The sequence below is a fragment of the Rhodothermales bacterium genome, assembly GCA_040221055.1.
GTDB lineage: Bacteria > Bacteroidota > Rhodothermia > Rhodothermales > UBA10348 > 1-14-0-65-60-17.
Map to the genome: position 1 here is coordinate 345686 of JAVJVN010000014.1, position 57671 is coordinate 403356.

A 57671-nucleotide genomic window follows, 5' to 3' on the forward strand; every position below is an offset into this window, starting at 1 on the left:
CTGGGCCTGGCGGCATTTTCCGTACAGCTTCGGACGAAGGAAATCGGGGTGCGTCGCGTGCTGGGTGCCACCAGTCAGCACGTGGTCTTCATCCTGTCCCGCGAGTTCATCAAGCCGGTGGCTGTGGCGCTCGTATTGGCACTGCCGGTATCGTGGTGGATCATGCGCGATTGGTTGTCATCGTTCGCGTATCGCGTCGACATGAGCGTCGGAACACTTGTCCTTGCCGGCACCCTGGCGCTGATGGTTGCGTTGGCCACGGTGGGAATGCAAGCCTGGCGCGCTACCCGGCAGCGTCCCGTTGTGCTGCTGCGGCACGACTGAGGTCGAGGCCGTCTCAGATATACTTCTCCCCGCGGACGACTTCGGCGTCCTGGACGTACACGATGACGGCGTAGTGCTCGAAATACGCATCCGACACATATTCCACGATGGCATCGGCCACGGCGGGGCTCACGAGCGTTTCAATACGGGTGTCGGGACCTTCCCATTCGTTCGCCCGGACGCCGCGCGAGCCTTTGCCCCTGGCTTGCGTGAGGGTGTACCCCGTGGCGCCAAGCGCCTCGATCTTGCGCAGCAACCGGTCCTCCAGGATGCGTTCGGTCACGATGGTGACCAATTTCAGAATCGTCTTTGACATGTCAAGCGGCCATCCAACCGGCCAGTGTGTAATACAACGGAATGCCCAACGTGATGTTGAACGGGAAGGTGATGCCCAGTGAAGCCGTGAGATAGAACGTGGGGTTGGCTTCCGGCAGGGCAATTCGGACCGCGGCCGGAGCCGCGATGTAACTGGCGCTCGATACCATGGCGCCCAGCACGGCGCATCCCGCCATGGACAGCCCGGTGAACCCACCCAGCCAAACCGCCAGTGCTCCGTGCAGGATGGGGACCAGGACGCCGAAGGCCACCAGGAACGGCCCGACCGTCCGCAAGTCCTTCAGGCGCCGTGCCGCCACGATGCCCATCTCCATGAGGAACAGCATGAGCGCGCCCTGGAATCCGGCCACGAAGAACGGCTCCACCGGGGCCATGCCTGCCGGTCCCACGGCGAGGCCGATCAGCAGACCGCCCACCAACAAGATGACGCTCCGTCCCGAGAGTACCTCGTGCAGGGCCTCCTGCCAGGATCCCGCCCGTTTGTCACGGACAAAGGCCAGCATGAGGGCCACCACGATAGCGGGTACCTCGAGGATGGCGACCAGGGCCGGCATGTATCCTTCCGGCGCGTGACCCATCATGGTGCCGTAGCTGATGGCCACGATGAACGTGACGGCCGATACGGATCCATAGTGGGCCGCGATGGCCGATGCGTTCACCCGGTCGAACCGACCCAGTCGACGCAGGATATTGTAGGCAATGATGGGCGTCAGGATGCCCAGGAACAGCGTCAGACCGGCCGGCGCCAGGAACTCAAGGAACGGCGTCTTGGACAGTTCCACGCCCCCCTTCAGGCCGATGGCCAGCAGGAGGTAAATGGACAGGGCGTCATAGAGCGGCGTCGGAAGCCGGAGATCGCTGCGCACCAGCGACGCGAACGCGCCGAGGACGAAGGCCAGAATGACCGGGGACAGGAGGCTCATGGCGGGACGGAATGGGTGGGACGCCCCATGATAGGGCCTGCGCGCCAAACCGACATGCCACCCGACTTCTGGACGGAGCGTCAATCCCGTGGGATCCTCCGCAAGGTGCGAACAAATGAAAACGTAACGATCAAAACCGTGACCACGAGGAAAGTCGGCCACCACCAGCTCCAGAAGGTTTCTCCGACAATCGCCCAGGCTGTCCCGGAACCATCGCGGAAGAGGCCACCGGGATTCGACACCCAATCCAGCCCGGTAAACAGGCTGGCAACGGTGAACGCGATGACGGCCGCTGCCCATGCGGCGCGGCGTGCGGAGGTCATGATCGTACGGTTCATGTCGAGCGGAAAAAAAGCGTTTGGGCCGGCGGCTGGAAGCCGCCGGCCCAAACCGGGTCAACTGATGTGGTTGGATTCATCGGAAGGGATAGAACGAGACGCCTACCGTCATGCGGACGCTGGCCATGCCGATGTCCACGCTGTTGTCCTGGTTGCCGACACTGCGGTCCGAAAGGTTGCCCGGTACAAACGATGCCGCACCTTCCACCGCAAATTTCGGAGTGACAAAATACATGACTCCGCCACCGAAACTGCCACCCAGGCCACCGTAGGTCACCTCTGTGCCATTCGTGGTCTGGTCCTTTTCATAGATGACTCCCATGATGGCCAGGGAGGCGTCGGCAAAAGGGACCAGTCGTTCCTGGGGCCGGAAGTGGTAGCGACCGCCGAGTTCAAAGAATGCGACGCTGAATTCGTCGCCCGCTGCGAATTCCTCGAATTCCATGTCGCCTTTCATACCTGCGACTTCCATGCCCAGATACATCGTAAACCGCTTGTTGAAGCCGTAACCCAGGCGCAATCCGCTGCCCAAGCCTTCGCCGTCATCGTCGTTCTCGAAGGCAACACCGTGCCCGCCGGCTCGAATGTTCAAAAAGGCTCCGTGGGTGTTGGCGTCCGACTGGGCAACGACCATTCCCGGAGATCCTGCGAGCACGAGCAAGAGGGCTATGAAGGTTGCGTAGGGAATATTGATATGTTTCATGGTGAAGTTCTCCTGTTTGTTCGGGGGTGAATGAATGCGTATCCAACCTACCCCGGCAGGTCACCATGCCGAATCAGCCAAAAGGTGTAATCGGGGGTGCAAAATGGGGATGTAAACCCTCTGCGGCGACAGCCTTCTAGAGGATGCCGGTTTCCCGGGCTTTGATGATGGCATCCGTCCGGTGGGATGCCTCCAGTTTGCCATAGATGTTGGCGATGTGCCGTTTTACGGTCGCAAGGCTGATGAACAGCTGATCGGCTATATCCTGATTGCGGAGCCCGGCTGCAATCAGTCGCAGGACTTCCAGCTCGCGGGGCGACAACAGGTCGGCATTGGTTCGCGTGGAGACATCCGGTTTCTCATCACGGGCCGTGAGTGCGCTCAGTACATGGATGGCATGATCCCGGCCGAGGCCCTTCGCCACCATATCCGGAAGCAACGTGCCCACCATGTCCGATTCCCGCAGGAACGGGGCAACAAAACCGTCCGGTGCTGCGCGATCCAAAGCGTCTGCCAGTCGCGTCCGGGTCTCCTCGGTATCACCCGATTCCCATGAACACCGTGCCTGCTGCAAATTCACGTCGACCAGCAATCCCGTTCGACCACTTCGCTCCGCTTCATTGGCCAGAACGTCCAGGAGGTTGCGGACGTCTCCGATTCCCGACGCAAGGCACCAACGCGCGTATGCGGCCAGGTCGTACGCGGTCGAGAACGAAGGCGAGTCATCCAGGGAAAGACCGGACGCGCGGGCCCAGATACCGACCTCCTCCAGACGTCCTGCCTGGAGGAGCAGTCGGGCACGATGGGACGCAGCCGGCATCCACGACGGTATGCGTTCCGAAGCCGGTGCCGAGACGGCCTCGTCCATCACCGCTACCGCTCGTTCCAGATCGCCACTGAGTGCAGCGATGTCTGCCTCGACTTGATACCATCGTGCACTGGCTCGTTCATACGTGCTGTTTTCCGTCATCAATGCCTCCGCGCCGACGAGGTCACCGCGTTCCAGCATCACGCGCGCCACGCCACGCCGCACGTCGGGTCCACCGGAATCGTAGTTGTCTGCTGCGGCCCGTTCGTAGGAAGCCAGACCCTCGGTCAATCGCCCCTGACACAGACGCAACTCGGCGAGTGCATAGTGACAACGCTGTGCATAGATGAGGTTGTCGGCAAACTCGAAGCGTTCCAAAGCCTCGGACATGGACGTCCATGCCTCATTCAGGTCCCCTCTTCGCCACTGCGCCAGTCCCAGGGTAACCAGCGGGATGGCCCGATAAAAATGATCATCCGGAGGGAGCAGCTCCAACGTTTTCCGGGCGTATTGCTCCGTCGCCTCGATATCGCCCTTGGCCTGCGCGAGATAGGCCCTGGCGGCGGCGATGGTGGCTGGCAAGGAGGCGTATTCGCGTTCGTCGGCTACGACAACCGGGACATCGGACGCGCGGTCGAGAAGGTCTTCCGCATGGTCCACCCATTTCTCAGCGCGATCAAATTGCAGCGTGTCCAGGAGTGCCCAGCCATAGCAGGCGCTCAGCACGGGACGACCGAGGATGATGTTTTCCGGAATGCACTCGGCCCACGAAAGCCACGTATCGGCCTGGAAACTCCGGTCCATTCGGCGCCACGAACGTTCTACAAGATCTGCGGCGTGTACGTTGTCCTTTGCGGCCAGCGCATGACGGATGGCATCGGCCTCGTGCCCCTCCGATTCGAACCATGCACAGGCCCGCCGGTGAAGGGCGGGCACAAGCACCGGCTTTTCTGATTGGAGCAAGGATGCCAGGACGTCGCCGAACAAATGGTGGTACCGGTACCAGTACCGTTTATCGTCCAGGGGAATGACAAACAGTTGTTGCTGTTCAAGCATCGACAGGATGTCGGCACTTCCGGTTCGGTCCATGACGGCATCACAAAGTGGGCCACATAGCCGTTGCAGGTGGGCAGATTGAAGCAGGAACTCCCTCACCTCTACCGGCTGACCCTGCAGCACTTCCTCCAACAGGAAATCGGCGATGTATCGGTGGTCACCAGAGAAGGTCGACAGGAATCCATCCGTATCCTCCCGGCCCTGCATGGACAAAGCCGCAAGTTTCAATCCGGCAATCCACCCTTCCGTGCGACGCTCCAACTCGGATATGGTCTGCGTTGAAACGGGTACCTGCACGGCGCCGGAAAAGAACTCCGCGGTTTCATCCACCGTGAATCGGAGGTCTCCGGCCGGAATCTCCGTCAGTTTACCCTGCCCCCTGAGTCGGGCCAGTGGCAAAGAGGGTTCTGCTCTGGACACGAGGACCAGGTGGAGATGGGGGGGCATTCGGTCGATGAAGAACGACATGCCCTCGTGGATCTCGGGGCGCTCAATGATATGGTAGTCGTCCAGGACAACGACCATGTCGCCCTGCACCGCATTGACATCATTGATGAGTGTCGAAAGAAAGGCTTGCGCAGGCAACGGCTCCAGAGAGTGCAGCATGGCCAACGCCAGATCGCCGACGCCCTCCTCGAACCGTTGCAGCGCAGCCACGAAATAGGCCCAGAACAAGGACGGGTCGTTATCGGCTTGATCCAGGGACAGCCATGAGGCTTCTCCCTCCCGGGAATGGAGCCATTCGGCCAGGAGCGTCGATTTCCCCGATCCTGCCGGTGCGGAGACCAGGGTCACCGCGCCATGGACACCCGTGTCAATCCGATCGACCAGGCGCGTTCGCTCCACCATCCCCTCCTTCCAGACCGGAGGATAGAATTTCGTGGACAGCAGCTGAGCCGTCTCGACCAAGTTGGGGTGGTTTCTGCGCACGTCTGCAGGCGGCCAGGCGGATAATCAGGAAAACGTACGCTGCATGGACCCTGGAGATTCACTCCGGCCATCCTATTCGCGGGATCGTTGGCGCGGGGCGGAGTCGGACAGGGTTTCCGAGTCGGACTCAGATTCGAATTCGGATCCGGAAGATGCGTCCAGATCCTTCAGCAGATCCCGGGACTCCGGGGCAAGGCGCTCCTGAAGGGTTTCCGATGCGCCGAGCCCGGTCCCCGAACGCGCTATGGCCCGGTCGGCGATCAGCGCCATCTGGCGTTCCCGGTCCTGGATCCAATTGCGGCCATGCAGGATTCCTGCCCCGGTCAACAGCAACCCGATGGGGGCCATGATGCCACCGATCACGATGAAGTCGGGATCCACGCCGAAGGCCATCGTCAGGAACATGAGCGCCATGACGAGCGGTCCGAGGCCGCCCCCAATGAGACCGGGAATGGTGTCGTTGCGCGAGCCCATGTGCAACACGGTCCGCGTTCCGTCAATGGACGGTTCGGCGGACACGAACAGGTTGCCGTTCCGCCAGACGCGATGGTTTCCCTCCATTGATTGCTCACCCCGTGCATTGAATTGATGCCGGCAATCGGATACGATGGCGGCCCACTGTGCGTCCGAAAGCGGGCCGTTCATGACCGCCCGGTGTCCGACCCGCCAGCGTACGCCGGCGTATGTCCGGAACGTCTCCGGACCCGATGCCGAGTCGAGTTTCGCGGCAGCCGCGCGGATGGTAGCCGCGTCCAGCCCATGCTCGACGGCCATGGTCTCCAGTTCGGCCAGTGTCAATCCCGGGCCCTGGTTCTCCCGCTCGGTCCCGTCGGCCAGGCGGTAGGCCTCCTTCAGGATGGCGGTAACTTCGTCTTGGGAGTAGGTTCGGGACATGGGCGTGGGGGCGGAAACGGCGCTTACGCATGCGTCGGCGATAAAGTTTTCCCATATTGATGCTACCCAGACATCACGAAAGGCACTACCATGAAGACTACCACCCCGACTTTTCCATCCGCCGGCATCACACGGAGCGGAGGTGCTGTCGCCCTTCTCGCCGTCCTTTTCCTGCTGGCCGGATGCGCCGAGCAGCCCTGGAGTCCGTCTCAGGATGAGGCCCGGACTTGGGTGTCCACGCTCGGCGCGGACACGGTGGCTGTCGAACAGTTCACGGTTGAAGGACAGACCCTGACGGGAACGCAGATTGAACGCGCGCCGAGCACGTCCCGGATTGATTACACGGTCATGTTGGACGACGCCGGTCACGTGGCGTCGCTGGAATCCACCAATTTCAACGTGATCATCCAGGATTCGGTGGCCATCCTGAATGGCGCGGACACGGTCCGCGTCCCGACGGGCGTCATACCGACGCTTGGGCGGATGCCGCACTCCCTGTATGTCGTAAATCAGGTCCTGGCGCAGAAACGGGCCGGTCAGGACAGCATCCACCTGTTGTTTCCCAACGGCAGCGTCAACGAACGCATGGTGACGTGGCAGTCACCGGACCAATTCGCCCTCGACTTCTTCGGCAGTCCCATTACCGGCGTCTTCGATGAAAGCGGCCAATTGATCGGTACCTCCGGCGTCGAAACAACCGTCAAGCGGGACGTCCATCGCGTGGAGCCGTTCGATCTCGACGCATCGGAAGCGCGGTGGATGGCCATGGATGCCGCAGGCGAAGGGCTTGGCGTGCCGTCGCCACCGGCCGTGGCCAGCGCAGACGTGGACGGCGCATCCATCGACATCCAGTATGCCCAGCCCGCTGTCCGTGGACGGACCATCTGGGGCGGCATCGTGCCGTTCAACGACGTCTGGCGTACGGGCGCCAACGCGGCGACGCACCTGACCACCGACCGGGCACTCGTGCTGGGTGGCCAGACGGTGCCGGCTGGCACGTATACGCTGTGGAGCATCTTCGAGAGCGCTGACGCCGGGCAGCTCATAGTGAACGCCCAGACAAACCAGTGGGGCACCAGTTACGATGCCGCGCAGGACGTGCTCCGGGTCGACATGACCGCTGTCACGACCGCCGAGCCAGCCGAGCGGTTCACCATCCACATCCGGGATACGGATGCGGGAGGCGAACTGGTCCTGGCCTGGGATACCACGGAATGGACCGTACCGTTCGAGGTGGAATAGCGCTATTCGTACCGCAAACTGTCCACCGGGTCGGCCTGGGCTGCCCGGACGGCATGCCACGAGACGGTGACGAGGGCTACGCCGAGCGCCAGCAGCCCGGCGGCGACCGGTGTCGTCCAGCCGATCTCGGTGCGGTAGGCAAAGCCGTCGAGCCAGCGCTCCATCTGGATCCATGCCAGCGGGACCGCCAGGATGACGGCCACCATCGTGAGTCCGACGAACTCGAGTGAGAGCAGCCGGACAATCGAGAACGTGCCCGCGCCTACGACCTTGCGGATGCCGATTTCACGGGTACGGCGTTCAGCGGCATAGGCGGCCAGCCCGAAGAGGCCCAGGCAGGCAATGAGGACGGCGAGCAACGCGGCGGCGCCCATCAGGCGCTGCGCCCGGCGCTCCGACGCATACTGGACATTCAGGTCGTCCTCCAGGAAGGACCACGTAAAGGGCGATTCGGGGACTTCGGCGCGCCAGGCGGCCTCCAGGTCTGCGAGTATGCGTTGCGCGGATGAGGATGCGGATGCCGGTGCGCCCTCGCCCGCCAGGCGGACAAACAGATACCGGTACGGCGCATTGCCCCGGTCGGCGAGCGTCAGCAACATGGGCTCGACCGCGGAATGGAGCGACTGGAAGTGGTAGTCCTCCACGACGCCCGCTACGCGGCCATAATTGTTCACGGGCTCGCCAATGGGGTTTTCCCACCCGAATTCCCGGACCAGCGCCTCGTTCACGAGTACGAACGACGTGTCGTTTCCGGGAAAATCGGATGTGAACGCCTGGCCGTCGGTGGTTTCGACACCCAGGGCGGCCAGCCAGTCCCGGTCAATCCGGTTGGTGTAGATGGTGTGCGCCTCGCCGTCGGCGCTGCCGAATGCCCCCCAACTCAGGAATTTGTTCATCCCTGAGGACGACGCGGCCACGGACGCCACGCCGGGTATGTCGCGCCAGGCTTCCTTGAGCGTGGCCACGCGGCGCTCGGACGCCTTCACGTCCGTGGTCATGGTCTCCACGACGAGGACCTGGTCGTTGTGGAAGCCGAGGTCGGCCTGCTGCATGAAGGACACCTGGTCCTGGACGACCATCACCGCCATGATGAAGCTGATGGACAGGGTGAACTGGAGCACGACAAGCGCTTGCATCCAGCGGGCATTGCCACCCGACAGCGGACCGCCCTTCAGCACCACAATGGGTCGGAATCCGGACAGGAATACGGCGGGCCACGCTCCGGCCAGGAGGCCGGTCAACAGCGCCAGCCCGATGAGCCACAGCATGCCCTCGGCCGAGTATTCCAGCGTCATGGAGGCTCCGATGAGGGACGAGAAGAAGGGAAGCGCCATTTCGGCCATGGCGAGCGCTGCCACCAGGGCGAGCGCACTGAGCAGGATGGCTTCGCCCCAGAATTGCCGCATGAGTTGTGCCCGGCCGGCGCCAAGGGCTTTGCGCATGCCCACCTCGCGGGCGCGCCGGGAGGCGCGCCCGATGGAGAGGGTGGTAAAATTGATGCAGGCTACCCCGAGCACAGCGAGGGCCAGCCCCAGCAGGAATCCGGGCCAGCGCGGGTCGGTGGTGGGGGTCTGGGACTGCTGGACCTCGGGCGTGAAGTGGATACGCGTGAGGGGTTGGGTTTCAAGGCTGAAATCCCCCTCATCCCGACCAATCCATTGCAGGATCTGCCAGGTCTGGATCATGGGAGCGTAATTCGTTTCGGCGAACGCCGGCAGGCGCGCGCGGACCGATTCCAGGGAGGCATCCGGCGCCAGGCGGAAGAAGGTGTTGGACAACCAACTCGTCCAGGCATCGGCATACCGGGTCCACGTCGTGTGGTCCTGGAGCGGCAGCAGGAGGTCATACTGGATGCTCGAATTGGCCGGGACATCCGCGGCCACCCCGGTCACGCGGAATTCCCGGAACGTCTCTCCGTTACGGATGCGCAGCGTTTCACCCACGACGTCGGTATGTCCCCAGACCTGCTCGGCGGTCGTCCGGGAGACGACCGCCGAGCCCGGTTCGGCCAGCGCCCGGTCTGTATCTCCGGCCAGCAGCGGGAAGGAGAAGACCGCGAAAAAGCCGGGCTCCACGAACAGGACATCGTTCCGCTGCGATTCAGATCCGACCATGAGTTGCATGGACGGGGCCGCGACCACGCTGGTGGCGGCCGATATCTCCGGAAAGGACTCCGTGAGCGTTCGGGCCAGCGGCAACGGCTGTCCCGCCTTGACTTCGACATCGTCCCCCGGCGTCACGGCCCGGATGTTTACCCGATGAATGCGATCGGCCTCCTCGTGGAACTGATCGTAGGCCCATTCACTCCGGGCATACGTCAGTATGAGCAGGCAACTGGCCATACCGACGGCCAGGCCGAATACGTTGATGGCGGTGTAACCGGGACGACGGCGCAGGTTGCGCACGGCAAGCTTCAGGTGACTCCGGGTCATGGGCATGGCTCAACACGCGGATGGTTGTGCGGTACCCCTTGCAAGTGCTGTGCCAAGTGGACGCCATCGGTCGGGGACGGGCCGGCAGGGCATTCATCCGCCCGGTGTCTGTCCAAAGGAGAACGCCCGGTGTCCGCAAACGGACACCGGGCCGGGCTCTCGATTCAGGATGCAGGGTTCAGATGAACGGGTTCAGGTCAGTACGCCCGTATCCCGCATGCGACGGGCATAAATGAAGAGGAAAACGGCCACGATGAAGATGACCATCGAGAAAACCAGCACCCCGATGCCGCCCATGACGGCCATGCCGTCTTCGATGAAGTAGTTGTGGATGGTCGTGCCCATCATGCAGACCAGGCTTGCTCCGAAAACTGGAACCGCCCAGGCCTTGCGCAGGAGCAGCCCGAGGGAGCCCAGGACAGACCCCCAGACGGCGATGGCCCAGAGGGCATCCAGCCACCACGGGAACCCATAGAAGAATTCCAGCTGCTCCGGCGTGAAATTGGACATGTAGCTTTCCACCTGGAACTGGGTCATGCTGTAATCGAACGCACCCATGGCGTTCCAGAGGAGACTCAGGATACCGACAATCCAGAGGTGGCGCGGGGTCGAGGACGTTGTGCTTTCCATAGGGGGACTCCGAAGGTTGTGGATTTGCGGAGTATACTCCAGTATGGACACCAATGCCCGGCATACCCTGTTCACCGCCCTTGCGGTGTCGCTGGGAGGATTCCTGTTCGGCTTCGATGCATCGGTCATATCCGGGGTCATCCGGTTCATCCGTCCGGAATTCGGGCTGACGGATATCCAGCTTGGCTGGGTGGTGAGTTCGCCGTCCATCTCTGCCATGGTATCCATGCTGGCGGCCGGCCCCGTGAGTGATCGGCTGGGGCGCAAGCATGTGCTGCTGTTGGTGGCGTTCCTGTACGTGGTGTCAGCGGTCATGTCGGCCATGGCGGTCAGTTTCACCATGCTCGTGGCCGCGCGGATGCTCGGGGGCGTGGCCTTCGGAGCGGCGCTCGTCCTGGCGCCCATGTACATCGCCGAGATCGCGCCGTCGAACAACCGGGGATTCCTGGTATCGGTCCAGCAGCTGAACATTGTACTGGGGTTCTCGGTCGCCTACTTCTCGAATTACCTCATCCTGACCGGCATTGAAGGGGACGGGGTGATTGCTGGACTCATCCACGACGGAAATGCCTGGCGCTGGATGCTCGGCGTGGAGGCCATTCCGGCCGTTGCCTATTTCTTCCTGCTGTTCACCGTACCCCAGAGTCCGCGATGGCTCTATGCATCCGGTCGAACAAGCGAAGCGCTGGCCGTGCTGACCGAGTTGCACGGAAAGGACGCAGCCTCCCTGGAAGCCTCCGAACTCGAGCGGGTCCTCCAGTTGGGCGAACCGCGGAGGGCTCCGTTCCGGGCCTTGCTGCATCCATCGGTCCGGTATGTGCTCGGTGTGGCGCTGCTGCTGGGTGTGCTCCAGCAGATCACGGGCGTCAACGCCATCTATTTCTATGTGACCATCATCTTCGAGCAGTCCGGAATCGGGGCGAATGCATCGTTTGCCCAAGCGGTCTGGGTGGGCATAGTCAATGTGGTGTTCACCATCCTGGCCATGTTGCTGATTGACCGGATGGGGCGGAGGCCGCTCATGCTCGCCGGCCTCGCGGGGATCGCGGTGGCCATGTGCATTACCGCGTACGGCTTCAGTGGGGCCACCTATTCCCTGTCGGCGGACGATCTGGACGCGTTTCCGGTGGAGGTCCAGGAAAAACTGGAACGGATGGAGGGAAAGGTCTTCGAGGGAGACGTCGCGTTCAAACAGACGGCCCGGGCGGTGTTGGGTGAGACGCTGTACCGGAACCACGAGGCCCGGCTGGTGGAGCAGTCCATTTCCATGAATCCGTATGTCGTGTTGTTCGGGGTGCTGCTGTTCGTGGCTGCGTTCGCCGCATCGCTCGGTCCGGTCATGTGGGTCATGTTGTCGGAGTTGTTTCCGACACGCCTGCGGGCCGTCGGCCTCTCGGTCACGGGATTCCTGAACTCGTTTGTCAGCTGGATGGTGCAGTTCATCTTTCCCTGGGAGTTGTCTGTCCTCGGCAATACCGGCACGTTCCTGCTGTATGGCGTGTTCGCCTTGATCGGTCTGGGAATCCTGTATGCCGTGATGCCGGAGACGAAAGGAAAGTCCCTGGAAGAGCTGGAAGCCCACTTCTCATCGGGAGCGCGCGGCTGAACGGACGCCTGGCCTGTTTGCCACGACGCTTCCGTGGCCTTTTTCCGGGGTGACTTGTGAGGATACCGTATGAAGACCTACATTTTGCAGTTCTGAAAACGTTTTCACGGTCATCCCAACCCGCGAGAGAAGCCATGGCGTCCGAATCACGCAGTTATCGCCTTCCCTTCATCATTGTCACGAGCCTGTTTTTCCTCTGGGGATTCATCACGGTGCTCGTGGATGCGTTCATCCCCCGACTGAAGGCGGTCTTTGAATTGTCGTTTTTCGAGGCGGGCCTGGCCCAGTTCGCCTTTTTCATGGCGTACGCCCTGGTTTCCATTCCCGGGGGATACCTGATAGCACGCATCGGATACAAAAAAGGCGTGGTGGTCGGGCTGCTGGGCATGGGTCTGGGATGCCTGGTCTTCTGGCCCGCCGCGGAGTTCCGCATCTTCGGCATCTTCCTGATGGCCATGTTCCTGTTGGCGGCCGGGATCACGACGCTCCAGGTAGCGGCCAATCCGTATGTCGCGGCGCTCGGATCGCCGGAAACGGCATCGAGCCGATTGAACCTTGCGCAGGCCTTCAATTCGCTCGGAACCACGCTGGCACCGCTCGTCAGCGCGGCATTCATCCTGGGCAGCGTCGTCTTGACGGGCTCGGAAATCGAAGCGCTGGGCGAGACGGCGCGGACGGCATACTACGCCACCGAGGCGGCGGCGGTACAGGCCCCGTTCCTCATCCTGGCGGGTATTTTCGTGGTCCTGGCGTTCGCGTTTTCCCGATTCAACCTGCCAGCCATCCTGGATACCGATCACCACCGGTCCGGCAACTACGCACATGTCCTCCGCTCCCGTCGTCTCATGTTCGGGGCGCTGGGCATTTTCGTGTACGTCGGGGCCGAAGTATCCATTGGCAGCTATCTCGTCAATTATTTCCTGGAGACCGGCATGCCGCAGGCCGTGCTGGACTCCGCGCTGCTGTCGGGACTGGCGTCGTGGCTGTCGGGGTCGGATCCCGGGACCCTCATTCCCGCGCGCCTGGCCGGTACATTCGTGTTCTTCTACTGGGGCGGGGCCATGATGGGGCGGTTCGTAGGTGCGGCCCTCATGCAACGGTTCCGGCCGGGGCTCATCCTGTCCCTGTTTGCGGGGGGTGCCGTGACCCTGCTGGTCATTGCGGCATCCACCACGGGCAGCGTGGCCATGTGGGCGCCGCTATTCGTCGGACTGTGCAACTCGGTCATGTTTCCGACCATCTTCACGCTGGGCATCGAGGGGCTCGACGAGCACACGGCCCAGGGCTCCGGCATCCTGTGCACGGCCATTGTGGGAGGTGCCATCATTCCGCCGTTGTTCGGTGCCCTCGGTGACTCCATCGGGCTGCAGATGGCCTTTCTGTTGCCGGCCGCCTGCTACGTCTACATCAGTTGGTACGGTTACTCGACCAGAGTCCGGTAGCGTTCGAACGCCAGGCGTGCCGCCAGCGTGTCGCCAGCTGCAAGTTCCAGGCGGGCCAGGTTGTAGTACAGGACCGGATTGTCCGGTTCGACCCGTTGCGTTTCGGCCAATGCCGTGCGTGCGGAGGCGTGCCGCCCTTGCCGGAGTTGCGTAACGGCCAGCGCATTCCAGAAATAGGCGTCATCGGTACGACCGGCACCGAACAGGGCCAGTTCCTCGACCACGGGGTCCAGGACCGGATTCGACAGTCCGGCGCTGACGCCGTCCTGCATGAGCGAGGCGTTGAACGATTGCCAATGGAACAGCGACCGGTAGAACCACAGCGCCTCCAGGGTGTCGCCCCGGGCAAGGGCCAGTTGCACGCCGTCATACAGCCCTTGCTGGGTCGGCAATCCCTGTGTGAGCACGGCGACCGCCAGGGAATCACCCAGCCGGCCCGATGACCGCCGGGCCGAAATGAGCCGGGCGTACCGTTCCCCCGATACGTCGGCACTGGATTCGGGCTGGAAGGGGTAATCGGCCAAGAGCCGTTCAATCAGGATTTCCGCCTGGGCCTGGCTGAGCGCATCGGTTCGCCTGGAGGCCGGCCAGGGAATATCCACCGGATTCCGGCGGAAGCCGGGAACGTCGTCAACGGCGTCGGCGAATGCATCGGCCATCATCCGATACCCTTCCAGGGTAGGATGCAGGTGGTCGGTGAACAGGTCGTAGCCGGGAATGCCCGATGTGGCACGGGCATTGAACACCGGTTCCAGATCCACGACCGTCACGCCGGGTCGATCCCGCCAGGACCGGATTTCCGCATTCACGGCAGAGGGCGCCCGGAACCGGATGCCGTCCAGGTCCCGCGCCAGGGTGTACTGCCGGCGGGCCTCGGCCGTGTCGCCCCGGACTTCGGCTTCCGCGCCCGCACGGAAGACGGCGAGGGCCTCAGCGTCCCGCGACAACGGGGGTTGGCCGGACAGGTTTGCCACCAGCGTACCGGCAATCACGGGGATGCCGGTATCGTGGAAGGTGTCCAGGACGTCGGCCATGTTGCGGGCGAATTGGCGGACGCCGGCCTCGTAGTCGGGTCCGTCCAGGGTGATGGCCGCGTTCCGGACCACGCGGGCCATCATGGTGCGTTCATTGGCGGCGGGAGAGAGGCCGTAATCGGGCGGCCCGAGCAGCAGCCGCTCCAGTCCGTTGTAAAGCGCGCTCCGCTTGAGCCACAGTTGCATGCGCCCGAACCAGACGCCTTTCGGCATCCACTCCGCCGTATTCCCGACGCCGAACGCCCCGTAGAATTCATTGTGGCCCGCATAGATGACCACGGCATCTGGTTGCAGGTCCACGACATGTCGGGACAGGTCCCAGAGCGTGTAGCTGTTCACCGCGGTCATGCCCAGGTTGATGACTTCCAGTGGCTGCCCGGTAGCGCGCGATGCGAGCCGTCGTTCCAGTGCGGCCGGAAATCCGTCGTACCATTGATAGGGAAATCCGGCGGCCGACGATCCGCCCAGCACGACCACCCGGAACAGGCTGTCGGGTGGCTCCTGGAGGAACGGGTTGAATGCCACGGCAGGGAGGAACCCGCGGAAGTAGCGGCTGCCGTATTCCGGATTGAATCCCGTCCAGCCCGGCTCATTCTCAATGGCCTTGGTTGCAGATCGGGTTTCTTTTGCGACTCCGGCCATCCGGGCCATACCTTCCAGCGTGACCAGCAGCACCACCGGCAGGAGTACGGCGGCGATCGTGAAGATGGATTTCCGGAGGACAGGGGTCATGCTTGCGCGAATACGTTGGTTGCAGTATAATTCTGAAAACGTTTTCAGAAAAGAACCACCGCCGGCGCCACGGCGGTTTGACAGGGTACCATGGGAGCGACCATCCGTCATGTTGCCGAAAGAGCCGGAGTCTCCATTTCGACGGTGTCCCGCGTGCTCAATGATACGTGCAAGGTATCGGAAGACAAACGCAAGCGCGTGGAAGATGCGGCAAAGTCACTGGGATACCTTCCGAATCCGGCCGCGCAAAGCCTGCATTCGCAGCGCACCGGGGGCCTGGGTATCCTGCTGCCGTTCGTGAGCGGGGAGTTTTTCGCTGAATTCCTGAACGGGGTGGATGAAATGGCCCAGCAGGAAGGTTGGCTGCTGCTCATCTCAACCTCGCACAACTCGGAGGAAGAACTCCGGGCGGCCCTGCGGGGCATGTATCGACGGGTGGATGGGCTCATCATCATGGCGCCCAATACGTCGGCCGAGTTGCTGCTGCGCCGACCCGCCGATGACGTTCCGATCGTGTTCGTCAATACGGAAACGCACCAGCCGACCGTGGATCTGATTACGTTCGACAATTACGGCGGTATGCGTGAAATGACGCATCACCTGCTCGGACGGGGACACTCGCGGATTGGCCTGATCTGTGGACCGGAACCGGCATTCGATGCCCGGGAACGGCTTCGCGGATACCTGGACGCCCACGCGCAAGCCGGGGTCGACGTGGATCCCGGGTTGCAGGTCCCCGGAAACTATTCCCAGCAGTCGGGCCACGACGGAGCCGTCCGGTTGTTGGCATTGCCGGACCGGCCCACAGCCATCATGGCCGCGAACGACGACTCGGCCATTGGTGCACTGAGTGCCATCCGGGACGCCGGACTTCGCATTCCGGAAGACATCGCACTAACGGGATTCGACGATGTCCCGAGTGCCCGGTTCACCGTACCGCCCCTTTCGACGGTGCATGTGCCCGTCCGTGAATTGGGCGCCCTGTCCATCCGGCTGCTGCTGGACCGGATTGCGGAACCTGAGGGGCCGCCCTTGCAGCGTGCCCTGCCTGTTGACCTGCGGATCCGCGAGTCCAGCTGATCCCCTCACCTTTTTGATGCTCACCCCACGGGAAGACTTGCCACGATTATGAAAACGTTTTCAAACTTACACACAGCCCATGCGCCCCGGCTCATTCATCGGTCCGTGACGGCTCATCGGGCCGTGATGCGTGTCCGGGCTCTGCTGCTCGCGCTTTTCCTGCTGGTCGGCACGGGCTTCGGCCTGGCGGTTCCGGAGGTCCACGCCCAGGACGACGTCCGCGCGCTGGTTGAACGGATGACGCTCGAAGAGAAGGTCGGCCAGATGACCCAGTTGACCATTCAGGCGGTCTCGTCCGTCCGGGGTGTACCGGGGACCTCACAGGTCGTCAGTGACAGCCTGCTGCGCAAGGCGCTGGTGGAACGCCACGTGGGCTCGCTGCTGAACGTCTATGACAAGGCGCTAACCCGGGACGAATGGGTGGACCTTACGGATCGCGTGCAATCCATAGCCCGGAATGAAACCCGCCTGGGCATTCCGGTGCTGTATGGTATTGATGCCGTGCATGGCAACAACTACATGTACGGCGCCACGATTTTCCCGCAGAACATCGGGATTGCAGCCACATGGAATCTGGATCTCGTCCGGGAAGCCTCCCGGATTACGGCGCAGGAGACCCGCGATGCCGGCATGAACTGGAATTTCGCACCGGTCCTTGATGTGGCCCGGACCCCCCTGTGGTCCCGGTTCTTCGAGACCTTCGGGGAAGACGTGTTTGCGGTTGGCGCCTACGGTCGGGCCTCCATCGAGGCCATGCAGCAACCGGGACCGGACGGGTATCCGTTGTTGGCGGCCACCGGCAAGCACTTCCTGGGTTATTCCGCGCCCATTTCCGGTAAAGACCGTACGCCAGCATGGATTCCGGAGCGCCAGTTGCGCGAGCTGTTCCTGCCTCCGTTCCATGAAGCCATGGACGGCGGGCTCCTGACGGTCATGGTGAACTCGTCCGAAATCAACGGCATTCCCGTCCATTCCGACCCGGAAATGCTCACGGACCTGCTTCGCACCGAGTTGGGATTCGAGGGACTGGCGGTGACGGATTGGGAGGACATCGGCAAGTTGGTCTCGCTGCACAGCGTGGCCGCGACGTACAAGGAGGCCGTGTACATGAGTGTCCTCGCAGGAATCGACATGGCCATGGTTCCCTATGACTACACCTTCACCGATGCCCTCATCGAACTGGTGCGTGAGGGACGGATTTCCGAGGCGCGGATTGACGAAAGCGTGTACCGGATCCTTTCCGTCAAACAGCGCCTGGGGCTCATGGCGAATCCGCAATCGGAACCCACCATGGCCGGCGACCCGGAAACCCGGGCGGCGAGCCAAGCGGCCAGTCTGGACGCGGCACGCCAGTCCATGACACTGCTCAAGAACAACGGGGTATTGCCTGCGCCTCTCACGGGCAACATCCTCCTGGCCGGCCCGGCCGCCGAGTACATTCCCATGATGTACGGTTCCTGGACGTACACGTGGCAGGGAAATGATGTCGCCGCCTATCCGGACGATATCCCCACGTTGCACGATGTACTGGCGGCCCGGGACAGTGCCACGGTGACGCTGGCTCCCTGGGGTGCATCCCATGAGGCGGACCGGCTGCGTGCCTGGGCGTACGGCTCGGATGTGGCAGTGCTCGCGCTCGGGGAAGTGCCTTCCGTCGAGAAGCCGGGAGACATCGAAGACCTCGAATTGCCGGCGGACCAGATCGACCTGGTCCGGACCGTGGCCGAAACCGGCGTGCCCGTGGTGGTCGTACTCTTCCAGAACCGGCCCCGGATCATCCGGCAGATCGAGCCGATGGTGGATGCCATCGTGCTGGCGTATCTGCCCGGACCGTTCGGTGCCCAGGCCGTCGTGGAAACCCTGGACGGTACCTGGAATCCGGGAGGGCATCTTCCGTTCACATATCCCCGGTTCAGCGGCTCGCTGGTCCCGTACGACCACAAGAATTCCGACCGCAACGATGTGTTCAACGCCTGGAATGCGTTCCAGCCCCAATACCCGTTCGGTCACGGCTTGAGCTACACTACGTTCGACTACACCGACCTGGAGGTGGACGCGCAGGCCTACAACCGCACGGGCACGATCAAGGTCGGCGTGACCATTACGAATACGGGTACACGCGCCGGTCGCGATGCGGCGCTGCTCTTCGTCCGGGATCATGTGGCCTCGGTCACGCCTGCGGTCCGGCGGTTGAAGGCATTCGAATCCGTGCATCTCGAGCCGGGTGAGCGCCGCCGCCTGAACTGGACGCTGGACCCATCCGCGCTGTCCTTCATCGGCCGGGATCTTACACCGGTGGTCGAGCCGGGCGTGTTCTCCATCCATGTCGAGGACCTGGAAGTCCAATTTGAACTGGAATGATGAAACTCCTCGGCATGTTTTTCCTGGGGATGCTGTTCGCAGGCGTTCCCCACGCTGCGGCCCAACAATGGGAATTGGTATGGTCCGACGAATTCGAGGGCGACGGGCTCGTGGACGCGTCGCTATGGGAATACCAGGTGGGTGCGTCGGGTTGGGGAAACCGGGAACTGCAATTCTATACGGAGGAACGGTTGGAAAACGTCCGGCGGGAGTCGGGCCGGCTGGTCATTGAGGCCCGACGGGAAGACTATGAGGGAGCCGCCTACACGTCCGGGCGCATCCGTACGCGGGGGAAGGGGGACTGGTTGTATGGACGGATTGAAGTCCGGGCCAAACTTCCGGCCGGACTGGGAACGTGGCCGGCCATCTGGATGCTGGCCACGGACAGCGATCATGGGGATGGTGGATGGCCGGATATGGGAGAAATCGACATCATGGAGGCCGTCGGACACGATCCGGGGAGGACCCATTCGGCCATCCACACGAACGCCCTGAATCACAGCCTGGGGACGAATCCGTTCGCTACCCGCGCGGTACCGACCTCAACCACTGAATTCCATGACTATGCCATGGAATGGACGCCGAAGCGGATTACCACGTTCGTGGATGGCGTTCCGAACCTGGTTTTCGATCGCAACGGAGCGGACTGGCGCCGATGGCCGTTCGACCGGCCGTTCCACCTCATCCTGAATATCGCCGTCGGCGGTACATGGGGTGGGGCCCAGGGCGTGGATCCGACCGCCTTCCCGACCCGGATGGAAATCGAGTACGTCCGGGTGTACGAAGACCTTGCCGGTCCTCCGGAGGTGGGGCTCTTCGGGTTGACCGATCCGGCCGTGGTTCCGGCCGGGGGCACCCTCGACCTGAACGCCACGGCCACCGATCCCGCATCGACCATTGAAAACCTCACCATCCTGCAGGGCGATGGCGTTCTGGCCGAGGCTCAAGCAGGAGCCGTTGCCGTATCCCTGGACAACCTGCATCCGGGCTGTTATGAGGTGCGTGCTGTGGCCGAGGATGCCGATGGCTGGACCGGGGAGTCGGCGCGCATTCCGGTCCAGGTGGGTGATGCCTGTGGTCAGGCCCCCTATTTGATGCGAGCGCACCCCGTGCCGGGTCGGGTCCAGGCGGAATATTACGATCTCGGTGGACCGGGCGTGGGCTATTCCGACATTTCGTCGATCAATACCGGCGGGACCATCCGGATGTCAGAGGGCGTCGATATCGGTCTGTCCGGCGATGTCGGGGGCGGTCATGCCATCCAGGATGTCACGCGGCGCGAGTGGGTGGCCTATACGGTCCATGCGGCCGAGGCGGGGTCGTACCGGTTGTCGGCGCGACTGTCGGCAATGTCCGCCGGGACGCTCGATATCCACGTCAATGGAGCGTCCACCGCCGAGCCCCTGTCATTCCAGGCCACCAACTCTGAGACCCTTTTCCGGACCGCCGTGTTGGATTCCGTGTGGCTGGAAGCCGGGACGAACCGCATCCGGATTGGCTTCACGGGCCTGGGAGTGCGATTGAACTGGTTTGAACTCGTTGCCGCCACGTCAACGTCTGTCGAATCATCCACGGGAGCGCTTCCGGATGGAGGACCCTGGTTGGAATCCGTGTACCCGAATCCGTTCGGGCGAACCTTGCATGTCGTCATGAGCGGCCGGACCGCCGGTACACTGCGTGCCGAACTGTTCGATACGCTCGGACGGTCGGTATGGGCGGCTGCCGCCGATATCGACCGACAAACCGTCAAAATGGATATCCCGGCCCTGCCTGCGGGAGCCTACGTGCTCCGGTTGGAAATGGGCGGGGTCATTCGTGACCAAGTGATTGTTGGAGGGATCAACCCTGCATCTTAACCATATCTTCATGAAAACCTTTTCATTCACCTGTTCCATCTTGGTAGATTCAGGCTGTGAAATCGTTTTCATGCGATCGCATCCAATTCCAAAGAGGTACATATGTACAAACCTGCTACCATGGGCCGCCTGTCCGCACTGCTGACCCTGTTTGCCCTGTTCCTGATGACTGCGCCCACTACCGTGGCGCAGGATACCGCAGAACCGCTCGGGGATGATTTCATCCTGTTTTTCGATGGTCCGAATGTGCTCATTCCGACCGTCAATCCGCAGGTTGTGTCCGATCCGTTGAACCCGGCCAGCGACAACCGCGTCGCCAAATTCAATTACGGCAACTGGTCTGCCGGTGGATTCCAGTGGGGTCGCAATGTAGGCGTCGACATGACGGCCAACGTATCCGAGAATGCCGGGGAGGGGGACACGTTGTACGTATCGCTGCTCGTGGACCCGGCCAATGCCGGAATGCCGGGCGTGTCATTGACCATTTTCGACAAGACCGACGACAGCACGGCACGTGACGGCAGCGCGGACCTGCATATGCGTCTGCAGTGGCCCATTCCGGAAGCCCTTCGGGACGGCACGTGGCATGATCTGGCCATTCCGCTGCCTCCCACAACCGCCGCCGCATTGAACGCTGCCAAGGACGGCATGGATGTCAACGGTGCTCCCCTTGCCACACCGCTCGATGACAATGCCGCCAATTGGTCCTACGGTGGTGCCTGGTCCCTGGGTGGATTCGGCGTATGGGCTCCCGGCGAATGTGTGGATGCCGCCTGTTTCGCCGAATTCCAGTGGGATGCGGTCCAGGCCTTGACGGTCTTCTTCGACAACAGCTCCGGCGGTGGCCCCATTTACCTGGATAACGTCTACATCGGTGGACCGGGAACGGACGTTTCTGCGGCTACCGCAGTTCCGGCTCCCATGGCGGGCGTTTCGTTCTCCACGGACGGCGACGAAAACGTTGTTTCCTGGAGCCACAATCCTGAATTCGGCGGATACAACGTGTACGTGAGTGAGTCGGCCATCACGTCCGCGTCGCTGCTGGCCGGTGAGGCCACGCTGCTCACGTCGTTGCCGTTCAGCGCGACTTCCTTCGAAGCACGGCATTCGTTCGAGGTCCCCCACGGCTCGCTGGCTCCCATGCCGCTGTACTATGCCGTGACCTCCAAGAGCATGTTCGGCGTTGAGAACACCGACGTGTCTGCGGCCTCGCAGCTGGTGGAGAACGATGAACTGCCCGTGCAGCCGTACATCCTGATGGCCACGGACGATGAAGCCAACGTCATCTTCGACAATGTGGCCGCTGGCGTCGTTTCCGATGCCGGCTTCCCGGATGTCGCCCCGTTCGTAGTCAACCAGGCACGCTCCCGTGCGGGCGATGCGCCGCTGCCGACCGACGATGCCGACTTCAGCGCCACCATCAAGGTGACGGCCGACCGGCTCGGATTCATGTATGCCTATGTGGACGTCACGGACGACACGGGCACCTTCGGTGGTCCGACGACCACGGGCGGGGACACCTGGAATGTGGATTCGTTCGAAATGACCCTCGGCCTGTACGATGTGCGCGACGTTGCTGGCGGCTCCATTCTGGGCGGTTCGCCCCACATTGCGTACCAGCGCGGTGCAGCCCCGGACTACCAGTTCCGATTCGCCATCCTGGCCGATGAAGCCGGAAACGTGGTCGGTACGTCGGTACACTCCGCATCCGATCCGAACAATGGCGGCGGTGTGACCGGCGAAATCCAGGGCGGCGGCGGCGTCGGCGAAATCGTCACCGACGGTTCCGGCAATGCCATCGGATGGCGTCTGCTGGTCGCCTTCCCGTTCGAGTCCATCATTGACCCTGCAAGCGACGTGCCCTATGTGGTGCCCGAAGGGACGGAGTTGGATCTCGTGCCGTTCAACATCGCATTCAACGATGCCGATGGTGGCCCGCGTGAGTCCCAGGTACTCTGGACGACGCGTTCGAGCGCCGGCGCATCCTGGTGGGCCAATCCGTCGACGTGGATGACCACGGCCATCGCCGGTCGTGCACTCGCCACCAATACGGAAGAGCCTGTCTCTGCCGAGCAACCCTTCCAGTTCGCGTTGGAGCAGAACTATCCCAACCCGTTCAATCCGTCAACCACCATTGCCTTCTCGCTGGCACAAGCTGAGAACGTACGCGTGACCGTGTACAACGTACTTGGACAGCGCGTAGCCACTCTGTTGGATGGCAAGGCCATGCCGGCGGGCATGCATGCGGTGGACTTCCAGGCGGGTGCACTGCCCTCGGGAATGTACCTTTACCGACTGGAAGCGGGTTCACAGTTCGTTCAGACGCGCAGCATGATGTTGCTCAAGTAATCAACCATGCGATTGTTCATCACGATCCTGTTGTGTGCAGTAACCGGTGTGGCCGCGGCTTCCGCGGCCGCACCGGGATCTGACGACACCGCCCAATATGGCAAGATCGCCGGCAGGGTCGTGGATGCGGCCACAGGAACGCCGTTGCCGGGTGTGAATGTGGTCCTGGCGGGTACACTGCAGGGCACATCCACTGACCTGAACGGAGAGTACAATATCATCCGGATTACACCCGGTACGTACGTGGTCCGCGCCACGTACATCGGTTTTGCGACCTCGGTAGTGGAAAACGTGGAGGTGGTCATCGATCAGACCACGCGCGTGGATTTCTCGCTTCAGGAAGAGATTTTTGAAGGGCAGGAAATCGTCATCACCGCCGAGCGGGGCATTGTGGAGATGGATCGCACCACCACAACCGCCGTCGTGAGTGCCGAACAATTGGAAGCGCTTCCCGTGACCGGGATTGCGGATGCCATCAACCTGCAGGCCGGGGTGGTGGATGGACGCTTCCGTGGCGGACGGAGTGGGGAAGTGGCCTACCTGGTCAATGGCGTACCCATCAATAATGCATTCAACAACCAGGCCTCGTTCGAAATCGAGCAGAACATGGTTTCCACCCTGCAGGTCATAAGCGGGGTGTTCAATGCCGAGTACGGTCAGGCCCAGTCCGGGGTCGTGAACGTCGTGACCAAGGATGTGCCCGGGACCTGGACCGGTTCTGTTCTGGCCTATGCCGGCACGCTGGTTTCGGACCGGCGACTGGAGTTCGTACAACGGACGACGGGGCCCGGTAATGCGTTGTCTGCCTCCGATTTCGAGCCGGGATTCGTCTCCTATTCCGAAGCCGCGCCCCTGGACAACGTGAAGGACATTCAGTTCTCCGTGGGCGGTCCGCTTCTTCGCGAGCGGATTGGCATCCAGTTGACCGCCCGCCGATTCGAGGATCAGGGGTATTTCTACGGTCGGGCGTTGTTCGTTCCGTCCGACTCGTCCACCGGCCTGACGACCGGGCGCGATCCGTCCACATGGCGGATTGAATCGAACGGGGATGGCGACCTGGTGTCCATGGGGACCACCGAACGGACCTCCATCAATGCCAGCCTGACGGCGCGGTTGACCACGGCCATCCGGTTCGAATACAACATGTTCTTCCAGGATGGGCAATTCTTCCCGTTCAACGAGCAGGCGAAATACGTACCGGGAGGCATAAACACCGGGTACTTCGGCAGCCAGACCCACATTGCGTCACTCCGGTACACGGCTGGCGCGAAGGCGTTCGGCAGCACGTCCTACAGCTACCTGCGCGACAAGTACGACAGCTATCTTTACGAGGACCCGACCGACTCCCGGTACCAGTGGCCGCAGAAACGGAATCTGGAAGGCCAGAATGCGTACGACGTGGGTGGAAATGACCTTTTCACCGATGACCAGCTGACGGAAACGCATACATTGCTGACCGATTTCTCGGGCCAGATCAACAACAACCATCTGGTCAAGGGGGGCATGATGGTCCGGTTGCACAGCCTGGACAACCGCTCCTTCGGCATAGAGCGGTCGGCCCGGACGAACAATGAACCGCGGATTTCGCCGGACCGCTTCGCGGACAACCGGCTGACGGCCCGTCCCATGGAGTTCTCAGCCTATCTGCAGGACAAAATGGAGTTCACGGGACTCATTGTGAATGCCGGACTCCGGTTCGATTACTTCAACCCGGATTACGACATCCCGCTGGATTGGCGTCAGGCGCAGGCCACGTACATTGATGACCCGGCGAACCCCGCCGATTCCCTGCTGAACCGTACGGGCGCTGACGTCAACATGCAGCTCAGTCCTCGGATAGGCATTGCATTCCCCATCTCGTCCACAGGCGTCATGCGTTTCTCCGCAGGCCTGTTCTTCCAGATTCCCCAGCTGGCCCTGCTCTACACGAACCCCGAATACGAGGTCAATCCGCAAGCCGGATCCACCCAGTTCGGGAACGCGGCCCTCGAGCCCGAGCGGACGCTGGCCTTCGAAGTCGGCCTGCAACAGGGGCTGACCGACAACGTGGGACTGGAACTCACCATTTTCTCCAAGGACGTCCGCAACCTGACGGGTCAGGAAATCCTGCGGACCCCGAACGGGGATTTTGCCATCCGGTGGATGAACCGGGATTACGGCACCATCCGCGGGCTCACGTTCTCGATGTTCGACAAGCCGGGCGGCCGCGTGAGTTGGACGTTCGATTATACCCTGCAATTCGCCGAAGGCACGGCCTCCGATCCCGGAGAAGCGTTCGGTCGCCAGCAGTCCGGGTTGGATGCCATCCTGTCGCTGGTCCGGTTGAACTGGGACCGCCGCCACGTCTTCAACAACACCATCACGGTGGAGCCTATTGAGGGCCTGTCGGTCACCGTGGTGAACCGTCTGCGCAGCGGCGAGCCCTACACGACCACGCGCGGTTTCGTCCGCTCGTCTGAACCCAACAATGCCGACCGCCCGCTTCAGTTCTGGTCGGACCTTCGTACCTACTGGCGCCCGACGTTCATCCGGTCCGACATCCAGTTGTTCGTGCAGGTGAAGAACCTGTTCGACAACGTCGTCGAATATGCCGTGTACTCCACGACCGGTCAGGCCAATGAAGCCCTCGAAAAAGAACTCTTCCGCCGTACGGGCTCCCAGATCGGTGGTCTGAACTCCCTCGACGAGTTCTATTACCGCCAGGGCTGGTATGCACCGCCGCGTGAAGTGAGCCTCGGAATCCAAATGACGTTCTCCAATCAATGAAACGGGCTCTCCGATACTTCATTCCGTTCCTGATCCTGGCCGCCTTCGCAACGCACGTGGCCGAGGCCCGGCAGGATATTCCCAAGGAGAACCGGGGCTCGGAGTTCCTGATTGCCCGCGGCATCCTGGACGGGAATCTGATTGAAACGAACTTCCGCAACCACGGCGAACTGTCCCGTTGGAACGATCAGCCGTGGGGGGTATGGCCCCGGGGCATCGGGGGACGACACATTGATGGCATCGGCATCATGGCCGCCGGCCGGGTGAACGCCGAGCGCCAGAAATGGCCGTTCTACGGAGGCAAGCCCGATACGCTCGTGAACCCGGTCATCCTGACGTACCGCGATGCCGGTAAACGACTGGGTCCCACGGGTGAAATCTGGGGCTGGCTCCCGCTGCGGGGATTCCACAACCCGAATCGCATAAATGCCCTGGGTCAACTCGAGCCCGTTCCGGCCCTGAGTGACGACCCGACTTCCTGGCCCTCGTTCTGGCCGGACCGCCTGGACAATCCGGACGATCCCGGTTGGGCCGGTCAATGGAACGGCTTCTTCGGTCGCGATGTCTTCAACGCGGATCTTGAGAGCTACTACGTCATGGATGACTGGTCGGACCGGGAATACCATGTGTCATCCGTTACCGGGCAGCCATTCAGTCAGTGGGGCGTGTTCTATCCCTCTCCGTCCGACTCCACCATCGGTGGAATGGGGCTGCAGAACCAGGTGCGCATTTTCCAGTGGGCCAACATTCTCGCCGAGGATGCCATGTTCATCCTGTACCGGCTCACGAACCGGTCCGAAACGGATTACCGGTACAATCTGGCCGGCGATCAGGGCATGTTCTTCTCCCAGATCATGGATTATGGACTGGGCAATGAAGAAGGTGACGAGACCGCGGCGTTCGATGCCCAGCAGGACGTCACCTTCGGATGGGACCAGGACGGGATCGGTCAGCGCCAGGACGGTACGCTGTACGACCTGGGCTATACCGGCTTCGCCTTCCTGGAGAGCCCTTCGCGCGCCGAGGACGGGCTGGACAATGATGAGGACGGCATGTTCGACGAGTCCCGGTTCAGCGGTCCGGGGCAGCGGATTGTCGGCCAGGATCAGATCCGGCTCGCACTCGCTGCGAATCACGACCTCACTGCATTCGAGGCCAAGTACGGCCCGGTTGAAGAACGGCCGGCGTTCCGCGCCGGTGTCTGGTGGACCGGGGATGAGAACCTGGATTGGGTCGGGTTCACCGATGACAACGGAAACGGCACACACGAAGAAGGCGAAGCCATCAACAACGACGTCGGCCGCGACGGAAAGGGACCATTCGACCTGAATTACCCGGGTCCGGATGACGGAGAGGCCGACGGCATCCCCACGCCGGGCGAGCCCAACTTCGATGAACTGGACGTGGACGAATCGGACATGATCGGCCTGACCGGGTTCGACCTGTCGTCCCGTCCGTTCTACGAGAACGGGGACAATCTGCGCGACGATACATGGATGTTCGATCGCATCCTGAACTTTGCCCAGTTCCCGCTCGGCACGCCGGCCGATGCGTTCGAAGCCGATATCGAGCCCTTCATCCTGTTCGTATCGGGTCCGGTCAACCTGATGGCCGGAGCGACGGACTTCTTCTCCACCGCATGGGTGTTCGGGGAAGACGAGACGGACTTCTTCAAGAATCGCCGGACGGTCCAGAACATCTACGATGCGGATTACAACTTCGCGCAGGCCCCGTTCATGCCGACGCTTACCGCCATCCCGGGAGACGGGCGGGTGGTGTTGACGTGGGATACGCTCGCCGTGGCCAGCTTTGACCGGTTCAGTCAGGATTTCGACTTCGAAGGATTCAAGCTCTTCAAGGGTACCGATCCGCTGCTGTCCGACGCACGCCTGATTACCAATGTGGACGGCACGCCCACGTTCTACCGGCCCATCGGTCAGTGGGACCTCGACAACAACATCGCGGGACCCGTTCCCGTGTTGGAAGGGGAAGGCGTCTACAACATGGGCAGCAACACGGGGCTTTCATTCTTCTACGTGGACGAGAACGTCACGAACGGGATTACCTACTACTACGCACTCGTGGCGTACGACCGGGGGATCCTGGAGGATGGTGAACTCTCCATTGATCCCCAGGAGAACACATTCAACATTTCGGTGGACCTGGCGGGGAATGTGCTGGGTGTCTCGCAGAACGCCGCCATCGTCGTGCCGCGATCCCGTCCGGCCGGTCTGGTGGACGGTGCGGTCAACGAGGACCTTTCCAGCGTTACGGTGGGGGTCGGGTCGGGCTCCATGGATGTTCGTGTGGTGGCGGACGCCGATATCCGGCCCGACTCACCGTACCGCGTCCGATTCTATTCGGAAGATGACGGCAACGACGCAACGGACCTGTATACCACGACGGCGTACGACATCTATGACGTAGCCACCGGCGAAGTCCGAGTCAAGAAGAGCGCGCTCGTGCCGGTTTCGCCCATGGTGGACGGATTCGTGGTGGAGATCGAGAATTTTGAGGTGCTGCCCGGTGTGGTCACGTTCAATACCGAACGTACCGGTTACGTCGGCAGCATGGGGACAGCGTCGGAGCTGCACGACCCCGATCCACGTGTCCTGGACGGTGTCGAGTCCAATTGGATTGCCACCATCCGCCCTGACACCACCGGGTTGTTCTTCCATTCGCCATCCGACTATGAATTGCAGTGGGTGAACCCGGCCGATTCCACGTATCGTCCGCCACGGTTCGGCATCGGATTCCTGTCCACGCCCATCAACGTGTTCTCGGTGAACACCTCGGAAAACGTGCTCACCGAGTTGCTCATCCGCGATACGAACAACAACCGGGAGTTCGACGTGGACGACGTGGCCATCATCGTCGAACGGGATGGCGTCGTACGCAAGTTCCGTTACCGGGTATCGTTCCACGTGCCGGAAGGCGAAGCATCCGTTCCGCCGCAGCCCGGGACCGTACTCCGGATTACGCCGAAAAAGGAATTCCGGACCGGGGACTACTTCCAGTTCACGCTCCGCAAGGCGGTCATTGACACTGACCTTGCCGAGTCGGAATTGGACGACATCGCCGTCGTGCCCAATCCGTACGTGGGTGGATCGGCCTTCGAGGTCCGGTCCCAGATTTCCGGCCGGGGCGAGCGGCGATTGCAGTTCATCAACCTGCCCCAACAGTGCACAATCCGGATTTTCAACCTCCGGGGCGAGCTGGTGGACACCATCGAGCACAACGAAGTGGGAGACAACGGGTCGGCCTTCTGGGACCTGCGTACGTCCGGCAGTCAGGATGTGGCCTACGGGGTCTACATATTCCATGTGGATGCGCCCGGCATCGGGCAGCACGTGGGTAAATTCGCCATCGTGAAGTAACATGCGACAACTCCGGGTCCATCTCTTCCTGATCATCCTGGCCATGGGCACTGGCCTGGCGCCGTCCGGTACCGCAACCGGCCAGAGCCGGGTCGGCACCACGGCTGCACCGTTCCTTACGCTCGGAACGGGGGCGCGCGGCGCCGCCCTGGGGCATGCGTATACCTCGATTGCAACCGGACCCGATGCCTTGTTCTGGAACCCTGGCGGCGCCGCGCGCCCCTATCTGGGACAGCACCGGGGTGGAATCTTCTTCACGAACCACCAGTGGGTAGCCGGCATTGACTACAACGCCGTCGCCCTCACCGTCCCGGTGACCCGTACCGGCGTGTTGGGTCTGAGCATTGCATCGGTCGATTACGGGGACATGGATGTCCGCACGGTGTCGCAGCCGGAAGGGACCGGCGAGACGTTCTCGGCCGGCGACCTGAGCATCGGCCTGTCGTATGCCATGCCGTTGACGCCGTCCTTCTATTTCGGTGGCACGTCCAAGTACATCCGCCAGTCCATTCGCGACATGCGGGCGCAGACCATGGCCTTCGACGTCGGCTTTGTCCTGGTCACGGACTACCTGAACGGCCTCCAGGTGTCGGCTTCCATCATGAACTTCGGCGGGAAGATGCAGATGCAGGGCATAAACGCCGAGCTGAACGTGGATCTGGACCCCCGCAACGCGGGCAGTTCGGAGAGCATACCGGCCCGCATAAAGATGGACCAGTGGGATCTGCCGCTGGCCTTCAAATTCGGTGTGGCGCTCCCGGTCATCAAGGCCGGAGGCGTGGAGCTCGTATTGCTGGGGGATGCGAACCAGACCAACGACAACAACCTGAATGCCGATCTGGGGGGGCAATTCCAGTATGCCACCCGGATGATGACCTTCAACGCGCGGGCCGGATACCGGGATGCCTTCCTGGACAATGTGGATTCGCACGTGTCGTACGGAGCCGGCCTGGACCTGCAACTCTCCGGTATTCGATTCGGATTTGATTTCGCGTACATTCCCTTCGATCTCCTGCAGGATACGCGGATGATCGATTTTCGGGTTTACTTCTGACCGATACCCGGGGGAAGGGGATGAGGATGTATTTTCGGGCGTGGCAGATGCCAGCGTCGTTGGCGCTCTTGGTACTTCTGGCCGCGTGTGGCCAGCCGGCGCACGCGCCGGACAAGGATGACCGGCCGTTGGCGCTCGTGGATGACACACCCGTCACGGTAACGTGGTTCAACCAGACGTATGTGGACTTCCTTATCCGTACGGGATCGAACGATACCCGCGCGAACCGGCAGGCCCACCTGGACAACCTCATCGATTCCATCCTCCTGGCGGCCGAGCATGATCGCCAGCAACTGGACGAACAGCCGGATTTCCGGCACTTCCGGGACAGGGTGGAGCAGGAAGAACTGGGAACACGCTACTTCGAGACGGCACTGCTCGACACCATGTCCGCGCCGACCGAAGCACAGATCCGAAGGACGTTCACGCGCTGGAAATCCCAGGCCGTGGTCAGTCATCTGTTCTTCCGGACGCTGGAGGAAGCGGAGCAGTCGCATGCGCGGCTGGAATCCGGTGTTGCCTTCCTGGATGAAGCCCAACGTGTCTACGGCACGATGGCCTACGATTCCCTGGCCGGCTACCTGGGACCCATCCGCTATTTCAACACGGACGATGCCTTCGCCGAAGCGGCATGGTCGCTTGAGCAGGGCGCGTATTCGGCTCCTGTCCGGTCCCGCTTCGGGTATCACATCATCCGACTCGAGAACCTCATCCGGGAGCCGCTCCTGACCGAGTCCGAATACCAGACCCGTCGGGAGGGCATGTCCAGCCAGTATCGGTTGCGCCGACGGCGCCTGGAAGGCGACGAATTCATCATGCAGTTCATGACCGCCCGGAACGTGGACGTGAATGGTCCCGCCGTATCCGCGTTGTCGGACCTGCTCCGCTCCCTCGACCCTTCGGCACCCGTCCCCGGACTGGAAGAGGGCGCCGACCGGGTCCGTTCGGCGGATCTGCTGCCGGAAATCGACGAATTCGCCGTGCTCGCCACCTACGAATGGGATGGCGAACGGGAGGCCTTCACGGCGGGCGACTATGCATTCTGGCTGGACGGACTTCCCTTCACGGAGGCCCGGGACCGGACGGCCGCCTCGGTAGGGCGTGCCATGCGGAATGCTTTGCTGGCCCGAGCCGGTGCCGAGGCCGGGCTGCGGGATGCAGAATGGCGCAAGGAGGTGGACCGGCGGCTCATGATGGAGGCGGCGCGTCGGATGCGGATGGAATTCCGCAGCCGTCCGGGCGTCCCGGATACCGCGTTGGTCCAATTGGCGTTCGAGCGACTGGGCTGGCATACGCGACGACAGGCCGATGTCTCCTTCCGTGCCGCTACGTTCACGTCCCCGAGGGCCGCCGACGAAGCCCGGAGCGCTTTCGCGGAAACAGGTTCCGTAGCGGGTGCCCTCCCTTCCGGTTGGGATGTCGAGCGTTCGGACACCCCTTCCACGGAGGTTCCGGAGTGGAATCCGCATGTACTGACCGCGCCGCTGGGCCTTCCTGTGGTCGTGGGACGGGCCTCGGACTGGGCCCTCCTCCTGGTGGAGGAACGCCGGTTCCGGGACGTCACCTGGCAGGATGACCGGGAGGAAATCGAGCGCCGCTTGGCTCCCTTTGTGCGGGAATACCGGACCATCCAGGCGCTGCGCGCGTCCACACCCCTCAGCGTCGACTCGACCCTGTTCAACGCGCTTGCCACCGATCCCCGCTGAGCCCCATGCGAACCTCCCGACACGACCTGCTGGACGCCTTCGAGGAGCGGGTCGCCCTGCAATACGAGCTCTACAACAGCCTCTTCCTGACCCTTCCATTCGAAACCATCCGGAAGACCGGCGCGCTGCTGCCGCTGCTGGCGCGGGCCTGCGAGGAGGGCATGGCACACGGACGCCCACCTGCGGACATCCTGGAGGGCTTCCGTGCGGAGCATGCATCCGATGCATCCGATGCCGAATTCCGGGACATGCTGTTCCGCTTCGTGCAGTACGTGGAGCGCCAGGTGGTGCTGTTCGATGCGTTGGAAGAAGCGGCCTTCGAGCACGTCCATGACCTGGATGGCGACGGATCCATCGGGCAACTGCTGGACCGGGCCGCGTGGTCCGACGAGACGGCGACCGTCCGTGAACGGTTGGCCGACATGCGCTTGCGGGTGGTGCTGACGGCGCATCCCACCCAATTCTACCCGGACACCGTGCTCGGTATAATCACCGACCTTGAGGCGGCCATCCGCGCATCGAATGCGAAACGCGTCGGTACGCTGCTCATGCAGCTCGGGCGGACGCCGTTCATGCGCAAGGAAAAACCCACGCCGCTGGACGAGGCCGAAGGCCTCATCTGGTACCTGGAGCACGTGTTCTTCCATGCCGTTCCGGACGTGGTGTCCCGCGTGGCCGACCAAGCCGGGCTGGACCGCCCTGACGAACACCTGCCGGAGCTCATCCGGGTCGGATTCTGGCCCGGAGGGGACCGCGACGGCAATCCGTTCGTGACATCGGAGACCACGCTGCGCGTGGCAGCCCGCCTGCGGGAGGCCATCCTGGGAGCCTACCTGAGCGAAACCGAACAGCTGCGGCGGCGGATAACGTTTCGTGGCGTAAGCGAGGACGTGCAGCGGGTGGAGGCCCGGTTGCGGGAGGCCCTCACCGGTACAGCCGGAGCCGGAAACGGGGCGAATATCGGTGCGGAGGACTTCCGGGATGCCCTGCGCGCCATCCGCGATCGCCTCCACGCCGAGCACGACGGCCTGTTCGCCGAACTCGTGACCGACGTATTGATCCGTGTGGCCTGTTTCGGATTCCATTTCGCGGCCATGGACGTCCGTCAGGATGCCGGCATCCATGCCGAATTGTTGGAGGCATTGGACAGGGGGGATGCGCCGCCGTCCGATGTGCACGCCGACGTGCTGCCGACACTCGAGGCCATCCGGGACATCCAACGGCGGAACGGGGAGGTGGCGCTCAACCGATACGTCATCTCGCATGCGACGTCGGCCGCGGACGTCACGAACGTCCTGGAGCTGGCCCACCGGAGCGGCTGGGTGGATCCGGTCGCGCTGGACGTGATTCCGCTCTTCGAGACCGTTCCGGACCTCGTGGCGGCGCCCGAGGTCATGCGTGCCCTGTTGTCCGACGAAACGTACCGGGCGCACGTCCGGCAGCGGGGCGACCGGCAAACGGTCATGCTCGGGTTCTCCGACGGTACCAAGGACGGCGGATTCCTGGCGGCGAACTGGTCCATTTTCAAGGCCAAGGAGGCCATTACGGCGGCTGTGGCCGACTTCGGCGTCACGGTAGCCTTCTTTGACGGTCGCGGCGGACCGCCGGCTCGGGGCGGGGGGAAAACGCACGCCTATTATGCCGCCATGGGGGACCGGGTGGCTGGCGATGATATCCAGTTGACCATCCAGGGGCAGACCATTACCTCGAACTTCGGCACCGTGCAGGCGGCGGCCTACAATCTGGAGCAACTGCTGACGGCGGGACTGGGCCGCGGGATTGGACGGGGCAGCACGCTGTCCGACGCGCAGCGGACCCTTTTGGATACGCTGGCCCGGGAAAGCCTGGATGCGTACCGGACACTCAAGGAGGACCCGCTCTTCCTGGACTACATGGAGGCGCTCGGGCCACTGTCCCACTATGGCGATACGAACATCGGCAGCCGTCCGGCCCGGCGCGGACGCTCGGCCAAACTCACCTTGTCCGATCTGCGGGCCATCCCGTTCGTCGGCACGTGGCATCAGATGAAGCAGAACGTCCCCGGGTATTTCGGATTCGGGGCCGCCCTGGCCCGGCATGACCTCGGCGAACTCCGGGAGTTGCACGCATCGAGTGCCTTGTTCCGGGCGCTCGTGGAGAACAGCATGATGGCACTCTCCAAGTCGTGCTTTCCGCTCACGGCCCAGTGGGGGGATCACCCGGAGTACGGACGCCTGTGGCACGCCATCCACGAGGAATACGAGCGGACCCGGAGCCTGCTCTGCGCGGTCGCGGGGCAGGATGACCTGCTGGTGGCCCAACCCGTCGGGCGTCGGTCCATCGCGCTGCGGGAGACCATCGTGTTGCCGCTCCTGGTCATCCAGCAGGTAGCGTTGAATGAGGCCCGGGCAGACGCCACGGACGCGGCAGAAGCCTGGAGCGCGTTGGTCACCCGCACCATGTACGGCATCATAAACGCCGGGCGGAATTCCGCCTGAGCGCAAGCCCGGGCTGCCTGGAGCGCCGTCTGAAAAAGGGAGCGGTCCCGCACCAAGAACCCTATGCAGCCAGACAGGAGGTTCGGGGGGACCGCTGATTGCCAGTTGGGGGAGCCGATACCCAAACGGCAACGCCCGAAGGATATCCACGGCATGTTTCTGCAGGATTACCAAATGTGGACTTTGTGTGGACAACCACAAAAAATCGGGGATAATCCGGGGGAAACGTTCAGGAAAAACCCTGTTAACGACGCAAGCTCTTTAAAAACAGTTACTTGAGGTTTACCTGTTTTGCAGGAGTGCCCGGAAACGCGCGAAGAACGTTTTCATGGACCGGCGTGGACAACCTGTGGACAATGTCCAAATCAGGTGAGCACCTTCTCGTAGCCGTCAATGTCTTCCAGCACCGTTCCGGTGCCGCGGACCACGGCGGTGAGGGGGTCTTCCGCCACGTAGACCGGCAGGTCGACCCGCCCCCGGATCATGGCGTCCAGGCCCTTCAGCATGGCACCTCCACCCGTAAGCATGATGCCCCGCTCCAGGATGTCGGCACCGAGTTCCGGCGGCGTCCGTTCCAGGCAACGGATGACGGCCGCGGCAATCTGGCCGACGGGTTCACGCAGCGCCTCGCGGACGTCCTCGGACGAGATGGTCCGGACTTTCGGGATGCCACTCACGAGATCGCGTCCCTTGACGGAAAGCTCCAGTTCCGGATCCAGCTCGATGGCCGAACCGACCTCACGCTTTATCCGCTCGGCCGTACGCGATCCGATGAGCAGGTTGTGGTTGCGCTTGAAGTACTGGACGATGGCATTGTCCAGTTCATCGCCACCCACGCGGATGGATTCATCGATCACGATCCCGTTCAGGGCGATGACGGCAATCTCCGTCGTGCCGCCGCCAATGTCCACGATCATGTTGCCTACCGGCTCGGCCACGTTCAGGCCGATCCCGATGGCCGCGGCCATGGGTTCATCAATCAGATAGACCTGACGCGCACCGGCATGCTCCGCTGAATCCCGGACCGCCCGTTTCTCGACTTCGGTGATGCCACTCGGCACGCACACCACCATGCGGCGGATGGCCGACAGCCAGTTGGTCTGGACCTTCCGGATGAGCTGGCGGATGAGTTGCTCGGCGACCTCGAAATCGGCAATGACGCCGTCCTTCAGCGGGCGGATGGTCTCGATTTCGCGGTGCGTCCGCTCATGCATTTGCTGGGCCTCGTGGCCCACGGCAATGACCTTTCGCGTTGTCCGGTTCAGCGCCACAATGGACGGTTCGTTCAATACAATGCCACGCCCTTTGATGTATATGAGCGTGTTGGCCGTGCCCAGATCAATGGCGACGTCAGTGGCGAAGTTGAACAAAGTCGGAGCGGATAAGGTGGTGGGATGGAACGACGGATCAGTGCAGTACGCGCTGAGCCAGCAATCGTTCTACATCTTTCAGCTCATTCGTGAAACGGGAATCGGTGTCCAGGCGGGCCTGGATGGCCTTGCAGGCATGGATGACGGTCGAATGATCGCGCCCACCGAAGTGCCGGCCAATGGCTTCGAGGGAAAGTTGGGTCATGTGCTTGCAGAAGTGCATGGCGACCTGGCGGGCGTCCACAATGGGACGCTTCCGGCTCTTGCCGATCATGACATTCGGGTCCAGATGGTAGTACTCGGCCACGATGTCCCGGATTTGCGTGGCGGAAATCGTCTTCCGGACGCGGGTCTCAATGAGATCCTGCAGTGCATTCTGGACGAAGGCCAGGTCCAGCTCCTGGTTCGTTATCCGGTTGAGGGCGAAGAGCCGGTTGAAGGCGCCTTCCAGCAAGCGGATGTTGTCTTTCACGTTGTAGGCAATATAGTCGATGACGTCCGGCGCCAGATCCAGGCCGGTGCGCTGGCAGTGGCTCTGCAGGATGGCCGTCCGTGTTTCCAGGTCCGGTGGCTGCACATCGGCCGACAGGCCCCAGCGGAAGCGGGACAACAGGCGCTCTTCGATGCCGGCTATCTCGGCAGGGGAACGGTCCGCGCACAGGATGATCTGCTTTCCACGCTGGTGCAGGTCGTTGAACAGGTGGAAGAACTGCTCCTGCGTCTTCTCCTTTCCGCCGAAGAACTGGATGTCATCCACGATCAGGACGTCAATCTGCCGGAACGTGGTGGTGAACTCACCCAGCGTATTGTTCTGGATGGCCTGAACGAAGCAGTTCGTGAAGGCCTCGGACGTCATGTACAGGACCTGCGTGCGCGGGTTGCTGCCGGCAATCTGGTTGCCGATGGCGTGGGCCAGATGGGTCTTGCCCAGTCCGACCCGTCCGTAGATCAGGAATGGATTGAAGCTCGTTTCGCCGGGCTGTTGCGCCACCGCTATTCCCGCGCTGCGAGCCAGTCGGTTGCAGTCGGCCTCGATGAAGGAGTCGAACGTGTAGTTCGCGTTGAGCGTCCGGGGAGCGGCGCCCGGCATGGATTCAGGACGGACCTTGAGGGGGGTGCCCGTGTCCGCCGCACCTCCATTCCGGCTCCCGTTTGCCGGGGCGGATGGCGCTTCGGTCCGCGTCCACGGGGCCACCTGTTCGTCGTCCATGCCGGCCAGCGCGGCCACGTCGGCCGTTGAGAACCGGACGGCAACCTGGGCGCCCGTCTGCGCGTTCAGTACGCGCTGCAATTCGGTCAGGTAGTTCTGTTCAATCCAGTCCCGATGGAAGTCGCTGGGGACTTCCAGTTCGACGTCCATGCCGCTGTCGGAGGCCACGGCCGAGAGCAGGGAGATGGGTTCGAGCCACGTCTGGAACGGTCGCGCTGCAATGACGCCTTGGAGTTCACGCTTGCAGTCCTGCCACAAAATATCAGTCGGCCGCTCCATCAATATCAGTTCGTCAAACGGGTGGGTGTGTTCGCTGTCTGGGGTACTTATGGTAGGGCTGAAATACCCCTGTGAGCAAGGAGATTACAGGGGGTATTTCTCCACACGTTCCACTTGTTATCAACACGGCCAATGTGGATAAAAACAGAAACGCGCCCTGGAGCCCAGAAGCGCGTTTCGTTGGCAAAAATGCCGAAATAACGCAACAGACGGTGAATTATTCTTCGTCCACGCCGAACCCCTTCAGAATCTCCGCAGCGTGATCGTTGGTTTTCGGGCGTTTATACACTTTTACGACCGTCCCGTCCTCATCGATCAGGAAGGTGGTCCGCTTGGTGCCCATGGAGACCCTTCCGTACAGGTTTTTCTGGCCATATGCACCGTACATGTTCAGCACGGATCGGTCCTCATCGGCCAGCAGCGGGAAGGGCAGTTCGTAGCTGTCAGCGAACCGCCGATGGCTCGCCACCGGGTCGTCCGACACCCCCACGATGTGGATGTCATGCTTCTTGAGCTTCCCGAAATTGTCCCGCAGGTTGCAGGCCTGTTTCGTGCAGCCGGGGGTGTTGTCCCGGGGGTAGAAATAGAGGGCCAGTTTCTTGCCCTTGTAATCGGCGAGGGAGATGGTCTTGCCATCCTGGGTCGTTCCGGAAAACGCCGGTGCCTTGTCTCCGACGTCCGGCATGGCGGGGGAGTCAGCCATGGGTAGATTGGGTTGGATTTGCTGTGGGTGATTCCATGCTACCGGCCACACCGGACCGGGTTTCAGAACGGCACGTCAACGGCCTCGGCCAGCCACTTCACCAACGGCCGACCCCGCTCCATGAGCTGCGCCACGTGCGGCACGACGTCCGGCGCCAGCACCTCGTCATCGGACATGGACCGGAAGGCGACGAAGTCCTTCCGCTTCAGGTCCTCGATTTCCGGGTGGTCCGGAGCGTATCCCTTGGGCGCGCGCACCAGCGAATCGCCGCCCCAGCGGAAGTTGGTTTCCCCACCGCCACTGTCCGGCGCTTTGCCTGAGCCCCCGAACACCGCATCCCGCGCCGCATGCCATGCCTCCGGATCGGCATCCATGGCTTCCCGGATGGCGCGCAACGCCGGGCCGTCCCCGCGCCACAATCCCATACCCACCATGCTCCTTCCGGGCTGGATGTGGAAATAGAACCCGGGCGCGACCCCGTCCTTCCCGCTGGCGTGCCGGAAACGGATGGCCGCCCACGTCTTGTAGGGCGTCTTGTTCTTCGAGAAGCGCGTATCCCGGTAAATCCGGAACAGCGATCCCCCCGAATCGCTCGGAATGGCGTGATAATGCGGGCTCAACCCGGCCACGAGCGGCCCGATGTCCTCAATGAAGCGGAACAGCGGCTGCCGGTACACCGCTTCATACCGCGCCTTGTTGGCCTGGAACCAGTCCCGGTCGTTGTGGGCTTCCAGGTCGGCCAGAAAATCGAAGAGTTCGGTCGTGATGTACGGGTTCATGACGGCAAGTTAAGGATCCGGCTCGCGAGTGGAAGGCTCAGCCTATGAACGTCCTGGACTGTTTGTGCGCCCCACGCCTGATATTGGCGTGAAACGAGGACGAGAATGGAATTATGGGCCATTTAAGCACGTTCCAGCTGATTGGCCACTGAACAGGGTGGCTGAGACTGGCCCGCAACCGTTACAATCTGGCGTAAAATCCCGGGTACATGGCGTGTAAGTGCACGAAAGTGGCGCAATTCGCGATGAACCTGGCGCGTAAATTCCAAGGCCGAATTGTGCAGCACACACGTGCGGCCGAAACACCCCGAATTTCGCGCCACCCATACAGGGTTAGGCGCCAGATTTAGGTAAAAACACGCCAGAATCCATCATATTCGCGCCATTCTTGCACGAATAAGTGCCACATTTCTAACGCGCTCGCCTGAATATCCGAGATGTTTTGCTCGAAAAAGCGCCATTACGCATTAAAAATGGCATCCGGAAGCGTGCGTGTATTCACGCCACAGTACTTTCGCGCCAGATCAGACGGAAGGGAAGGTGCGAAGCCCCTCACCGTACACAGACTGTTCCTGCGCCGAACCTCGCCACGTGTCCACATCCGATTCACCGGGCCGAACCGGATTCAAAATAATTGATGATGCGCGCGGCGGCGGCCGGTCCCACCACCTCCGCCAAGGTCCCTTCTCCCGCCTTGCGGATGCGCTCCACCGATCCGAACGCTTTCATGAGTTTGCGGGCCGTGGCCGGGCCGACGCCCTGGATGTCCTCGAGTTCGGTGTGCAGCGTGGTCATGGTGCGCTGCTTGCGCTGGAAGGTGACGGCGAAGCGGTGGGCTTCGTTGCGCACGCGCTGGAGCAACTGCAGCGAGGCACTGGCCTTCGGGATGAACCGGCTCTCGGTATCGCCCGGGAAAAACACCTCTTCCAGGCGTTTGGCCAGGCCGACGACCGGGAATTTCCCGTAGGCCTCCACGTCCACGAGCGCCTGCACGGAGCTCGACAGCTGCCCCTTGCCTCCGTCAATGACCACCAGGTCGGGCCAGGGGCCATTCTCCTCTACCATCTTGCCGTACCGGCGCCCCACCACTTCCTTCATGGCCAGGAAGTCGTCGCTTCGCCCACCGCCCACCGAGCGCACCTTGTACGTCCGGTACTCGCTCTTGCGGGGTTTGCCGTCCACGAATACGACGCACGACGCCACGACGTTCGTGCCGCCCAGGTGCGAAATGTCGAAGCACTCAATCCGGCGCGGCAGGCGGGGGAGCAGCAGGTCCTGCTTCAACGCCGTCACCGTATGCGGGATCTTGCCCTCGTTCGCGCGCTGGCGCTGCAGTTTGAACTCCTCCAGGAGCAGCTCGGCGTTCCGGGTCACCATGCGGATGAGGCCGGCCTTGTCGCCCCGCTGCGGCACGTGCATGTGCACCTTGCCCTGGCGCCGGGCATTCAGGTAGGCCTCTACCGGTCCCTGGTCTTCAAGCGGCACGGCCAGCAGTACCTCCTCCGGGAAGAACGTGGTCTCCGTGTAGTAGTGCTCCACGACGGTCTGCAGCAGCGCGGCATCGCTTTCGTCGCCCACCCGGTTCATGTATTTGTTCTGGCGGGCAATCAGCTTGCCCTCGCGCATCTGCAGGATGGCGGCTGCAGCGAGTCCCGATTCGCGGTCCACGGCCAGCGCGAACAGGTCCCGGTCCACGAAGTCGTTCGACATCACCTTCTGGCGGTTCGTGTACTTCTCGAGCGCATCGACCCGATCCCGGAGCCGGGCGGCCTCCTCGAACTGCATGGCGGCCGCGGCGGAGCGCATCTCCTCCTTCAGCATCCCGATCAGGGACTTCGTCTTCCCGTTCAGGAGCTGCTCGATCTGCCGGATGGATACATCGTATTCCTCCGCGGATTCCAGGCCCACGCACGGCCCGTTGCACTTTTTGATGTGATACTGCAGGCAGACCTCGTACTTGCCGGCGGCAATGGGCTCCGGCGCCAGGTTCAGCGTGCACGTGCGCAGGCGGAAGATGGAGCGGATGGTATCGAGCATGATCCGCATGGACTTGACGTCCGTATACGGGCCGAAGTATTTCGATCCGTCGCGGATGGTCCGGCGCGTCGGGAATATCCGCGGGAAGGGCTCGTTCTTGATGCAGATGTACGGATACGTCTTGTCGTCGCGCAGCGTGATGTTGTAGCGCGGGCGGAGATCCTTGATGAGGTTGTTCTCCAGCAGCAGCGCCTCGACCTCGGTGTCCGTGACAATGACTTCCACGTCGTGGATTTTCGACACCAGGATGCGCAGGCGGCCCTCCCGGTTGCGGCTGTCGTGGAAGTACGAGTTGACGCGGGCGCGCAGGTTCTTGGCCTTGCCCACGTACAATACGTTGCCGTCCACGTCCTTGTGCTGGTACACACCCGGCCGGGTCGGAAGGTTGGCAAGCGTCTGTTCGAGATCGGGGTGCATGCAGCGGAAACGAGCAATCCACCCTGAGGTTCGGCGCTACAACATGGCCTTCAGCCGCGGCAGGTGGTCTTCCTCCCCGTAGAGTGCCAGCAACCGTTCGAGCTCTTCGAAGACCAACGGCCAATTCATGGTTTCGCCGCTGCGCTGGATGATTCGATCAATGTCTACCCAATCCTGGCCGCGTCCCGCGACGGTCTTCGTGATAACGAGGTCTTCAGCCGAGCAGATGCGGAGTGGAACCATCAAACCATAGTTTTGGCTAACAGAACGTTCCGTTATTCGCTTCTCGAAAGGAGTATACCCGACGAAAATGTCCACTTCGTAGTTGTTCGGAGTGCGCCCGAAAAATACCCGATGGGTCTGGAAATCCCTGCTTGCTTCCTCGTCTCGGAAGGCCAGGTGTTTCATCAAGACAGCCAAGACGTCCGTTTCCCGGCCCAACTCGCAATAGACGTTCAGGTCCAGGTCGGTTGTTTGACGGACTTCGCCCCAGTGTTGTAGCGCGACGCCACCAATGAAACAGAATGCAACGCCATCCTCTGTCAACGCCTGCTGCAGGGCAGCCGCATCATCGAAAAGGGATATACCTGGTTCGCGAACCATGAACAGGCCGTGCAATCCATGCAGCCACTTTTCATGCGTGCGCTCCTTCAGCGCTTTCCTGCGCACCTCGTTCGCACGCTCGAAGCCAAGCTTCTTCCGTTCGATTTCTGCTATGAGGGTTGCTTGGTCCATTGTTGCCACTAAGATGGATACTCGTCGGCGACCATCTGTTTGAGTCTTGGCAGGTTTTCGTCCCGGCCCGCCATTTCGAGCAGTGGTGCCAATTCCTGGTAGATCAGATCCCAATCCATCGAGTCCCCGGAGCGCTGGATGATGCGCTGGATATCGACCCAGTCCTGCCCACGACCGGCCAGGGTCTTCATGACGGTCAGGTCAACAGCCGAGCAGATATGGAGGGGCACGCCAACGCCATAGTCATGGTCAACGGCGCGTTCCATCATGCGGCGTTCGTAGGGCGTGAATCCGATGGAAATGTCCACCTGTGTGCCCTTCGGCGTCCGCCCCAGATACATCCTTCCCAGCAGGAATACATCCCTGGAGTCTTCAATACGGGGATTCAAATACCCATTCAATACAGGCAGGATGTCCGGCTCCGTACCCAGCTCACAGAAAATGGTCAGGTCGATGTCGGTTGTTTGGCGAATTTCACCCCACAGCTGGAGCGGAACGCCTCCAATGAAGCAGAACTGAATATCATGGGCTTGGAGTACCTGCTGCAATTCGGCCGCCTCTTCGAACAAATACCCGTTTGGTTCGCGGACATGGAGAATGCTGCGGTGCACACGCGGCAGCGATTCAAGCCACTGCTCCTGCGTCCGGTTCTTGAGGTCCTGCACGCGCAATTCCTCTGCGCGGCGGTAACCCCACTCCCGGTCGATGTTCTTTTTCAGATACTCGATGTCCATGACATCAATATAGACCCATCGGGGATCCACGCATAACCTGCCATGACCGAAGAGAAATCATTACTCCGGCAGGTTCCAGGCCTTCGAGCGGGGACTGAGTTCAACGGGCACCCATCCGTCGGGGGTCAGGCGTTCAATGGCCTGCATGTACCCGACCTTGAACGCGTTGTCCAGCGGGGCGGGGTTGTGCCCGAGTTCCCTGGCCCGCGCCCAGGCCTTGTCATAGCTGTCGTTTGTGCCGACGGAGATGGGGCGCAGTTCTTCGTCCAGGGTGAGGAGTAGAGAGCCCGGCAGCGAGCGACCTCCTTCCTGAGAAACCAGGGATTCCTGCGAGTGGAAAACGACGGCACTGTCTTCGGACATCGGGCGGATGCCATTGGTTAAGGGGAAGGCAGTTGGTAACAGTTTGCCGGTTTCGGTAACCGGCAGGCGCAGGTAGGCCTTCTCATGGAGGGTCGGGCCGGGGCCCGGCTGATACGTACCCTGTCCGGGGCCAAAGCCACCGATGTCGCGCGGATCGAGTACGATGATGACAGCCTGGCGGAACGCATTGTTGGTGCCGCCCAGCAGGAGTTCCATGAACCCATCCCCGTCCACGTCGTGGATATTCATGGCATGGATGGCACCCGGGTGGTGGTAGATGTCCAGGACCTCACCGGTCAGCGCATCGGTCTTCACAATGATGGCCGGATAATATTCGTGGAAGGCGGACGAATAGATTTCCACGCGGCCATTCTGGTCCAGATCCGCGGCAATCAAGCCTACGGGTGTCATCCGCCCGTGGATGATGGACAGGTCCAGGTCATACGGCAGTTCCAGATCGAAGATGGCGTGGCTCCTGACGATCAGGGACCGTCCATCCGTGATGTGAAGGTGGGCCGTCGATCCTGTGTAATAGCGCCTCGGCTCGTGCCATATGAATTCCCTGAACCCGTCGCCATCAACGTCGACCAGTGCGGCCGTTTCGTAATTCTGTCCATGCCTGCCGAGATATGTTTCGGTAGAGTTCAACGTATACCGCATGAGTTCGTCGCCGTAGCGGTTCTCCACGATGTAGCTGCCGTCCTGGTAGCGCCATGACTCGGGGTAGGGGTCCACGCGGTTTTCGATAACCCACATGGAGGCACCGCCGACGGCGAGCGCGATCGCGGTCAGCACGACGAGGGACTTGTTGCGCCAGAACAGGCGGGCGGCGTGTGCCGGGCGGCTCCGGACGACTTCCTTCACGATGCGCCGGTCGGCCAGCACATCGCTGGCGTGCAGGATGCCCCGCAGCCCCAGTTTCCGGTTCGGGAATTGCCGGCGGAGGTGCTCCACGCGTTCGCGGGCCAGGTGCTGCTGGGCCTCGGGGAGCACGAGGATCCTTACATCGGAGAAAAAGGCGGCGTCCACCTTCGGCGCCAGCAGGTCGTCCGCCACGGGCAACACGCGGCCGTCACCGTCCACGACTCCGGTGAATGCAATGTCTGTGCTCAGCCGGAATTGCCGACGATCGTCCGAGAACCGGATGATTTCGCACCAGGCCAGCAGGGTCATGGCCAGTCCGGCGGAGGCGCCCGAATGGGCGCCTCCGCCGGACTCCAGGGCGAACCGGCCCCGGTACGTGGCGGACAACAATCCCGGGTGGGTTTCCTTCAGGAGACCCCGCGCGGCGCTCAGAGGAGCCGAGAGCATCCGGGCGGAATCGCCGTCGTGCTCGAACAGCACGTCGAACTCGTCCATGGTCGGTGTGCGACCGGTCACGCGGCAGGCCAGGGTACGGTTGTATCCAAGCCAGAGCGGACCGCCTGCCCCGACGTGGGGAACGTCCGCGACGACGGGGAACCGGCAGCGGGTAGACGTGGCGTTGGAGCTGTTGCCAGTCTTTGCGTTCAGGCTCGAGGCACGTCCGCTGCTCGCGAACCGCTCGTGGTGGAAGGCGGCGATGGTTTCGAAACGGGGAGCACACTGGGGGCGATGGACGCGCAAGAAGTCGGCGACGTCTGACCCTGATTGCAGGCTGCTGGCGGCAGGCGCGTCGCATCCCACGAGCCGGGCCAACACGTCGGTGGCGCCCACGCGGGCGTACTGGAACACGCACCAGGAGCAGAATTGCCCGGCGAGGGGCCGCAGGTAGTGCAGCGCATCGGCCGATTTCGAAATCCGCAGCACCACATCGGCGGCGGCCTCCAACAATTCCGGCCGGACCCCGTCCAGGTCCACCGCATCGCCGACCGGCTCCAGCAGGTCCAGCACCTCATCCATGAACGATTCGGCCTGCCGGGGTTGCGGCAGGTGCCCCAACTCATCGGTCAGGAACAGCAGGATGCCGACCAGTCGATGGGTTGGGTGGGTGGGGTGGCTCAGGCGGACCTTGAGTCCGTCCAGGGCTTCCTCAACGTCGATGGGTGACTTGTTGGCGGACAATGGGTGAGGGGGATGGCAGGTTCAGCGGACGAGTTGACTGAAATGAAGTTCGGGTGAAGTATGCGGCTCCTTGCAATCGTTTTCAAGTATGCAACTGGACTGCATACGTTGGTTAACGCCGTAAACTTAATAGTGTCATGCACTTATCGGTAGCGCTTCCGGTTTTTTCATAGTCCGTTTTCGTTGTTTTGGGGGCCTGAGCGCCGTACACTTTGGGCAATTCAGCGCGATTCACGCGCCGTGCAACCACGCCATGCCCGCATTGACCATCATCCTGTCCATCGTACTCGTACCCGTCGCAGACCTGGGTCTGCTACTGGTCATTACGTAGGCACATCGGTCAATCTTCTCTGGGTAACATGCATGGGTGAGGGGGTTGACTGCAACCCCTGACCACCGTGAACGCCCGACGAAGCGACACCATCAAGCGCGGATACGAACGCGCCCCGCACCGGAGCCTGCTGCGCGCGACTGGCCAGATCCAGTCGGACGAGGATTTCGACAAGCCGTTCATCGGCATCTGCAACTCGTACATCGACCTCATTCCGGGGCACGTGCATCTGCAGGCGTTCGGCAAGATCGTGAAGGATGCGGTTCGCGCCGCCGGGGGCGTTCCGTTCGAATTCAACACCATCGGCGTTGACGACGGCATTGCCATGGGGCACATGGGGATGCGGTATTCGCTTCCTTCCCGGGAGCTGATTGCCGACAGCGTCGAGACCGTCGTCGAAGCCCACTGCCTGGACGGCATGGTGTGCATTCCGAACTGCGACAAGATTGTCCCGGGCATGCTCATGGGGGCGCTGCGCACCAATGTCCCGACCATTTTCATCTCCGGCGGGCCCATGACGGCCGGGCGCCTGCCGGACGGCCGCAAGATCGACCTCGTCTCGGTATTCGAGGGCGTCGGCGCGTACAGCCGGGGAGACGTGAACGATCAGGGTCTGGATGACCTGGAGCGCTTCGCGTGTCCCACGTGCGGCTCCTGCGCCGGTATGTTCACGGCCAACTCCATGAACTGCATCATGGAAGCCCTGGGGCTCGCGCTGCCCGGCAACGGGACCATCCTGGCCACCAATCCGGCCCGCCATGAACTGGCGCGTGCGGCGGCCGCCCGCATTGTGGGTCTTGTCGATGCGAACCTGCGCCCGCGCGACATCGTGACGCAGGCCGCGTTCGACGATGCGTTCGCGCTGGACATGGCCATGGGCGGCTCGACGAACACCATCCTGCATCTGTTGGCGGCGGCCATCGAAGCCGGCATCCCGTACGACCTGGAGCGGATAAACGAGATTTCGGCGCGTGTGCCCTACCTGTGCAAGGTCGCCCCGGCGACCCCCGATGTGCACATGGAAGACGTGGATGCGGCAGGGGGGATTCCTGCCGTGCTCGCCGAACTCGAGCGGGCGCAGCTGTTGAACTCCGACCGGCCGACGGTCACCGGCCACACGTTGCGGTGGGCGGTGGCTGAGGCTGAAAACCGCAATCCGGACGTCATCCGGCCGGTCGAGCGCGCCTTCCGGCCGACGGGTGGGCTGGCCGTGCTCTTCGGCAACCTGGCGCCCGAAGGATGCGTCATCAAGACCGGCGCCGTCCCCGACGAACTGCTGGAATTCGAGGGCCCTGCCCGGATCTACGAGTCGCAGCACGATGCCGTGACCGGCATCCTCTCGGGTGCGGTGCAGCCGGGCGACGTCGTCGTCATCCGCTACGAAGGGCCGCGCGGCGGCCCCGGCATGCCCGAAATGCTCCAGCCCACGGCTGCACTGGCGGGCCTCCGGCTCGACGCGCAGGTCGCCATGGTCACCGACGGCCGCTTTTCGGGCGGCACGCGCGGGCTGTCCATAGGTCACGTCTCGCCGGAGGCCGCCTCGAGCGGCGAGATCGGGCTGGTCGAGCCCGGGGACCGTATTCGCATTGACATTCCCCGGCGGCGGATTGACCTCCTGGTATCGGACGCCGATCTCGCCGCCCGCCGCACCCGCCAGGCCGCCTTCACGCCCCGCATTGCCAGCCGTTGGCTGCAACGCTACGCCCAGTTCGTCACGAGCGCATCCACCGGCGCTGTCCTCACCCTGCCAACCCCGGAACCCGTCCATGCCTGAAAAAAATGTCACCGGAGCCGAAATCCTTATCCGCTCGCTCGAGGCCGAAGGCGTCGAATTCGTCTTCGGGCACCCCGGCGGGGCCGTCATCCAGATCTACGACGAAATGCACCGGCTGCAGCCGAAGTTCGAGCACATCCTGGTGCGGCACGAACAGGGCGGCACGCACGCCGCCGAGGGCTACGCCAAGGCCACCGGCAAGGTGGGCACGGTGCTCGTGACTTCCGGGCCGGGCGCCACGAACACCGTCACCGGCATTGCCGATGCGTTCATGGATTCCATCCCGCTCGTCGTGCTCACCGGCCAGGTGCCCACGAAGCTCATTGGCAACGATGCGTTCCAGGAATGCGACATCATCGGCGTGACGCGAAGCATCACCAAGCACTCGTTCCTGGTGCGGGACGTGCGCGAGCTCGCATCCACCATCAAAAAGGCGTACCACATTGCGCGGACCGGTCGCCCCGGCCCCGTCGTGGTCGACCTCCCGAAGGATGTGATTGCCGCCCGCGCGCCGTTCGAATGGCCCGAGCGGATTTCCCTGCGCGGCTACAGCACCATTACGCGCGGCGAGCAGGGCCAGGTGGAGAAGGCGGCCCGGATGATGCGCCAGGCAGAGCGCCCGCTCCTGTACGTGGGCGGCGGGACCATCATCTCGAATGCGACCGATGCGCTCACACGGCTGGCGCGCAAGACGCAGATCCCGGTCACGACCACGCTGCACGGGCTGGGGTCGTTTCCCGAGGATGATCCGCTGTCCGTCGGCATGCTGGGCATGCACGGCACGTGGTACGCCAACCAGGCCGTCCAGAACTGCGACCTGCTCATTGCCGTCGGCGCCCGCTTCGACGACCGCGTGACGGGCAAGATCGACGCCTGGGCGCCGCATGCGAAAATCATCCACATCGACGTGGATCCCGCCTGCATTTCGAAGAACGTCCCGGCCGACTGCCCCATCCTGGGCGACGTCGGGCACGTGCTGGCGCAGCTCGAGCCGCTGGTTGAATTCCGCAACCGGGCGGACTGGCTGACGCAGATCGAGGCGTGGAAGGCCGAATGCCCCCTGGAATACGTGCACGATGGCGCGCTTCGCCCGCAGCACATCATCCAGGAACTGCGCCGCAAGACCGGCGGGCACGCCGTAGTGGTGACCGATGTGGGGCAGAATCAGATGTGGTCCGCCCAGTATTTCACGTACGCCGAGCCCCGCTCGCACATCACGTCCGGGGGGCTCGGGACCATGGGCTTCTCGCTCCCGGCGGCCATGGGCGCGGCGTTCGGGCTCCGGAAGGCCGCCGAGAACGCAGCTGAAAATGCCGTCCCCGTCATCTCCATAAACGGAGACGGCGGATTCCTCATGAACATGCAGGAATTGGGCGTGGCTGCGGCCCACAAGCTGCCGCTCAAGATCGTGGTGCTCAACAACTCGTACCTGGGCATGGTGCGGCAGTGGCAAGAGCTGTTCCACGACGAGCGCTACAGCCACACGCATCTGGCGCCCACGAACCCGGATTTCGTGCAGCTGGCCGAGGCCTTCAACTGCGTCGGGCTCCGCTGCACGCGCCCCGACGACGTCACGGCCACGATCGATGCGGCCTGGGAGGTCACCGACCGGCCCGTGCTCATGGAATTCCAGGTCATCACCGAAGAAATGGTCTTCCCCATGGTGCCCGCAGGCGCCGCCACCGACGAAATGATCACCCAGCGATTCAACCCCGAGGAATTCGCATGACCACCGCAACGCATCCTTCGGCCTCGGCCCCCTCGCTCACCCCCCAACAACTCTTCCGCAAACAGGCCGCCGGCGAAGGGCTGAGCCCGGACGAACCCGACGCCGCGCATCGTCACGTCATCGTGGTGACCATGGAGAACACCATCGGCGCGCTGAACCGCGTGGCCAACCTGTTCTCGGCGCGCGGTTTCAGCCTGGAGAGCGTGAGCGTGGGCATCGCGGAGGGTCAGACCGCGCGGATGACCCTCGTCACGACGGGCAACGACCGCATCATCGGGCAAGTCCTCCAGCAACTCAACAACCTCGTGGATACGCTCCACGTGGACGATGTCACGGACGAGGCCTTCGTGGAGCGCGAGCTCTGCCTGGTGAAGGTCGCCGCCACGCCCGCCGAGCGATCCGCGCTCATGGGCGTCGTGGACATCTTCCGCGGCAACGTCGTGAACATCACCCCGGACTCCATGACCTTCGAAGTCACGGGGCCACCCACCAAAATCAATGCCTTCATCGGAATGATGCGGGAATACGATGTGCGCGAGGTGGCCCGCAGCGGCCGGGTCGCCATGCGCCGCCAACTTGTTTTCGAGACACAATCATGAAGATGCACTACGAAGCCGACCCCACCCTCATCCGCAATCGCACGGTTGCCGTCATCGGATACGGCAGCCAGGGCCACGCCCATGCGCTGAACCTGCACGAAAGCGGCGTCCGCGTCATCGTGGGCTTGCGCCCGGGCAGTGCGACGGCCGCCGAAGTCGCCCTGCGCGGCCTGGAGACGGCGACCATCGACGAAGCCGCGGCCGAGGCCGACGTGGTCATGCTGCTCATTCCGGATCAGCACCAGAAGCGGGTCTATGAGGCCCACATCCGCCCGCACATGACGCCGGGCAAGGCGCTCGCGTTTGGCCATGGATTCAACATCCACTACGGCCAGATTGAGCCGCCCGAGGGCGTGGACGTGTTCATGGTGGCGCCCAAGTCGCCCGGACACCTCGTCCGGCGGACGTACGAGGAGGGCCGCGGCGTGCCGTGCCTGGTGGCCGTCGCACAGGATGCGAGCGGCGAGGCCATGGACCTGGCGCTCTCGTATGCCGATGCCATCGGGGGCACCCGCGCCGGGGTCATCGAGACCAACTTCAGGGATGAGACCGAAACCGATCTGTTCGGCGAGCAGGCCGTGCTGTGCGGCGGCACCGAAGGCCTCATCAAGGCCGGGTTTGAAACGCTCACGGAAGCGGGATATCCCGAAGAACTGGCGTACTTTGAGGTGCTGCACGAAATGAAATTGATCGTGGACCTGTACTACGAAGGCGGACTGGAAGCCATGAACCGGTCCGTCAGCGACACGGCTGAATACGGGGGATACTCCCGCGGCGCGCGCGTGGTGACGCCCGCCGTCAAGCAGGAGATGAAAGCCATCCTCGCCGAAATCCAGTCCGGCGCGTTCGCCCGCGAATGGATTGATGAGTGCGAAAAGGGCTGGCCCAACATGAACGGCCTGCGCGAGGCGCACATGAACCACCCCGTCGAGACCGTCGGCAAGAAACTGCGCTCCATGATGTCATGGATCCGCTCATCCGTAGCCGTGGACTGATGCCTGATCCTCATATTCACGTGGCCCTCCTCCCTGGCGACGGCATAGGCCCCGAAGTGGCCCGCGCCGCCCGGGAGGTCCTGGAAGCCGCCGCGCCCGGCCGATTCCGTTTCACCGAGCATCCGTTCGGCGGCGCGGCGATTGACGGGGGCGGTTCACCCCTTCCCCCGGAAACCCTCGAAGCCTGCCGCGCGGCCGATGCCGTGCTGCTGGGTGCCATCGGGGGACCCCGGTGGGATGCGCTGCCGCGGGCGCATCGACCGGAATCGGGCCTCCTGGCCCTGCGCAGTGCGCTCGGGACGTTCGCGAATCTGCGCCCGGTGCCGTTCGGCGCGGATCTGCTCATCGTCCGTGAACTCACGGGGGGCATCTACTTCGGTCAGCCCCGGTCCTACGAATCGGGCCGGGCCTACAACACCATGGTCTACGAACGCGACGAAATCGTGCGCATTGCCCACGTGGCGTTCGAACAGGCGCGCCGGCGGCGCAGCCATGTGACGAGCGTGGACAAGGCGAACGTGCTGGAAGTGTCGCAGCTGTGGCGCGAGGTGGTCACCGAAATCGGCGGCCTGTACCCGGACGTGCGCCTGGACCACATGTACGTGGACAACGCGGCCATGCAGATCGTGCAGAACCCGGCGCAGTTCGACGTCATTGTGACGGGCAACCTGTTCGGGGACATCCTGTCGGACCTGGCGTCGACGCTCGCCGGATCGCTCGGCACGCTGCCGTCCGCCTGCACAGGCACCAATACGCCCATTTTCGAACCCGTACACGGAAGCGCTCCCGACCTCGTGGGCACCGGCCGCGCCAACCCCATCGGGGCCATCCTGAGCGGCGCCATGCTCCTGGATGAGCTCGGGCTCGGCGGTGAGGCCGACGCCGTCCGCCGCGCCGTCCAACAGGCCATCCACGCCGGCACGCGCACCGTTGACCTGGGCGGCACCGCCACGTGCGCCGACATGACCGCCGCCATTACGGCCGCCCTCGCCGCACCCGCGGCCACAACCCCGCAGCAGAAATGAATCAGATCCTTCTCTTCGACACCACCCTCCGCGACGGCGAACAGGCCCCCGGGGCCGCCATGAACCTCCCGGAAAAGCTGGAAATCGCACATGCACTCTCGGCGCTCGGCGTGGACATCATTGAGGCCGGCTTTCCCGTATCGTCCCCCGGCCAGTTCGAGGCCGTGCGCCAGATAGCGAACGAAGTCGCCGACGACACCGTCATCTGCGCCCTGGCCCGCGCCAAGGAGGGCGACATCGCATCGGCGGCGAAGGCGCTCGGCGGTCGCGCAACCTCGCGCATCCACACCTTCATTGCGACCTCCGACATCCACCTGCACAGCAAATTTGCCGATGCGCGCTACGGCACCACCCTGGACGCCAAGCGCCAGACCGTGCTCCGGATGGCCATCGATGCCGTGCGCCAGGCCCGCGAGCACACGGCCGACGTGGAATTCAGCGCCGAGGACGCCGGCCGCACGGACGTCGGCTTCCTGCACGAGGTGGTCGCCGCCGTCGTCGAGGCCGGCGCCACTACCATCAACATTCCCGATACCACCGGCTACTGCATTCCCGACGAATATGCCGCGCTCATCCGCAGCGTCGTCGACATCGTGCCCGCCCGCGTCGTGGTCTCCACGCATTGCCACGACGACCTGGGCCTGGCCGTCGCCAACTCCCTGTCCGGCGTGCAGGCCGGGGCCCGCCAGGTGGAATGCACCATCAACGGCATAGGGGAGCGGGCCGGCAACGCCGCCCTCGAGGAAATCGCCATGGCGCTCGCCGTGCGCGCCGACCATTTCGGCATGCGGACCCGCGTGGACAGCCGCGGGCTGACGGACATGAGCAAGCTCGTATCGACCTTCTCGGGATTTCCGGTGCAGCCCAACAAGGCCATCGTGGGGCGCAACGCGTTCTCGCACGAAGCCGGCATCCACCAGGACGGCATGCTGAAGAACCGCGACACCTACGAAATCATGCGCGCCGAAGACGTGGGGCAGGTCACGGAATCAATCCGGCTCGGCCGGCATTCAGGCCGCCACGGGCTCTTCAGCCGCCTTGAAAAAATCGGCGTCCGCGTCCTGGACGACCAGCGCGATACGATCTACCATGCGTTCGTCGAACTCGCCGACCGCAAGAAAGAAATCAACGACATCGACCTCTACAACCTGGTAAACGAGCATACCACCACCATGTCCACCGCACACTACAAGCTTGAACACCTGGCCGTCTCGGTCGGCACCGACCGCCAGCCTTCCGCCACGGTCCGCATTGAACACGTCCGTGCCGAGCGCACGGAGGAAAAAACCGCAACGGGGGATGGTCCGATCGATGCGCTCTACCGCGCCATTGACCACGCCGTGAACGAAGCCCACGACCTCGTATCGTACAATATCCGGTCCATTTCCGAGGGGGCCGATGCGTTCGGAGAGGTCTCGGTACTCATTTCCATGGGCGGCCCGTGCTTCACCGGCAAGGCCTCATCCACCGACGTCATCATTGCCTCGGCCGAAGCCTACGTCATGGCCCTCAACTCCATGGCCGCCTACCGCGCCGACGAAGAATCCATCCGCTTCGTCAACTCGGGGATCATCAATGCCTTTGATGGCCACGATCCGTCGTAGGCGTGCAGTATCCTGCTTTCCAGCGCTATCCCATCCCTAAAAACCTTTTTTGAGCCTTGACCCTTACCGAACAAATCCTCGCCGCCCATGCCGGTCGGGAGCGTGTTGCGCCCGGTGACTCCATCTGGGTGGATGTGGATACGCTCATGACCCACGACGTCTGCGGGCCGCCCACGTTCGGCATTTTCGAGCGGGAGTTCGGGGCCGATGCGCGCGTTTGGAATCCCGACGGCGTGGTGGTCCTTCCGGACCACTACATCCACACCGAGGATCCACATGCGCGGCGCAACATCGAGTTGCTCCGCGCCTTTGCGGCCAAGCACGAACTGCCTCACTACTACGATGTAGGAACCAGCAGGTACAAGGGAGTCTGCCACGTAGCATTGGCAGAGGAGGGGTTCAATCTGCCCGGCACCGTGCTCTTCGGGACCGACAGCCATACGTGCACTTCGGGCGCTTTCGGGCTGTTTTCGACGGGCGTGGGCAACACCGATGCCGCGTTCATCCTGGGCACGGGCAAGATCTGGGTCCGCGTCCCGGAAACCATGCGGTTCGTCTTCGAAGGCGCACTCCCGCCGTGGCTCATGGCCAAGGACCTCATCCTGGCCGTCATCGGCGACATCGGATTCGAGGGCGGCACCTATCGCGCCCTGGAATTCGACGGCGAGGCCGTCTTCGACCTCTCCATGGAAGAGCGCATGACGCTCACCAACATGGCCATCGAAGCGGGAGGGAAGAACGGCATTATTGCGGCCGATGCGAAGACCGAGGCCTTCGTCCGCGAACGCACCGACCGGCCCTACACCGTGGTCCGGCCGTCGCCCAACGCCTCCTACGCCTTCGAAAAGGTGTACGACGTCTCGAAAATGGAGCCCGTCGTCGCCAAGCCCCACCGACCGGACAACAAGGCCACCGTCAGTGAAGTCGCCGGCACCCGCCTGGACCGCGCCTACATCGGCAGCTGCACCGGCGGCAAATTCGGCGACTTCGTCGCCGCCGCCGGCATCCTCGGCCACGCCGGGGCGGGCACGTCCATCAGTCGAACCCTTTCCTCATCAGGTTCGGCTCAAGGTTCATCATCTGAGGGCCGCGTGGCCATAGATACGTTTGTGGTGCCCGCTTCGACCGAAGTCTCCCGCCGCCTGCGCGAAGAAAGCCACCCCGATTTTCCCGGGAAGTCCCTCTGGCAACTCTTCCTGGATGCCGGATGCAAGATGGGCCACGCCTCCTGCGGCGCCTGCCTCGGCGGCCCCGTGGACACCTTCGGCCGCACCCACGGCACCGAAGTCGTCATCTCCACCACAAACCGCAACTTCCCCGGCCGCATGGGCTCCAAAGCCGCCTCCGTCTACCTCGCCTCACCCCTCACCGTCGCCGCCTCCGCCCTCGCCGGCGTCATCACCGACCCACGGGAAGTCCTCGTTTAAGCGCCCCATCTGGAAAAGCACAGAATCATGAACCCCATCATAAATGGCCGCGCCTACGTCCTCGGAGACTCCGTCGATACGGACCAAATCATTCCTGCCGCGCACCTTGTCTACAGTCTGAGCGAACCCGAAGAACGGCGGATGTACGGCCGGTACGCCCTCAGTGGTGTCCCCGAGGCTCAGGCCGGCCTCCCCAATGGCGGCATCCCCTTCACCCAGCCCGACGCCTACACTTCGGACTTCACCATAGTCATCGCGGGCTCCAACTTCGGATGCGGCTCCTCCCGCGAGCACGCCCCCTTCGCCCTGGCCGAAGCAGGCGTCCAGGCGGTCGTCGCCGACGGATACGCCCGCATCTTCTACCGCAACGCGGTCGATGGCGGCTTCCTCGTGCCCTTCGAAACCCGCACCCGCCTGGTGGACCTCGTCGAAACCGGCGACGAACTCACCATAGACACCTCTACTGGCACCCTCCACGTTGCCCGCACCGACGAAACCTACCTCCTCCGGCCCCTCGGCGAAGTCGCCGGAATCATCGCCGCCGGTGGAATCTTCGCCTTCGCCCGCCAAACCGGCATGATCAAGGCTGTTTGAAATGTAACCTGGCAGGTTACATTTAGGAGCGGGCCTTATTTAGCGGTCAGAACTCACCGATTGTCCCTCACGTCAGTCAAATCGACGCAGGAAGTGGGAAGTTTGGTTGCACATTGCTTGTACCACCAAAATCATGTATCGTATTGCTCAGTCGAAAAAAATCGCGTTTCGTAGATGTTCTCTCCATTCCGTGGTATACATAGATCGTCTATTGTTGTTTGTTGCTCTACTTCCGTGACACCAGTATGTGCAAAATAACACTTAGTAATGAAACATCATGAGCTATCGAAACGGAAATTATACTGCTTTCTACGTCAGTGAACCCTTTTCACAGTCTGCACTCGGAGCACACGCCACTAGAGATTTTCAGTCATACAATATGCTTAAAGCGTGGAAAGCCGCAGATCCGTCTTTCCCATTCATTGATTCACATGAGAAAAACTATAATGTTCGCGATTCGAGCAATTGGGATTTAACTCTGAAGCCGAGAATTCGTGATCGATTGGCGCAGTCCAAAAATATAGTACTATTTCTGAGTAGCGTAACTAAAAACAGTAGGGCTCTAAGAGAAGAGATAGTGTACGGTGTCGGTACCAAAGGGCTACCTGTTATTGTGGTTTATCCGGACTTCAAAGATAAGTCTGAAATAGTCGACTGTAGTACTGGGAATTTTAAAACTAACATAGTTGCTCTTTGGGAAAAGCTGCCTTCTTTGCGAGATTTAATGAATGAAGTTCCTACACTTCACATACCAAATAAAAAGGCACACATAATAAATGCGCTGTTGGACAAAGACTTTGAGGTCCAAACAAAACGAGTAGTAGACAAGTATTATTATCCCTGTTAGCACGTGTCTAGAATTAGGTCATACGGTCAACGAGCGAAGTATTCCTTCGGGACGCTCCTTAGTTTAGAATACTGGAGATACGCCCTAGTATCCAAGGAGGGAATCCGTTCAGTATTATTTGTGTACGGTGGGCTTTATCTGTTTATTGAAACGTTGGATTTCTTCAAAGTCTACACGAGAGATGATTATGGTTCTTACGCATTCTTATTATTTCTATTAGTCGCTATTATCATATCGTTATGGGTAAAACGACCAATAACGTCGGTAAAAATATCAATTCCTGCGTCCGATTGTATCATCGAGGTTCGCGTCGCAAATATATTCGATGTCAATGGCTCGGTTGTTGTGAGTACTAATACTATGTTTGAGGCGAATGTCGCAGATGGTGTCATTTCTCCTGAAAGTATACAGGGTCAGTTCACTTCGAAATATTTTTCGGGAAATCAGAGTAAATTAATAAGTCTTATAAAAGAAGGGCTGCCTCAAGAGCCTAATCACGATGTGTATCCTATGGGTACGACTGTTCGAATAAATACACATGGTAAGACGTTTTACTTGACTGCAATGGCTAGTCTTAACGAAAAGGGTAATGCACAATCAACACGCCAGGACTTGTCGAGCGCTCTCGAAGGACTATGGAACTATGTTCGTACGGAAGGTGAGTTGCAGGAACTAGCAATACCAGTCATGGGCACGGGAAGAGGTAGATTAGGTTTATCAAGGAAGCGCGTGATTGGAATGATAGTAGAATCATTTGTTAAACATTCTTATACGGGATTGCTAACTAATAAATTAGTAATATGCATTAGGCCTAGTGATGCTGAAAGGTTTATGACAAACTTGTATGATATCAAAGATTACATGAACCAGATAGTTCATGCCTGAGATTCCTGTCTGATTTATGGAAGTCCATTAGTTGATGAAAAATATCATTGAGCTCGATGGATACGGTCAAAACGTTCGAGTTCAACTGTGGACCCAAAAATAACGTGTAGAATCAATTGAGATCCGTAGTCCAGTATTTACCATTATCCAGAATGATCATTATCATAACGGTATATAACATGGATGCATGATGTAGCGGTTAGAGAATGGATATCGATACTTTCGTTGGTAGTTCTCTGGCTGGTACGTTAAGTAACGACGCACAGCGGTTAGCCTTGCCTGCCAACACCTTGAATGGTTATCCTATCCGCTTATTAAATCACGGACACTCGCTCAATGAACCACTCTGAAATCGTCTCTTTCCTGTGGGGCGTTGCCGATTTGCTCCGTGATCACTTCAAGCGGGGCAAGTATCAGGATGTAATTCTGCCACTCACGGTACTCAGGCGGCTGGATTGTGTGCTGGAGCCTTCAAAGCAGAAGGTTCTTGAGCGGTACGAGCAGCTCTCCAAGATGGATCTGGAGAACCTGGATCCCCAGCTCAGGAAGGCATCCGGATTTGCTTTCTACAACACGTCCCGGTTCACCTTCGATCGTCTGCTGGCCGACGCGCCGAATCTCGCGGCCAACCTCCGGCATTACATTGCGGGCTTCAGCCCGAACATGCGCGAGGTCGTCGAGAAGTTCGATTTCGACAACACGATCTCGAAGCTTGAACAGTCCGGTCTGCTCTTC

The 57671-nt window shown here is 62.0% G+C and carries 40 protein-coding genes (2 of these 40 running past the window's edge); 23 read left to right on the forward strand and 17 right to left on the reverse strand.

Annotated features, from left to right (window positions below):
* A protein-coding gene (locus RIE53_09120) for an ABC transporter permease (protein MEQ9104847.1) crosses the window boundary here: on the forward strand, positions 1–324 show its 3' portion. 2406 nt of this gene lie to the left of the window's left edge; 324 of the gene's 2730 nt are visible here — the last part of the coding sequence; its start codon lies off the left edge, out of view; it ends in the stop codon at positions 322–324.
* A 13-nt stretch (positions 325–337) separates the two neighbouring features.
* On the opposite strand, the gene RIE53_09125 is transcribed toward RIE53_09120, so the two are convergent.
* From RIE53_09125 to RIE53_09150, 6 genes are all read right to left on the reverse strand, one after another.
* A complete protein-coding gene (locus RIE53_09125) occupies positions 338–640 on the reverse strand; it encodes a transcriptional regulator (protein MEQ9104848.1) in 303 nt (100 codons plus the stop codon).
* Position 641: 1 nt separating this feature from the next.
* Entirely contained in the window at positions 642–1583 is a 942-nt protein-coding gene (locus RIE53_09130) for a sodium-dependent bicarbonate transport family permease (protein ID MEQ9104849.1), read from the reverse strand.
* 80 nt (positions 1584–1663) lie between these two features.
* Positions 1664–1921 carry a hypothetical protein gene (locus RIE53_09135; GenBank protein MEQ9104850.1) on the reverse strand — a complete coding sequence of 86 codons (258 nt, stop codon included), beginning with the start codon at positions 1919–1921 and terminating at the stop codon, positions 1664–1666.
* Positions 1922–1997: 76 nt separating this feature from the next.
* Positions 1998–2624, reverse strand: coding sequence for an outer membrane beta-barrel protein (locus tag RIE53_09140; protein MEQ9104851.1), 627 nt, complete (start codon positions 2622–2624; stop codon positions 1998–2000).
* 136 nt (positions 2625–2760) lie between these two features.
* Entirely contained in the window at positions 2761–5418 is a 2658-nt protein-coding gene (locus RIE53_09145; GenBank protein ID MEQ9104852.1) for a LuxR C-terminal-related transcriptional regulator, read from the reverse strand.
* Positions 5419–5490: 72 nt separating this feature from the next.
* The gene (locus RIE53_09150; GenBank protein ID MEQ9104853.1) at positions 5491–6312 is read right to left on the reverse strand and encodes a hypothetical protein; all 822 of its coding nucleotides are present in this window, start codon (positions 6310–6312) and stop codon (positions 5491–5493) included.
* Between the two features lie 90 nt (positions 6313–6402).
* Here RIE53_09150 and RIE53_09155 point away from each other — a divergent pair, with 90 nt between their 5' ends.
* The gene (locus RIE53_09155) at positions 6403–7554 is read left to right on the forward strand and encodes a DUF2911 domain-containing protein (GenBank protein ID MEQ9104854.1); all 1152 of its coding nucleotides are present in this window, start codon (positions 6403–6405) and stop codon (positions 7552–7554) included.
* 2 nt (positions 7555–7556) lie between these two features.
* Here the strand turns inward: RIE53_09155 and RIE53_09160 are convergent, their stop codons facing one another.
* Together RIE53_09160 and RIE53_09165 are read right to left on the reverse strand one after the other, a co-directional pair.
* Positions 7557–9986 carry an ABC transporter permease gene (locus tag RIE53_09160; protein ID MEQ9104855.1) on the reverse strand — a complete coding sequence of 810 codons (2430 nt, stop codon included), beginning with the start codon at positions 9984–9986 and terminating at the stop codon, positions 7557–7559.
* A 192-nt stretch (positions 9987–10178) separates the two neighbouring features.
* Positions 10179–10616, reverse strand: a complete 438-nt coding sequence (locus RIE53_09165; GenBank protein MEQ9104856.1) for a hypothetical protein — start codon at positions 10614–10616, stop codon at positions 10179–10181.
* A gap of 43 nt (positions 10617–10659) precedes the next feature.
* Here RIE53_09165 and RIE53_09170 point away from each other — a divergent pair, with 43 nt between their 5' ends.
* Together RIE53_09170 and RIE53_09175 are read left to right on the forward strand one after the other, a co-directional pair.
* On the forward strand, positions 10660–12222 hold the full coding sequence (locus tag RIE53_09170; protein MEQ9104857.1) for an MFS transporter: 1563 nt from the start codon (positions 10660–10662) through the stop codon (positions 12220–12222).
* Between the two features lie 134 nt (positions 12223–12356).
* Positions 12357–13664, forward strand: a complete 1308-nt coding sequence (locus RIE53_09175; GenBank protein ID MEQ9104858.1) for a sugar MFS transporter — start codon at positions 12357–12359, stop codon at positions 13662–13664.
* On the opposite strand, the gene RIE53_09180 is transcribed toward RIE53_09175, so the two are convergent.
* Complete coding sequence (locus RIE53_09180; GenBank protein MEQ9104859.1) at positions 13643–15430, reverse strand: GDSL-type esterase/lipase family protein; 1788 nt, start codon at positions 15428–15430, stop codon at positions 13643–13645. The two genes, RIE53_09175 and RIE53_09180, sit on opposite strands and share 22 nt — an antisense overlap.
* Before the next feature lie 90 nt (positions 15431–15520).
* Between RIE53_09180 and RIE53_09185 the strand changes: the two genes are divergently transcribed.
* The 9 genes from RIE53_09185 (at position 15521) to RIE53_09225 (ending at position 34456) form a co-directional block, all read left to right on the forward strand.
* The gene (locus RIE53_09185; protein ID MEQ9104860.1) at positions 15521–16510 is read left to right on the forward strand and encodes a LacI family DNA-binding transcriptional regulator; all 990 of its coding nucleotides are present in this window, start codon (positions 15521–15523) and stop codon (positions 16508–16510) included.
* A gap of 126 nt (positions 16511–16636) precedes the next feature.
* Positions 16637–18871 carry a glycoside hydrolase family 3 N-terminal domain-containing protein gene (locus RIE53_09190; protein MEQ9104861.1) on the forward strand — a complete coding sequence of 745 codons (2235 nt, stop codon included), beginning with the start codon at positions 16637–16639 and terminating at the stop codon, positions 18869–18871.
* Positions 18868–20727 carry a family 16 glycosylhydrolase gene (locus RIE53_09195; GenBank protein MEQ9104862.1) on the forward strand — a complete coding sequence of 620 codons (1860 nt, stop codon included), beginning with the start codon at positions 18868–18870 and terminating at the stop codon, positions 20725–20727. The genes RIE53_09190 and RIE53_09195 overlap by 4 nt, the downstream gene beginning before the upstream one ends.
* Before the next feature lie 120 nt (positions 20728–20847).
* A complete protein-coding gene (locus tag RIE53_09200; GenBank protein MEQ9104863.1) occupies positions 20848–23076 on the forward strand; it encodes a T9SS type A sorting domain-containing protein in 2229 nt (742 codons plus the stop codon).
* Between the two features lie 6 nt (positions 23077–23082).
* On the forward strand, positions 23083–25842 hold the full coding sequence (locus RIE53_09205) for a TonB-dependent receptor (protein ID MEQ9104864.1): 2760 nt from the start codon (positions 23083–23085) through the stop codon (positions 25840–25842).
* Positions 25839–29219, forward strand: coding sequence for a hypothetical protein (locus RIE53_09210; protein ID MEQ9104865.1), 3381 nt, complete (start codon positions 25839–25841; stop codon positions 29217–29219). The genes RIE53_09205 and RIE53_09210 overlap by 4 nt, the downstream gene beginning before the upstream one ends.
* A gap of 1 nt (position 29220) precedes the next feature.
* The gene (locus RIE53_09215; protein ID MEQ9104866.1) at positions 29221–30273 is read left to right on the forward strand and encodes a PorV/PorQ family protein; all 1053 of its coding nucleotides are present in this window, start codon (positions 29221–29223) and stop codon (positions 30271–30273) included.
* Positions 30274–30341: 68 nt separating this feature from the next.
* The gene (locus RIE53_09220) at positions 30342–31979 is read left to right on the forward strand and encodes a peptidylprolyl isomerase (GenBank protein MEQ9104867.1); all 1638 of its coding nucleotides are present in this window, start codon (positions 30342–30344) and stop codon (positions 31977–31979) included.
* Between the two features lie 5 nt (positions 31980–31984).
* Positions 31985–34456, forward strand: coding sequence for a phosphoenolpyruvate carboxylase (locus RIE53_09225; GenBank protein MEQ9104868.1), 2472 nt, complete (start codon positions 31985–31987; stop codon positions 34454–34456).
* Between the two features lie 365 nt (positions 34457–34821).
* Here the strand turns inward: RIE53_09225 and RIE53_09230 are convergent, their stop codons facing one another.
* The 8 genes from RIE53_09230 to RIE53_09265 form a co-directional block, all read right to left on the reverse strand.
* Positions 34822–35826, reverse strand: coding sequence for a rod shape-determining protein (locus RIE53_09230; GenBank protein MEQ9104869.1), 1005 nt, complete (start codon positions 35824–35826; stop codon positions 34822–34824).
* Between the two features lie 37 nt (positions 35827–35863).
* On the reverse strand, positions 35864–37315 hold the full coding sequence (gene dnaA, locus RIE53_09235) for a chromosomal replication initiator protein DnaA (GenBank protein MEQ9104870.1): 1452 nt from the start codon (positions 37313–37315) through the stop codon (positions 35864–35866).
* 217 nt (positions 37316–37532) lie between these two features.
* Complete coding sequence (gene bcp / locus RIE53_09240) at positions 37533–38018, reverse strand: thioredoxin-dependent thiol peroxidase (protein MEQ9104871.1); 486 nt, start codon at positions 38016–38018, stop codon at positions 37533–37535.
* A gap of 62 nt (positions 38019–38080) precedes the next feature.
* Complete coding sequence (locus RIE53_09245) at positions 38081–38797, reverse strand: DUF2461 domain-containing protein (GenBank protein ID MEQ9104872.1); 717 nt, start codon at positions 38795–38797, stop codon at positions 38081–38083.
* A 606-nt stretch (positions 38798–39403) separates the two neighbouring features.
* Positions 39404–41251 (reverse strand): excinuclease ABC subunit UvrC, encoded by a 1848-nt coding sequence (uvrC, locus tag RIE53_09250; GenBank protein ID MEQ9104873.1) that lies wholly within the window; start codon positions 41249–41251, stop codon positions 39404–39406.
* A gap of 36 nt (positions 41252–41287) precedes the next feature.
* Positions 41288–41986 (reverse strand): hypothetical protein, encoded by a 699-nt coding sequence (locus RIE53_09255; GenBank protein ID MEQ9104874.1) that lies wholly within the window; start codon positions 41984–41986, stop codon positions 41288–41290.
* Between the two features lie 8 nt (positions 41987–41994).
* A complete protein-coding gene (locus RIE53_09260; GenBank protein ID MEQ9104875.1) occupies positions 41995–42750 on the reverse strand; it encodes a nucleotidyl transferase AbiEii/AbiGii toxin family protein in 756 nt (251 codons plus the stop codon).
* A 30-nt stretch (positions 42751–42780) separates the two neighbouring features.
* Positions 42781–45126 (reverse strand): hypothetical protein, encoded by a 2346-nt coding sequence (locus tag RIE53_09265; protein ID MEQ9104876.1) that lies wholly within the window; start codon positions 45124–45126, stop codon positions 42781–42783.
* Positions 45127–45524: 398 nt separating this feature from the next.
* On the opposite strand from RIE53_09265, the gene ilvD reads away from it, so the two are divergent.
* From ilvD to RIE53_09315, 10 genes are all read left to right on the forward strand, one after another.
* On the forward strand, positions 45525–47231 hold the full coding sequence (ilvD, locus tag RIE53_09270) for a dihydroxy-acid dehydratase (GenBank protein ID MEQ9104877.1): 1707 nt from the start codon (positions 45525–45527) through the stop codon (positions 47229–47231).
* The gene (gene ilvB / locus RIE53_09275; GenBank protein MEQ9104878.1) at positions 47224–48960 is read left to right on the forward strand and encodes a biosynthetic-type acetolactate synthase large subunit; all 1737 of its coding nucleotides are present in this window, start codon (positions 47224–47226) and stop codon (positions 48958–48960) included. Before ilvD ends, ilvB begins: the two co-directional genes overlap by 8 nt.
* Complete coding sequence (gene ilvN / locus RIE53_09280; GenBank protein MEQ9104879.1) at positions 48957–49559, forward strand: acetolactate synthase small subunit; 603 nt, start codon at positions 48957–48959, stop codon at positions 49557–49559. The genes ilvB and ilvN overlap by 4 nt, the downstream gene beginning before the upstream one ends.
* Entirely contained in the window at positions 49556–50554 is a 999-nt protein-coding gene (ilvC, locus tag RIE53_09285) for a ketol-acid reductoisomerase (protein MEQ9104880.1), read from the forward strand. Before ilvN ends, ilvC begins: the two co-directional genes overlap by 4 nt.
* A gap of 20 nt (positions 50555–50574) precedes the next feature.
* Positions 50575–51579, forward strand: coding sequence for a 3-isopropylmalate dehydrogenase (gene leuB, locus RIE53_09290; GenBank protein ID MEQ9104881.1), 1005 nt, complete (start codon positions 50575–50577; stop codon positions 51577–51579).
* A complete protein-coding gene (locus tag RIE53_09295) occupies positions 51576–53183 on the forward strand; it encodes a 2-isopropylmalate synthase (GenBank protein MEQ9104882.1) in 1608 nt (535 codons plus the stop codon). Before leuB ends, RIE53_09295 begins: the two co-directional genes overlap by 4 nt.
* 56 nt (positions 53184–53239) lie before the next feature.
* Positions 53240–54610, forward strand: a complete 1371-nt coding sequence (locus RIE53_09300) for an aconitase/3-isopropylmalate dehydratase large subunit family protein (protein ID MEQ9104883.1) — start codon at positions 53240–53242, stop codon at positions 54608–54610.
* A 27-nt stretch (positions 54611–54637) separates the two neighbouring features.
* Positions 54638–55204, forward strand: a complete 567-nt coding sequence (locus tag RIE53_09305; protein MEQ9104884.1) for a 3-isopropylmalate dehydratase — start codon at positions 54638–54640, stop codon at positions 55202–55204.
* 277 nt (positions 55205–55481) lie between these two features.
* Complete coding sequence (locus RIE53_09310; protein MEQ9104885.1) at positions 55482–56051, forward strand: hypothetical protein; 570 nt, start codon at positions 55482–55484, stop codon at positions 56049–56051.
* 1221 nt (positions 56052–57272) lie between these two features.
* On the forward strand, positions 57273–57671 hold the beginning of the coding sequence (locus RIE53_09315; protein ID MEQ9104886.1) for a class I SAM-dependent DNA methyltransferase. The gene runs 1629 nt beyond the window's last position; only the first 399 of its 2028 coding nucleotides appear in the window; its start codon is at positions 57273–57275; its stop codon lies beyond the right edge, outside the window.

Bases quoted from the DNA above. Each gene is read 5' to 3' on its own strand.
- uvrC (MEQ9104873.1), bottom strand. From the start codon at position 41,251: ATGCACCCCGATCTCGAACAGACGCTTGCCAACCTTCCGACCCGGCCG.
- RIE53_09180 (MEQ9104859.1), bottom strand. From the start codon at position 15,430: ATGACCCCTGTCCTCCGGAAATCCATCTTCACGATCGCCGCCGTACTC.
- ilvN (MEQ9104879.1), top strand. From the start codon at position 48,957: ATGACCACCGCAACGCATCCTTCGGCCTCGGCCCCCTCGCTCACCCCC.
- dnaA (MEQ9104870.1), bottom strand. From the start codon at position 37,315: ATGGAGCGGCCGACTGATATTTTGTGGCAGGACTGCAAGCGTGAACTC.
- RIE53_09305 (MEQ9104884.1), top strand. From the start codon at position 54,638: ATGAACCCCATCATAAATGGCCGCGCCTACGTCCTCGGAGACTCCGTC.
- RIE53_09155 (MEQ9104854.1), top strand. From the start codon at position 6,403: ATGAAGACTACCACCCCGACTTTTCCATCCGCCGGCATCACACGGAGC.
- RIE53_09140 (MEQ9104851.1), bottom strand. From the start codon at position 2,624: ATGAAACATATCAATATTCCCTACGCAACCTTCATAGCCCTCTTGCTC.
- bcp (MEQ9104871.1), bottom strand. From the start codon at position 38,018: ATGGCTGACTCCCCCGCCATGCCGGACGTCGGAGACAAGGCACCGGCG.
- RIE53_09150 (MEQ9104853.1), bottom strand. From the start codon at position 6,312: ATGTCCCGAACCTACTCCCAAGACGAAGTTACCGCCATCCTGAAGGAG.
- RIE53_09160 (MEQ9104855.1), bottom strand. From the start codon at position 9,986: ATGACCCGGAGTCACCTGAAGCTTGCCGTGCGCAACCTGCGCCGTCGT.
- RIE53_09205 (MEQ9104864.1), top strand. From the start codon at position 23,083: ATGCGATTGTTCATCACGATCCTGTTGTGTGCAGTAACCGGTGTGGCC.
- RIE53_09310 (MEQ9104885.1), top strand. From the start codon at position 55,482: ATGAGCTATCGAAACGGAAATTATACTGCTTTCTACGTCAGTGAACCC.
- RIE53_09170 (MEQ9104857.1), top strand. From the start codon at position 10,660: ATGGACACCAATGCCCGGCATACCCTGTTCACCGCCCTTGCGGTGTCG.
- RIE53_09195 (MEQ9104862.1), top strand. From the start codon at position 18,868: ATGATGAAACTCCTCGGCATGTTTTTCCTGGGGATGCTGTTCGCAGGC.
- RIE53_09175 (MEQ9104858.1), top strand. From the start codon at position 12,357: ATGGCGTCCGAATCACGCAGTTATCGCCTTCCCTTCATCATTGTCACG.
- RIE53_09190 (MEQ9104861.1), top strand. From the start codon at position 16,637: ATGCGTGTCCGGGCTCTGCTGCTCGCGCTTTTCCTGCTGGTCGGCACG.
- RIE53_09200 (MEQ9104863.1), top strand. From the start codon at position 20,848: ATGGGCCGCCTGTCCGCACTGCTGACCCTGTTTGCCCTGTTCCTGATG.
- RIE53_09135 (MEQ9104850.1), bottom strand. From the start codon at position 1,921: ATGAACCGTACGATCATGACCTCCGCACGCCGCGCCGCATGGGCAGCG.
- RIE53_09130 (MEQ9104849.1), bottom strand. From the start codon at position 1,583: ATGAGCCTCCTGTCCCCGGTCATTCTGGCCTTCGTCCTCGGCGCGTTC.
- RIE53_09185 (MEQ9104860.1), top strand. From the start codon at position 15,521: ATGGGAGCGACCATCCGTCATGTTGCCGAAAGAGCCGGAGTCTCCATT.
- RIE53_09255 (MEQ9104874.1), bottom strand. From the start codon at position 41,986: ATGGACCAAGCAACCCTCATAGCAGAAATCGAACGGAAGAAGCTTGGC.
- RIE53_09295 (MEQ9104882.1), top strand. From the start codon at position 51,576: ATGAATCAGATCCTTCTCTTCGACACCACCCTCCGCGACGGCGAACAG.
- RIE53_09245 (MEQ9104872.1), bottom strand. From the start codon at position 38,797: ATGAACCCGTACATCACGACCGAACTCTTCGATTTTCTGGCCGACCTG.
- RIE53_09215 (MEQ9104866.1), top strand. From the start codon at position 29,221: ATGCGACAACTCCGGGTCCATCTCTTCCTGATCATCCTGGCCATGGGC.
- RIE53_09210 (MEQ9104865.1), top strand. From the start codon at position 25,839: ATGAAACGGGCTCTCCGATACTTCATTCCGTTCCTGATCCTGGCCGCC.
- ilvC (MEQ9104880.1), top strand. From the start codon at position 49,556: ATGAAGATGCACTACGAAGCCGACCCCACCCTCATCCGCAATCGCACG.
- ilvB (MEQ9104878.1), top strand. From the start codon at position 47,224: ATGCCTGAAAAAAATGTCACCGGAGCCGAAATCCTTATCCGCTCGCTC.
- RIE53_09165 (MEQ9104856.1), bottom strand. From the start codon at position 10,616: ATGGAAAGCACAACGTCCTCGACCCCGCGCCACCTCTGGATTGTCGGT.
- RIE53_09125 (MEQ9104848.1), bottom strand. From the start codon at position 640: ATGTCAAAGACGATTCTGAAATTGGTCACCATCGTGACCGAACGCATC.
- RIE53_09225 (MEQ9104868.1), top strand. From the start codon at position 31,985: ATGCGAACCTCCCGACACGACCTGCTGGACGCCTTCGAGGAGCGGGTC.